This is a genomic window from Mesorhizobium sp. RCC_202 (assembly GCF_041355295.1).
In the GTDB taxonomy this organism is placed as follows: Bacteria; Pseudomonadota; Alphaproteobacteria; order Rhizobiales; family Rhizobiaceae; genus Mesorhizobium.
Genome location: NZ_JBFUPO010000003.1, coordinates 52216 through 105348, shown reverse-complemented (window position 1 = coordinate 105348; position 53133 = coordinate 52216). Strand labels below are relative to the sequence as shown.

60 protein-coding genes (2 of these 60 cut by a window edge) are annotated in these 53133 nt (G+C 64.7%); 36 read left to right on the top strand and 24 right to left on the bottom strand.

Annotation, left to right across the window (positions count from 1 at the left end; all coding sequences use genetic code 11):
* Both AB6802_RS07735 and AB6802_RS07730 read right to left on the bottom strand, forming a co-directional pair.
* Positions 1–33 carry the start of a KamA family radical SAM protein gene (locus tag AB6802_RS07735; protein ID WP_371009457.1) on the bottom strand. 1080 nt of this gene lie to the left of the window's left edge, so only the first 33 of its 1113 coding nucleotides appear in the window; the start codon lies at positions 31–33; its stop codon lies beyond the left edge, outside the window.
* Between the two features lie 124 nt (positions 34–157).
* Positions 158–562, bottom strand: coding sequence for a VOC family protein (locus tag AB6802_RS07730; protein WP_371009456.1), 405 nt, complete (start codon positions 560–562; stop codon positions 158–160).
* Positions 563–645: 83 nt separating this feature from the next.
* Between AB6802_RS07730 and AB6802_RS07725 the strand changes: the two genes are divergently transcribed.
* Positions 646–1344: a helix-turn-helix transcriptional regulator gene (locus tag AB6802_RS07725; RefSeq protein ID WP_371009455.1), complete on the top strand. Its 699-nt coding sequence runs from the start codon at positions 646–648 to the stop codon at positions 1342–1344.
* Between the two features lie 3 nt (positions 1345–1347).
* Here AB6802_RS07725 and AB6802_RS07720 read toward each other — a convergent pair whose 3' ends face one another.
* The gene (locus AB6802_RS07720) at positions 1348–1737 is read right to left on the bottom strand and encodes a VOC family protein (RefSeq protein WP_371009454.1); all 390 of its coding nucleotides are present in this window, start codon (positions 1735–1737) and stop codon (positions 1348–1350) included.
* Positions 1738–1875: 138 nt separating this feature from the next.
* Between AB6802_RS07720 and AB6802_RS07715 the strand changes: the two genes are divergently transcribed.
* The 3 genes from AB6802_RS07715 (at position 1876) to AB6802_RS07705 (ending at position 5744) form a co-directional block, all read left to right on the top strand.
* The gene (locus AB6802_RS07715) at positions 1876–2679 is read left to right on the top strand and encodes a helix-turn-helix transcriptional regulator (protein WP_371009453.1); all 804 of its coding nucleotides are present in this window, start codon (positions 1876–1878) and stop codon (positions 2677–2679) included.
* A gap of 215 nt (positions 2680–2894) precedes the next feature.
* Positions 2895–4550, top strand: coding sequence for an acyl-CoA synthetase (locus AB6802_RS07710; RefSeq protein WP_371009452.1), 1656 nt, complete (start codon positions 2895–2897; stop codon positions 4548–4550).
* A gap of 300 nt (positions 4551–4850) precedes the next feature.
* A complete protein-coding gene (locus AB6802_RS07705; protein ID WP_371009451.1) occupies positions 4851–5744 on the top strand; it encodes a hypothetical protein in 894 nt (297 codons plus the stop codon).
* Positions 5745–5887: 143 nt separating this feature from the next.
* Here the strand turns inward: AB6802_RS07705 and AB6802_RS07700 are convergent, their stop codons facing one another.
* Both AB6802_RS07700 and AB6802_RS07695 read right to left on the bottom strand, forming a co-directional pair.
* Positions 5888–7312, bottom strand: a complete 1425-nt coding sequence (locus AB6802_RS07700; protein ID WP_371009450.1) for a hypothetical protein — start codon at positions 7310–7312, stop codon at positions 5888–5890.
* Between the two features lie 578 nt (positions 7313–7890).
* Complete coding sequence (locus AB6802_RS07695) at positions 7891–9513, bottom strand: ABC-F family ATP-binding cassette domain-containing protein (protein ID WP_371009449.1); 1623 nt, start codon at positions 9511–9513, stop codon at positions 7891–7893.
* 209 nt (positions 9514–9722) lie between these two features.
* On the opposite strand from AB6802_RS07695, the gene AB6802_RS07690 reads away from it, so the two are divergent.
* The gene (locus tag AB6802_RS07690) at positions 9723–10043 is read left to right on the top strand and encodes an EthD family reductase (protein WP_371009448.1); all 321 of its coding nucleotides are present in this window, start codon (positions 9723–9725) and stop codon (positions 10041–10043) included.
* Positions 10044–10101: 58 nt separating this feature from the next.
* Here AB6802_RS07690 and AB6802_RS07685 read toward each other — a convergent pair whose 3' ends face one another.
* The 4 genes from AB6802_RS07685 to AB6802_RS07670 all read right to left on the bottom strand — a co-directional run bounded on the left by AB6802_RS07685 (position 10102) and on the right by AB6802_RS07670 (position 13886).
* Complete coding sequence (locus AB6802_RS07685) at positions 10102–10845, bottom strand: 2OG-Fe(II) oxygenase (RefSeq protein ID WP_371009447.1); 744 nt, start codon at positions 10843–10845, stop codon at positions 10102–10104.
* A gap of 274 nt (positions 10846–11119) precedes the next feature.
* Positions 11120–11647: a hypothetical protein gene (locus AB6802_RS07680; protein WP_371009446.1), complete on the bottom strand. Its 528-nt coding sequence runs from the start codon at positions 11645–11647 to the stop codon at positions 11120–11122.
* A gap of 5 nt (positions 11648–11652) precedes the next feature.
* Positions 11653–12075, bottom strand: coding sequence for an OsmC family protein (locus AB6802_RS07675; RefSeq protein ID WP_371009445.1), 423 nt, complete (start codon positions 12073–12075; stop codon positions 11653–11655).
* A 278-nt stretch (positions 12076–12353) separates the two neighbouring features.
* Positions 12354–13886: an acid phosphatase gene (locus tag AB6802_RS07670; protein WP_371009444.1), complete on the bottom strand. Its 1533-nt coding sequence runs from the start codon at positions 13884–13886 to the stop codon at positions 12354–12356.
* A 217-nt stretch (positions 13887–14103) separates the two neighbouring features.
* Here AB6802_RS07670 and AB6802_RS07665 point away from each other — a divergent pair, with 217 nt between their 5' ends.
* From AB6802_RS07665 to AB6802_RS07655, 3 genes are all read left to right on the top strand, one after another.
* Entirely contained in the window at positions 14104–15351 is a 1248-nt protein-coding gene (locus AB6802_RS07665; protein ID WP_371009443.1) for a cytochrome-c peroxidase, read from the top strand.
* 175 nt (positions 15352–15526) lie between these two features.
* A complete protein-coding gene (locus AB6802_RS07660; RefSeq protein ID WP_371009442.1) occupies positions 15527–15688 on the top strand; it encodes a hypothetical protein in 162 nt (53 codons plus the stop codon).
* Between the two features lie 211 nt (positions 15689–15899).
* Entirely contained in the window at positions 15900–16154 is a 255-nt protein-coding gene (locus AB6802_RS07655; protein WP_371009441.1) for a hypothetical protein, read from the top strand.
* Between the two features lie 49 nt (positions 16155–16203).
* On the opposite strand, the gene AB6802_RS07650 is transcribed toward AB6802_RS07655, so the two are convergent.
* Both AB6802_RS07650 and AB6802_RS07645 read right to left on the bottom strand, forming a co-directional pair.
* Positions 16204–16791: a dihydrofolate reductase family protein gene (locus AB6802_RS07650; protein WP_371009440.1), complete on the bottom strand. Its 588-nt coding sequence runs from the start codon at positions 16789–16791 to the stop codon at positions 16204–16206.
* Positions 16792–16815: 24 nt separating this feature from the next.
* On the bottom strand, positions 16816–17679 hold the full coding sequence (locus tag AB6802_RS07645; protein ID WP_371009439.1) for an NmrA family NAD(P)-binding protein: 864 nt from the start codon (positions 17677–17679) through the stop codon (positions 16816–16818).
* A gap of 102 nt (positions 17680–17781) precedes the next feature.
* On the opposite strand from AB6802_RS07645, the gene AB6802_RS07640 reads away from it, so the two are divergent.
* Positions 17782–18198 (top strand): winged helix-turn-helix transcriptional regulator, encoded by a 417-nt coding sequence (locus AB6802_RS07640; protein WP_371009957.1) that lies wholly within the window; start codon positions 17782–17784, stop codon positions 18196–18198.
* Between the two features lie 58 nt (positions 18199–18256).
* Here AB6802_RS07640 and AB6802_RS07635 read toward each other — a convergent pair whose 3' ends face one another.
* Positions 18257–19747: an AMP-binding protein gene (locus AB6802_RS07635; RefSeq protein WP_371009438.1), complete on the bottom strand. Its 1491-nt coding sequence runs from the start codon at positions 19745–19747 to the stop codon at positions 18257–18259.
* Between the two features lie 33 nt (positions 19748–19780).
* A complete protein-coding gene (locus tag AB6802_RS07630) occupies positions 19781–20590 on the bottom strand; it encodes a p-hydroxycinnamoyl CoA hydratase/lyase (RefSeq protein ID WP_371009437.1) in 810 nt (269 codons plus the stop codon).
* Positions 20591–20760: 170 nt separating this feature from the next.
* Between AB6802_RS07630 and AB6802_RS07625 the strand changes: the two genes are divergently transcribed.
* The 6 genes from AB6802_RS07625 (at position 20761) to AB6802_RS07600 (ending at position 27279) form a co-directional block, all read left to right on the top strand.
* The gene (locus tag AB6802_RS07625; RefSeq protein ID WP_371009436.1) at positions 20761–21243 is read left to right on the top strand and encodes a MarR family winged helix-turn-helix transcriptional regulator; all 483 of its coding nucleotides are present in this window, start codon (positions 20761–20763) and stop codon (positions 21241–21243) included.
* 65 nt (positions 21244–21308) lie between these two features.
* Positions 21309–22562, top strand: a complete 1254-nt coding sequence (locus AB6802_RS07620) for a TonB-dependent receptor plug domain-containing protein (protein ID WP_371009435.1) — start codon at positions 21309–21311, stop codon at positions 22560–22562.
* A gap of 15 nt (positions 22563–22577) precedes the next feature.
* Positions 22578–23423: a TonB-dependent receptor domain-containing protein gene (locus AB6802_RS07615; RefSeq protein WP_371009956.1), complete on the top strand. Its 846-nt coding sequence runs from the start codon at positions 22578–22580 to the stop codon at positions 23421–23423.
* A gap of 16 nt (positions 23424–23439) precedes the next feature.
* Complete coding sequence (locus tag AB6802_RS07610; protein WP_371009434.1) at positions 23440–24330, top strand: iron-siderophore ABC transporter substrate-binding protein; 891 nt, start codon at positions 23440–23442, stop codon at positions 24328–24330.
* Entirely contained in the window at positions 24320–26266 is a 1947-nt protein-coding gene (fhuB, locus tag AB6802_RS07605) for a Fe(3+)-hydroxamate ABC transporter permease FhuB (RefSeq protein WP_371009433.1), read from the top strand. Before AB6802_RS07610 ends, fhuB begins: the two co-directional genes overlap by 11 nt.
* Positions 26267–26553: 287 nt before the next feature.
* Positions 26554–27279 (top strand): 3-keto-5-aminohexanoate cleavage protein, encoded by a 726-nt coding sequence (locus tag AB6802_RS07600; protein ID WP_371009432.1) that lies wholly within the window; start codon positions 26554–26556, stop codon positions 27277–27279.
* 15 nt (positions 27280–27294) lie between these two features.
* Here the strand turns inward: AB6802_RS07600 and AB6802_RS07595 are convergent, their stop codons facing one another.
* From AB6802_RS07595 to AB6802_RS07585, 3 genes are all read right to left on the bottom strand, one after another.
* The gene (locus AB6802_RS07595; RefSeq protein ID WP_371009431.1) at positions 27295–27696 is read right to left on the bottom strand and encodes a GFA family protein; all 402 of its coding nucleotides are present in this window, start codon (positions 27694–27696) and stop codon (positions 27295–27297) included.
* Between the two features lie 24 nt (positions 27697–27720).
* Positions 27721–28779 (bottom strand): Gfo/Idh/MocA family protein, encoded by a 1059-nt coding sequence (locus tag AB6802_RS07590; protein ID WP_371009430.1) that lies wholly within the window; start codon positions 28777–28779, stop codon positions 27721–27723.
* A gap of 88 nt (positions 28780–28867) precedes the next feature.
* Positions 28868–29653, bottom strand: a complete 786-nt coding sequence (locus tag AB6802_RS07585; protein ID WP_371009429.1) for a ThuA domain-containing protein — start codon at positions 29651–29653, stop codon at positions 28868–28870.
* 140 nt (positions 29654–29793) lie between these two features.
* On the opposite strand from AB6802_RS07585, the gene AB6802_RS07580 reads away from it, so the two are divergent.
* A complete protein-coding gene (locus AB6802_RS07580; RefSeq protein WP_371009428.1) occupies positions 29794–30549 on the top strand; it encodes a hypothetical protein in 756 nt (251 codons plus the stop codon).
* Between the two features lie 2 nt (positions 30550–30551).
* Here the strand turns inward: AB6802_RS07580 and AB6802_RS07575 are convergent, their stop codons facing one another.
* Entirely contained in the window at positions 30552–31793 is a 1242-nt protein-coding gene (locus AB6802_RS07575) for a glycosyltransferase (RefSeq protein WP_371009427.1), read from the bottom strand.
* Positions 31794–31996: 203 nt separating this feature from the next.
* Between AB6802_RS07575 and AB6802_RS07570 the strand changes: the two genes are divergently transcribed.
* Complete coding sequence (locus tag AB6802_RS07570; RefSeq protein WP_371009426.1) at positions 31997–32896, top strand: DMT family transporter; 900 nt, start codon at positions 31997–31999, stop codon at positions 32894–32896.
* Between the two features lie 74 nt (positions 32897–32970).
* On the opposite strand, the gene AB6802_RS07565 is transcribed toward AB6802_RS07570, so the two are convergent.
* On the bottom strand, positions 32971–34542 hold the full coding sequence (locus AB6802_RS07565) for a tlde1 domain-containing protein (protein ID WP_371009425.1): 1572 nt from the start codon (positions 34540–34542) through the stop codon (positions 32971–32973).
* Positions 34543–34746: 204 nt separating this feature from the next.
* Between AB6802_RS07565 and AB6802_RS07560 the strand changes: the two genes are divergently transcribed.
* The 7 genes from AB6802_RS07560 (at position 34747) to AB6802_RS07530 (ending at position 38826) form a co-directional block, all read left to right on the top strand.
* Positions 34747–34884 carry a hypothetical protein gene (locus AB6802_RS07560; RefSeq protein ID WP_371009424.1) on the top strand — a complete coding sequence of 46 codons (138 nt, stop codon included), beginning with the start codon at positions 34747–34749 and terminating at the stop codon, positions 34882–34884.
* A 241-nt stretch (positions 34885–35125) separates the two neighbouring features.
* Entirely contained in the window at positions 35126–35710 is a 585-nt protein-coding gene (locus tag AB6802_RS07555) for a cytochrome c (protein ID WP_371009423.1), read from the top strand.
* Positions 35711–35784: 74 nt separating this feature from the next.
* The gene (locus AB6802_RS07550) at positions 35785–36018 is read left to right on the top strand and encodes a hypothetical protein (protein WP_371009422.1); all 234 of its coding nucleotides are present in this window, start codon (positions 35785–35787) and stop codon (positions 36016–36018) included.
* A 109-nt stretch (positions 36019–36127) separates the two neighbouring features.
* Complete coding sequence (locus AB6802_RS07545; protein WP_371009421.1) at positions 36128–36274, top strand: hypothetical protein; 147 nt, start codon at positions 36128–36130, stop codon at positions 36272–36274.
* 101 nt (positions 36275–36375) lie between these two features.
* Complete coding sequence (locus AB6802_RS07540) at positions 36376–37626, top strand: GGDEF domain-containing protein (protein ID WP_371009420.1); 1251 nt, start codon at positions 36376–36378, stop codon at positions 37624–37626.
* A 188-nt stretch (positions 37627–37814) separates the two neighbouring features.
* The gene (locus AB6802_RS07535; protein WP_371009419.1) at positions 37815–38030 is read left to right on the top strand and encodes a hypothetical protein; all 216 of its coding nucleotides are present in this window, start codon (positions 37815–37817) and stop codon (positions 38028–38030) included.
* A gap of 91 nt (positions 38031–38121) precedes the next feature.
* Entirely contained in the window at positions 38122–38826 is a 705-nt protein-coding gene (locus AB6802_RS07530) for an SOS response-associated peptidase (protein ID WP_371009418.1), read from the top strand.
* Between the two features lie 7 nt (positions 38827–38833).
* Here AB6802_RS07530 and AB6802_RS07525 read toward each other — a convergent pair whose 3' ends face one another.
* Positions 38834–39094 carry a hypothetical protein gene (locus AB6802_RS07525; protein WP_371009417.1) on the bottom strand — a complete coding sequence of 87 codons (261 nt, stop codon included), beginning with the start codon at positions 39092–39094 and terminating at the stop codon, positions 38834–38836.
* Positions 39095–39230: 136 nt separating this feature from the next.
* Here AB6802_RS07525 and AB6802_RS07520 point away from each other — a divergent pair, with 136 nt between their 5' ends.
* Positions 39231–39419, top strand: a complete 189-nt coding sequence (locus AB6802_RS07520; RefSeq protein WP_371009416.1) for a hypothetical protein — start codon at positions 39231–39233, stop codon at positions 39417–39419.
* Between the two features lie 109 nt (positions 39420–39528).
* On the opposite strand, the gene AB6802_RS07515 is transcribed toward AB6802_RS07520, so the two are convergent.
* Together AB6802_RS07515 and AB6802_RS07510 are read right to left on the bottom strand one after the other, a co-directional pair.
* Entirely contained in the window at positions 39529–40461 is a 933-nt protein-coding gene (locus AB6802_RS07515) for a dimethylarginine dimethylaminohydrolase family protein (protein WP_371009415.1), read from the bottom strand.
* Between the two features lie 20 nt (positions 40462–40481).
* Complete coding sequence (locus tag AB6802_RS07510) at positions 40482–42083, bottom strand: amidohydrolase (RefSeq protein ID WP_371009414.1); 1602 nt, start codon at positions 42081–42083, stop codon at positions 40482–40484.
* 82 nt (positions 42084–42165) lie between these two features.
* Here AB6802_RS07510 and AB6802_RS07505 point away from each other — a divergent pair, with 82 nt between their 5' ends.
* The 5 genes from AB6802_RS07505 to AB6802_RS07485 all read left to right on the top strand — a co-directional run bounded on the left by AB6802_RS07505 (position 42166) and on the right by AB6802_RS07485 (position 47167).
* A complete protein-coding gene (locus tag AB6802_RS07505) occupies positions 42166–43053 on the top strand; it encodes a LysR substrate-binding domain-containing protein (protein ID WP_371009413.1) in 888 nt (295 codons plus the stop codon).
* 163 nt (positions 43054–43216) lie between these two features.
* Positions 43217–44311: an ABC transporter ATP-binding protein gene (locus tag AB6802_RS07500; protein ID WP_371009412.1), complete on the top strand. Its 1095-nt coding sequence runs from the start codon at positions 43217–43219 to the stop codon at positions 44309–44311.
* A gap of 72 nt (positions 44312–44383) precedes the next feature.
* Positions 44384–45499, top strand: a complete 1116-nt coding sequence (locus AB6802_RS07495) for an ABC transporter substrate-binding protein (protein ID WP_371009410.1) — start codon at positions 44384–44386, stop codon at positions 45497–45499.
* 22 nt (positions 45500–45521) lie between these two features.
* A complete protein-coding gene (locus tag AB6802_RS07490; RefSeq protein WP_371009409.1) occupies positions 45522–46355 on the top strand; it encodes an ABC transporter permease in 834 nt (277 codons plus the stop codon).
* Between the two features lie 5 nt (positions 46356–46360).
* Positions 46361–47167 carry an ABC transporter permease gene (locus tag AB6802_RS07485; RefSeq protein ID WP_371009408.1) on the top strand — a complete coding sequence of 269 codons (807 nt, stop codon included), beginning with the start codon at positions 46361–46363 and terminating at the stop codon, positions 47165–47167.
* Positions 47168–47608: 441 nt separating this feature from the next.
* Here the strand turns inward: AB6802_RS07485 and AB6802_RS07480 are convergent, their stop codons facing one another.
* Entirely contained in the window at positions 47609–47968 is a 360-nt protein-coding gene (locus AB6802_RS07480) for an ArsR/SmtB family transcription factor (RefSeq protein WP_371009407.1), read from the bottom strand.
* A 617-nt stretch (positions 47969–48585) separates the two neighbouring features.
* On the opposite strand from AB6802_RS07480, the gene AB6802_RS07475 reads away from it, so the two are divergent.
* From AB6802_RS07475 to AB6802_RS07465, 3 genes are all read left to right on the top strand, one after another.
* A complete protein-coding gene (locus AB6802_RS07475) occupies positions 48586–48789 on the top strand; it encodes a hypothetical protein (protein ID WP_371009406.1) in 204 nt (67 codons plus the stop codon).
* Between the two features lie 95 nt (positions 48790–48884).
* On the top strand, positions 48885–49130 hold the full coding sequence (locus AB6802_RS07470) for a DUF982 domain-containing protein (RefSeq protein ID WP_371009405.1): 246 nt from the start codon (positions 48885–48887) through the stop codon (positions 49128–49130).
* 182 nt (positions 49131–49312) lie between these two features.
* Positions 49313–49555: a DUF982 domain-containing protein gene (locus AB6802_RS07465; protein ID WP_371009404.1), complete on the top strand. Its 243-nt coding sequence runs from the start codon at positions 49313–49315 to the stop codon at positions 49553–49555.
* A gap of 125 nt (positions 49556–49680) precedes the next feature.
* On the opposite strand, the gene AB6802_RS07460 is transcribed toward AB6802_RS07465, so the two are convergent.
* Both AB6802_RS07460 and AB6802_RS07455 read right to left on the bottom strand, forming a co-directional pair.
* On the bottom strand, positions 49681–50652 hold the full coding sequence (locus tag AB6802_RS07460; RefSeq protein WP_371009403.1) for a glycosyltransferase family 8 protein: 972 nt from the start codon (positions 50650–50652) through the stop codon (positions 49681–49683).
* A 93-nt stretch (positions 50653–50745) separates the two neighbouring features.
* The gene (locus AB6802_RS07455) at positions 50746–51618 is read right to left on the bottom strand and encodes an NmrA family NAD(P)-binding protein (protein ID WP_371009402.1); all 873 of its coding nucleotides are present in this window, start codon (positions 51616–51618) and stop codon (positions 50746–50748) included.
* A 142-nt stretch (positions 51619–51760) separates the two neighbouring features.
* Between AB6802_RS07455 and AB6802_RS07450 the strand changes: the two genes are divergently transcribed.
* From AB6802_RS07450 to AB6802_RS07440, 3 genes are all read left to right on the top strand, one after another.
* Positions 51761–52666 carry a LysR family transcriptional regulator gene (locus tag AB6802_RS07450; protein WP_371009401.1) on the top strand — a complete coding sequence of 302 codons (906 nt, stop codon included), beginning with the start codon at positions 51761–51763 and terminating at the stop codon, positions 52664–52666.
* 65 nt (positions 52667–52731) lie between these two features.
* Complete coding sequence (locus AB6802_RS07445; RefSeq protein WP_371009400.1) at positions 52732–53031, top strand: hypothetical protein; 300 nt, start codon at positions 52732–52734, stop codon at positions 53029–53031.
* Positions 53028–53133 carry the 5' portion of a PIN domain-containing protein gene (locus AB6802_RS07440; protein WP_371009399.1) on the top strand. 335 nt of this gene lie beyond the right edge of the window, so only the first 106 of its 441 coding nucleotides appear in the window; it begins with the start codon at positions 53028–53030; its stop codon lies beyond the right edge, outside the window. The genes AB6802_RS07445 and AB6802_RS07440 overlap by 4 nt, the downstream gene beginning before the upstream one ends.

Genomic DNA, 53133 nt, shown 5'->3' with positions numbered 1-53133 from the left:
GGTCGTGGCTGGATGTTTGAGGTCGATGGTCATTGTCGTTATCTGGCAAGCAAGCGGCTCCTATCGGCCGGATGATCGATGGGGTCAACCGCTTACTCCGTTGCGCCCTCATTCCTCGGCGCCCCCTGGGTATCGGAGCCAGGCGGCAGCCCTGCCCTCACCTTTCGAACTTCGCAATCGCTTCCGCCGTGACCGGTGTGAAGAAATTCACCAGATTGCCGTCCGGATCGCGAAACAAAAGCGAGCGATTGCCCCACGGCATGGCGGTTGGCTCCTGCACCAGCGCTTCTCCCAACTGCCCGGCGAGCCGGCGATAGTCCGCATCGACGTCGGCGACGCGGAACTCGATGATCGCTGTATGGTTCGCGGCCGGGCTCGCCACGTGATCGCCGCCGAAGAGCTTAAGCGTACGCGTGCTGCCGATCGCCAGCGTGCCCGCCTCGGTGATGAGTTCAGCGAAATCCTCGGTGTAGAGCGTGAGCTGAACGCCCGTAACCGTCGCGTAGAAGTCGACGAGCCTCTTGACGTCGGCGGTGATGATGCGCGTTGAAACGAAATTCATCTGGTGTTCTCCATCGCTTGCGTTCGGTGACCCGACTTGTGGAGCATCCCTGCTGCCACCATAGTGGCAACAGGAGACATGCCGTGCGCCGCGCCGACCGATTGTTCCAGATCATCCAGATCCTGCGCCGCTCGACCCTGCCGATCACCGCGAGCCAGATCGCCGAGGAACTCGAGACCTCGCGCCGCTCGGTCTATCGCGACATCGCCGACCTGGTCGGGCAGCGCGTGCCGATCCGGGGCGAAGCCGGCCTCGGCTATGTGCTGGACAGCGACTACGACATGCCGCCGCTGATGCTGACACCGGACGAGTTGGAGGCGGCGGTGCTCGGCGCGCAATGGGTGGCCGACAGAGGCGACGCCGTGCTGGCGAGTGCTGCGCGCGACCTGATCGCCAAGATTGCCACCGTGGTGCCCGAGCGGTTGCGCCCCTTCGTCAGCCAGCCCAGCGTCGGCACACCGCTTGGCCGTAAAAACCTGCCCGACGGGCTGGACATCGCCCGGGCGCGGGCATCGATCCGCAAAGGCCACAAGATCCGCATCCGCTACCGCAACGAAACCGGCGAAGAGAGCGAGCGCATCATCTGGCCAACGATGATCGGTTACGCAGAGACTGTGCGCCTGCTCGCCGCCTGGTGCGAATTGCGCCAGGATTTCCGCCATTTCCGCACCGACCGCATCATCGTCGCGGCCTTCCTCGACGAGCGCATCGGCTGCCGTCCAGGCGAACTGCGCAGCCGCTGGAAACGGCATATGCAGGCACAAGGCCTGCGCCTGCCCTGACGTTCAAATATCCGCGTAGATCTCCAGCACATTGCCATCGGGATCGCGGAAGAACACTGTCCGGTGACCCCAGGGCTGGTCGGTTGGTTCGCCCTCGATGGCGACGCCGGCTGCGCGTAGCGCCCCGGCGCATTGGTCGACCTCACCGGGCGTCACACGAAAGGCGAGTTGCAGCGACAGCGCGCCTTGCGGTGTCGGCGCATCGTTGAACATCACGCCGCGTTCGGTCAGCGCCAGAAGGCAGGAGCCGACCCGGTAGACGGTCCAGCCTTCGCCAAGGCTCGAATGGATGGGGAAGCCCATCACCTCCTCATAGAAGCGGCGCATCTGCTTCATGTCGCGGGCGAAGATGACGGTGTAGTCGATGTTCCTGATGTTTTTCAGCGCATTCATTGCGGGATTCCTGGCTGGCCGGCCGCGACACGAAGCGACCCGGTGTTGTTCGGTGCGCCATCCCGTTTATACTGGTAGTCAGGTGGTACAAGACAAGCGGCGCTGCTGGTAGCGCCGCTACCACCTTCGAGGGCAAACATGCTTGAACGAACCGCCGAGGCGGACAGGCGCAAGGAGCTCGGTCGCTTCCTGCGCGCCATGCGCGAGCGCGTCGCGCCGGCGCGGCACGGCCTCGCCACCGGCACGCGCCGGCGCGCCGCCGGGCTGCTGCGCGAAGAGGTGGCGCTGCTCGCCGGCATCAGCGCCACCTGGTACACATGGCTGGAACAAGGGCGCGAGGCGAACCCGTCGGCGCCGGTGCTGAGCGCGCTCGCCAATGTGCTGAAGCTGATGCCGGTCGAGCGCGAGCATCTGTTCAAGCTCGGCAAGCCGGAATGGCTGCCCGAAGTGCGACGCGAAGACCGCTTACCCGATCCGCGCCTTGCCGATCTGCTTGGGGCGCTGTCGCCCAATCCGGCCTATGCGCTGAATCGCGCCTGGGATTTCGTCGGCTGGAACGAAGAGGCGTCGGACCTGTTCGGCGGCTTCGACCCGGCGGATCCGGCAAAGCGCAACCTGCTTGCGCGGCTGTTCCTCGATCCGGCCTGGCGGGCGCTGTTCGCCGACTGGGATGTGGTGTCGCGCTCGGCGATCGCGCAATTCCGCGCCGCGACGGTTGGCTTTACCTCGGAGCCCGACATCCAGGCCGTGCTCGACCCACTCAAGGCGCTGAGCGCGGACTTCGCGCGGCAGTGGGGCGAGATGCGGGTCGAGGAGGCGCCGATCTGGTCGAAGCGGCTGGTCGGGCCAGCGGGCGAGGTCGTGAGCTATGATTATTACATGCTGACGCCGGCGGGCGTGGGCAAGGAGACGACGGTGAGTCTTTATCGGAAGCGAGGATAGGCCGTTCAGATGTTGATTCCGGAACCCGTGCTAGCCTGCTGATTGGAAAGGCTTTGAACGACGAAGGCCAGCGCTCCTTCGCGCCCTCTGTCCGGCAGGACAGAGGGCGCGCCGTAGAGCGCAGACGAGACCAGTTAGCAGCCTCCTGCTCCGACTTTCGGCGCAATCGACCAGCGCTATCTTTTCAGGCAATCTCCCCCCGAGGGAGGACAGCCATGACCGACAAACCGGCGCTGCCGCGCTATGAGGATGCCGTTCGGCGTTTCCGCATCGAGGACGAGATCGCGCGTCTGCACGGCGATCCGGCGACCGGCATCAACGCCTATGTCGAGTGCTGCGGTCGCTACACCGGCGAGAACCGGCTGGCGCTGCGCGCGATCTCGGCTGGTGGCGAGCTGCGCGAAGTCAGCTTCGACGACCTGGCAGACATGTCGGGCCGCGTCGGCAATCTGCTGAAGGACCTCGGCGTGCGGCCCGGCGATGTCGTGGCCGGCATGCTGCCGCGCATCCCCGAGTTGGTGGCGCTGATCCTCGGCGCCTGGCGCATCGGCGCGGTCTACCAGCCTTTGTTCACCGCTTTCGGCCCGAAGGCGATCGAGCATCGGCTGAGCTACAGCAAGGCCAAGCTGGTGGTGACCAACCCGGCCAACCGCGGCAAGCTCGACGAGGTGGAAAACCACCCGCGCATCGCCATCATCCTTGGCGAAGGCGAGACACTGCCCGAAGGCGACATCGATTTCCGCGCCGCGCTGGCCGCCGCCTCCCCCGATTGCCAACCGGTAATGCGCAAAGGCTCGGACCTGTTCATGATGATGTCGACCTCCGGCACCACCGGGCACCCGAAGGGCGTGCCGGTGCCGCTCAGCGCCTTGCCCGCCTTCGGCGCCTATATGCGCGACGCGATCGGCTTGCTGCCCGACGATGTGTTCTGGAACATCGCCGATCCCGGCTGGGCCTACGGGCTCTACTACGCCATCACCGGCCCCCTGCTGCTCGGCATCGCCACCACCTTCTATGAAGGCGCCTTCAACGCCAAATCGACCTACGACATCATTGAGCGTCTCGGCGTCACCAGCTTGGCCGGCTCGCCCACCGCCTTTCGCCTGCTGATGGCGGAAGGGCCCGAGGCGGCGACGCGCGTGAAAGGCAGGCTGCGCGTGGTGAGCAGCGCCGGCGAGCCGCTCAACCCGGAAGTGATCCGCTGGTTCGACGCCAACCTCGCCGTGCCGATCCACGACCATTACGGCCAGACCGAGAACGGCATGATGGTCAACAACCATCACGGCCTGGCGCATCGTGTGCGCGCCGGGTCAGCGGGCTTCGCCATGCCGGGCTATCGCATGGTGGTGCTGGACGAAGCGGGCAACGAGCTCGGGCCTAACCAGCCGGGCGTGCTTGCCGTCGACATCGCGCAATCGCCGCTGCGCTGGTTCGACGGCTACCACCAGGCCGAGACGCCGGCGATCGCCGGCGGCTATTACCGCACCGGCGACACGGCGGAATACGAGCCGGACGGCTCGGTCTCCTTCATCGGCCGCGCCGACGACGTCATCACCTCGGCCGGCTACCGCATCGGGCCCTTCGACGTGGAGAGCGCGCTGATCGAGCATCCGGCGGTCAACGAGGCGGCGGTGGTCGGCGTGCCCGACCCGCAGCGCACCGAGATCGTCAAGGCCTTCGTGGTGTTGGCGCCAGCTTTCAAGGGTAGCGACGCGCTTGCCGAAGAACTCGCCCAGCACGTGAAGAAGCGGCTCTCAGCGCATTCCTATCCGCGCGAGGTCGAGTTCGTCACCGAGCTGCCGAAGACGCCGAGCGGCAAGATCCAGCGGTTCCTGCTGCGCAAGGCGGAGGTGGAGAAGCGCAAGGGGTGATGTGAATCAAGCGCGGCGTAGCAACTGCCGATCTCCCCCCTCGTGGGGGAGATGGCCGGCAGGCCAGAGAGGGGCGCTGTCCCGCCAGCGCCTCCAGCTAGCCGTCGAGCCCAATCGTTCAGTGCAACCCTTCTGGGTTCCCTCAACAGCAGACGCCGCGTTCCTTCACGCCCCCCTCTGCCCTGCCGGGCATCTCCCCCACGAGGGGGGAGATTGGCAGCGCCTTCGGTCTTTATTTAGCCCAAACTTGTCATCAAACATGCTTGCAACATCGGGCAGAATGCGCGCGGGGATTCCATGATGCGGTTGGTTTTGACACTTCTCCTGACGCTCTCGGCCAGCGCGGCATATGCGGCCTCGCCCGAGGACGACTATATCGCGGCGCGCGACAAGGCGATGGCAGCCATCGCGGCGCAGGAAAGCGCCAACACGGCAATCGAAACCATCGATGCCCAGAACGAGAAGGATCTGGCCGACCTGCAGCAGCGGCTCGCCTCCATTCTCGGCCCGCTTCAAGTCAAGGACTTCCCGGCGACCGGCACCATCAACCTGCAAAGCCTCAACGCCTCCGACATCGGCTACGGCATGCTCGACGGATTGCGATATTCCCAGAGCGACGACGGCCCGAGCATCGTGGTCTCGACACGCGGGCTGACCGAGCGCTGGCTGAAATCCAAGGCGGCCGAGACGGACGCGGATTTCAAGCTGCCCACCGACATCGGCGAAGCGCTGAAGCTCGACGGTTTCTACACCCAGGCGATCGGCAGCGACGCTGCGTTCTCCGGCACGCTCGACTTTTCGCTGAAGAAGCCCGAGGGCGCCGACGCGGTGGTCGCGCGTCTCGGCGGCTGGACGCAGGATGTCGGACCGATCTACGACCAGCATGTCGTCGTTGCCGTCGTGAAAGGCGACCGTGTGCTGATCGCCGAAGCGCCGGCATCGCCGGCCGTACCCAAGATCGCGGCGTGCGATTCGATCTGGGCAGCCGCCGACGCCGACGCGCAGAAAGCCCAGCAGGCCGATCAGGGCGCGAACCAGGACGATTCGACCAACACCGATGCCGGCAACGCCGCCTGGGAAAAGGGTGACGCCGACTACCGCGCCTGCATGGCCCAGCACCTGCCCGGAGATCCGGCTTTCGCGGGGTTGCTTGCCCAGGCGCAAGGGCTGGCCGACAGCATGGCGGGGAAGTAGTTTCAGCCAGAGCAATTCCAGGAAAAGTGCGTAGCGGTTTTCCGTCCGGAATTGCGTAAAAACGAAGAGTTAGAGCGGTCCGGCGATTCTATCAAACGCTGAACCGCTCTAGGCAATTCCGGAAAAAGCGAGCGGCGGTTTTCTCAGCCCGCGTTGGCGCGCAGGTTGCGCCGTGGAACGCGCCGCGGAGCGGGACGCGCCGTTTCCGTAATGATCCCGTTGGCCGCAGGCGTGGCATCCTTGCGCGATCGCGCGTCCGTCACCCGGTGCAGCCGCTCATAAGGCAGCAACTCCCGGATGCGGGCATTGAGCGCTTCGATCTCGGCGTGCAGATCCTCGCATTCCTGCTTCTGGATATCGAGCTGGATCTGCTCGGACGTCTGCTGCAGCGAAAGCTGCGAGAGATTGGTGCTGACCGCCGACAGGTTCTTCTTGTCGACTTCGCTCTCTTCCTTGAGAACGGCGAGCCTCTGCTCCGCGATCTGGCGTTCGGTCACGGCGTCGTTCAACAGCGCCTTGAGCCTGGTGATCTCGGCCGTGGCCTCGCCATTGTCGGTCGAGACCCGATCCAGACGCGACTGCAACTCCTGGAGCTCGGAACGCAAACCGCGCATCTCCGCCTGGCCGCGCGCCAATTCGGCGGCGCCGTCGCTTTCGGCGATGCGCGCCGCCTCGGCTGTCTCTGCAAGCCTGGCCTGCGTTGCCTCCAGCGTCTTCTGCAGCCGGGTTTCTTCCTTTTCGTGATTGCCGACCTGCGCCATCAGCTCGGCAATGCGGACGGTTTCGCTGGCGTGGGTTGCCGCGAACTCGTCGAATTTGTGCCGGGCCTCCGCCTCGCGCTTTTGCGCCTGCTCGAGGTCGACCGACAGGCCGACCTGCTTTTCGCGCAGCAGCTTGTTCTCGGCGCCGCGCCTGTCGACTTCGACGGTCTTGGCCGTCAAAGCCTTGACGACCTCGCCGAACTCCGTCTCGCGCCTGGCGCTCTCACTGCCCATCTCCACCAGTTCCAGGCGCACGGCGGCAAGTGCCGAGCGCAACTGCTCCCGGTCCTGGACAAGGCTCGCCTCGCGCTGTTGCCAGGCCTCGGCCGCGCCGTCGCGTTCGCGCTGCTTGCGAGCGGCGTCGAGCAATTGTTCCGACAGCGTTTTGTGTTCAGTGGTGAGAGCGAGGTTCGCCAATTCCAGCTCGTTGGAGCGCAATACGTCGCGATGGAAGACGTTGAGGACTTCACGCGTCATGTGATGCGCGGTGGCGATCTCCGCCAGTCTGGCCTCGATCTCCTGCAAATGGCCCTGTCCGTCCCGGAACAGCCCGGCAACGGCCTCCAGGGCGGCCAACCGCGTCTGGGTATGCGGCGTCAGCCGCGATGTCGCTGTGCCGGACGGTTCTTCGGCCGGCGGATTGTCGTCACTTCCCACCAGTTCCTGGCCGGCAGCGACACCATCCTCCGACGGCGCCTGTCCATCATCTGCAAGAACGTCCTCGAATGCTTCCGCCAGATCCGATTGGAATTCCTGAAATTCCTTATCGACGTCCTCGGCCCGCTTGATCAGAGACTTGAAATTCATCACGGCAGATCCCTTACTCGCGCCCCACGCGTACTTAACAAATTGCTAATGTATCCCCTTACCTTTCGTTCGGGAAGCCTCCGGAAAAGAACTCGAAATTAAGGTTATCGCGGGGTCCAACATCATGCGGTTGCGGTGGCAGCTGATCCCATTTACGGTCGTAACATATGTTAATATTTCCTCCGGGGCGGGCGTAGAAAGCTCGCGCCCCAAAGGAGAAAGACCGACAGCTGCTTGTCATCATTCACATGACTGATGCGAAAACTTTTAGGGCCCAAACGAGCATTGAAAGCAGAGCTCCCTTCCGGCAGCTCGTAGAGCGTTTGAACGCGTCTCAGGACATTCGAGGCGAACGCCTCGAAGCTGCATCGGCATGAGCCGCGACGAAACCACGGAGATCGCTTGCCGCGATCGCACGCTCCGGCATTCGCGCCTTCGTGGAGCGCGTCGAGGCCGGCAAGGCGGCGGAAGACGCAGTTGATCGGCCAATCCGGCGTCGGCTTCTAGTCGGCCTTCATGGTCGCCCACCGGCTCGACGTCATCCGCTGGCAGGCCGGCGGCAACGAGGTGGAATTGCTCTACCCTCTCAGCCCCGGCGCTTCCTGGCCCGTCCTGGCGACATATTCGGTATAGCCGCCGCCATAGGCGTGGACGCCGTCGGGGGTGAGCTCCAGCACGCGGTTCGACAGCGCGGCCAGGAAATGGCGGTCGTGCGAGACGAACAGCATCGTGCCTTCATATTGCGCCAACGCTTCGATCAGCATCTGCTTGGTGGTGATGTCGAGGTGGTTGGTCGGCTCGTCGAGCACCAGAAGATTGGGCGGGTCGAACAGCATCAGCGCCATCACCAGCCGTGCCTTCTCGCCGCCCGACAGCACGCGGCACTTCTTCTCGATCTCGTCACCGGAAAAGCCGAAGCAGCCGGCGAGCGCCCTGAGCGGCGCCTGGCCGGCCTGCGGAAACGCGTCCTCCAGCGTCTGGAACACGGTGCGCTCGCCTTCCAGCACTTCCATGGCGTGCTGGGCGAAATAGCCCATCTTCACGCTCGGCCCCCGCGCGACCGTTCCCGTGTCGGGCTCGGAGGCGCCGGCGACCAGTTTCAGCAGCGTCGACTTGCCGGCGCCGTTGACGCCCATCACGCACCAGCGCTCGCGGCGGCGGATCTGGAAGTCGAGGCCGGCATAGATGGTGCGGCTGCCATAGGCCTTGTGGATGCCCTTCAGCGTCGCCACGTCCTCGCCGCAGCGCGGCGCCGGCTGGAACTCGAAGTTCACCACCTGGCGGCGCTTCGGCGGCTCGACGCGGTCGATCTTGTCGAGCTTCTTCACGCGACTCTGCACCTGTGCGGCATGCGAGGCGCGCGCCTTGAAGCGCTCGATGAAGGCGATCTCCTTGGCCAGCATCGCCTGCTGGCGCTCGAACTGCGCCTGCAGTTGCTTGTCGGCCAGCGCGCGCTGCTCCTGGTAGAATTCGTAATTGCCGGAATAGGAGGTGAGCGAGCCGGCATCGATCTCGATGATCTTGTTGACGATGCGGTTCATGAACTCGCGGTCGTGCGAGGTCATCAGAAGCGCGCCGTCATAATCCTTGAGGAATTTTTCCAGCCAGATCAGGCTTTCAAGATCGAGATGGTTCGACGGCTCGTCGAGCAGCATGACGTCGGGCCGCATCAACAGGATGCGGGCGAGCGCCACGCGCATCTTCCAGCCGCCCGAAAGTTTCGAAACGTCGCCGTCCATCATTTCCTGGGAGAAACCGAGGCCGTCCAGCACCTCGCGAGCGCGGCCGTCCAGCGCATAGCCGTCGAGCTCCTCGAAGCGGTGCTGCAACTCGCCGTAGCGCTCGATGATCTCATCCATCTCGTCGGCGCGCTCGGGGTCGCCCATGGCATGCTCGAGCTCGCGCATCTCGGCGGCAACCGCGCTGACCGGCCCGGCGCCCTCCATAACCTCGGCGACGGCACTCATGCCTTCCATGTCGCCGACATCCTGGCTGAAATAGCCGATGGTGACGCCGCGCTCGACCGAGACCTGGCCTTCGTCAGGCTGTTCCTGGCCGATGATCATGCGAAACAGCGTCGTCTTGCCGGCGCCGTTGGGGCCGACGAGGCCGACCTTCTCGCCCTTCTGCAGGGCGGCCGAGGCTTCGATGAAAACGATCTGGCGGCCGTTCTGCTTGCCGATACTTTCAAGACGGATCATTGGGTGTCCGGGAGGCTGGTGCAAAATTGAGGGATTTGCCCGGGGCCATACGCGAATGAGGGTCGCGGGGGAAGAGGCCGAAGCGCCGCAGATGCTGCGAGGAGCCCGCGCGAAAACAAGAATCCAGGGATTGTCGAAATCCTCGCTTGCGGAACGACATTGGCGCGGCGGCCTGCATGGCGCGACCGGCAAACCAAGAGGACAGGAATATGACGATGGCCAAAATGCTCGTGATCTACAAAACCCCGGCCGATCCGGAGGCATTCGACCGGCACTATTTCGAAGTTCATGTCCCGCTGGCCAAGAAGCTTCCCGGCCTGCGGCGCTACGACGTCAGCCGACGGCCCATCATCAAGCGCTCGGCGGGAGAGATGCCGTATCTGGTGGGAACGCTGTATTTCGACAGCCTCGCCGATATGCAGAGCGCATTTGCCACCGATATCGGCATTGCCTGCGCCGCTGACCGGCGGATCCTCGCGCCGGGAGACGACGACCTGACGATGCTGCTGTTCGACGTCGACGAAGTGTGAGCCCGCGTCGGTCTCGGACAGCCAATGGAACGAAGGAACCGGGACGAAGCGGGCAATGTCACTTCGCGTCGTGGAAGATGATGCCCACCGTATGCCGCCGGCCTGAGCGCAGACGGCTGACGCCGTGCCTGAGGTTGACGCGGTAATTGCCCTTGGTGCCTTGCACCGGGCGATTGTGGACGGCGAAGATCACCGCGTCGCCCCGGGTCAACGGCACCACCTCGGCGCGACTTTGCATGCGCGGGCGCTGTTCGGTCAGCACGAACTCGCCGCCGGTGAAATCCTCTCCGGGTTGCGACAACAGGATCGCGACCTGGAGGGGGAAAGCGAGGTCGCCGTAGAGGTCCTGGTGCAGGCAATTGAAGTCGCCGGGGCCGTATTGCAGCAGAAGCGGCGTCGGCCTGGTTTGACCTTCGTCATGGCAGCGCTTCAGGAAGGCGGTGTGCTCAGCGGGATAGCGCAGCGCCACACCCATCTTCTCGTTCCAATCATTGGCGACCGTGGCAAGACGGGGATAGAGCGCGGTGCGCAGGCCGTCGATCAGGTCCGGCAGCGGGTAGCGGAAATAGCGGTATTCGCCCTTGCCGAAACCATGGCGGGCCATCACCACATGGCTGCGGAAATGTTCTTCATGCGGATAGAGCGCGGCGATATGGGCGCATTCTTCCGCCGACAGCAGCGACGGCATGACGGCGCAGCCGTGAGCGTTGACATCGGAAACGAGGGCGCGCCAGTTTTGTGCCTCGACGCGGGATTCGGCGAATTGGTTGGCGCGCTTCGCGGTCAGGGAATGAATGGTCATGGGATGGCTCCTTCGATGCGCTCAAAGTGGGGCGGGCGGGGTGCGGGAGCCACCCGATTCATGGCAAGGTGGGAGTGAGGTCATTAGAGAAGCCGGCGGGACAGCGCCCCCCTCTGCCCTGCCGGGCATCTCCCCCACAAGGGGGGAGATTGGCAGCTGTGACGGCGGCACCTTCCCTTCGACTTTGGCGATTGGCGAAAGCCGAGCCGACAGCTGATCTCCCCCTTGTGGGGAGATGTCCGGCAGGACAGAGGGGGGCGCGACAGAACGCGGCCTAAGCCTTGAGGCGATACCCCTCCAGCTCCGGATCGAGCTCCACCTTCACCGCATTGGTGAACACGCAAGTCGCCACCATGATGCCGGCGAAGGCGGTGACATTGACCAGCAGCGTTTCGTCGTAGCGCGCCTTGAGCGCGGCCCAGGTCTCATCGGCAACGGCGTTGGCATCGGCGGCTACCGCTTTGCCGAATTCGATGAGCAGCGCTTCGTCAGCATTGGGCTCGACAGCTTCCGGATCGAGGCCTCCATCGATCAGCGCACGGCGGAAGAACGTCACCGGAATCTCGGCGCGCATCGTCTGCGCAATCGCTGTCGAGAACAGCCAGATGGCGCGGTCGCCTAGCGTGGGCTTGAGCAGATCGCGCAGCGTGAACCATTCGGCGTAGATGCGGTGGGCAGCCGGCGAATGGAGCAGGATGCGCTTCATGTTGGTCATGCGGCCGCGCAGCGCCAACTCGCGGTCGTGCTCGGCGCGGATTTCGGCGGACGCGGTCGCGTAGTCGATCGGGGAAAGATGCGCCACCGCCCTCACCCTAGCGTCGCGTGCAGGACAGGCGCGCCGCGCAGCGTGTTGGAGACGGTGCAGATGTCTTCGGCGTCCGCCAGGATGCGCTGCCTGGTCGCCGCGTCGAGATCGCCGGCGATGTCGAGCCTGACGGTGAAGGTCGCGATGCGCGAGGGCTCATCCTTGGCTTTCTCGCCGCCGACCTCGGCACGAACCTCGCCCAGCCGGTCGGCGACGCCGAGCCGCGTCGCGGCAATGCGGGCGCTGAGCACCATGCAGGCGGCGAGCGATGCATGGAGCAGGTCGAGCGGGCTGAAGCCCGGCGCGCTGACCTGAGTGACCACGCCGACTTCGCCGCCGGTCGGGGTTGTGATCGTCGGCAGGCCGCCGGACGGCAGCACGGCGAGCGCGCCGGCGTTTCGGGTTCTGACTTTGAGGTCCGCCATCATGTGATCTCCGGTTAGGAGGCACATTGATAGCGGACGGAAATTGAAAAGGACAATCTCCGACGTTAGCGCTGCCCCTCATTGTCCTGCCGGACATTTCTCCCCGTGAACGGGGAGAAAGAGGCAGTCGCCGGCGTCGCGCCTTTTTCCTTCTCCCCGTTTACGGAGAGAAGGGGCCCGAAGGGCGGATGAGGGGTAATGCGGCGCTGGCAAGTTGGCGCCGATGCCCTACGAAAGCCCCCACTCCAGCCGCTTCGCGGAGGGAGAGGAAAGGCGCCTCACTTCGTCAAATCGAGCGCAGCCGTCAGATCGCCCATCGGCGGCTGGCCGTTGGAGGCGAGCGCCTTGTCGCGAACGACGATGCCCTGCAGCACCGGCAGATCGTAGCGGTTGGTGATGAAGCGCAGGATCGAGGTCGTGTCATACTGCGTGTGATCGACCGTGCCGGCCTTGGCATAGGGCGAGATGATGAAGGCCGGGACGCGGTTGCCCGGGCCCCAGCGGTCGGCCTTGGGCGGCGCGACGTGATCCCAGAAGCCGCCGTTTTCGTCATAAGTGACGACGACCAGCATATGCGCCCATTGCGGGCTCTTTTCGAGATGCGCGACGAGGTCAGCCAGATGCTGATCGCCTGAGGTCACGTCGGCATAGCCGCTGTGCTCGTTGAGATTGCCCTGCGGCTTGTAGAAGGAGACGGCCGGCAGCTTGCCGTCGTCGATCGCCTTGATGAATTCCGAGCCGCCGAGGCCGCCATCGCGCAGGTGCGCCGTGCGCGCGGCCGTGCCCGGCGCATAGGCCGCGAAATAGTTGAAGGGCTGGTGGTGGAACTGGAAGTTCGGCACGGGCGTCGCGTTCTTGCCGTCGAGCGCTGCCTGCCAGGCGCCCGAATACCAGGCCCAGTCGATGCCTTTGAGCGACAACAAATCGCCGATGGTGACCTCGTGCTGCGGCGGCAGCGTGGTCGGCTGCGCCGGATCGGCCAAGGCCGCATCGCCACCCTGGGCCGGCTTGTTGGCGCTCGGCTGGTAAGGCGGCTGCAAGGTGTTGACGGCGTAGAAATCGGGCGTGATGGCGCCGTCATTGACGAATTTCGGCACGCCGCCCAGCGCCGACGGCGGCGAATTGTCGGCCACTTTCAGCGTCGTGCCATCGGGCTCGACGACGGCGATCTGGCCCTTCACCGAGCTGGTGTCGGCATGCGGGTAATAAGGCACGCAGGCGCAGGCCAGCATGAAGTGGTTGAGGAAGGAGCCGCCGAAGGCGGCCTGGAAGAAATTGTCGGCGAGCACATATTTCTGGCCGATCGCCCACATCGGCAGATGCGAGCCGTCATAATGGCCCATCACCAGCGAGCCGGAATCGGCCCAGGCGACGAACTTGTCGTTCTTGCCGTCGTCGATCTGCATCTGCTCCTGGTAGAAGCGGTGCCAGAGGTCATGGGTGATGACATTGGTGCCTTCGTTGAACCCCTTGGGGTCGTCGATGGCGAAGACGGCATTGGCGAGATGCGCGGTCTCGGCCTCCGTCACCACCGGCGTCACGCCCTTGCCGGTCAGCCCGCCCCAGGCCGGCGGCAGCTCGGTGAGCGGCTTACCGTCGCGGTCGAGCTGGCGCGCCTGATCGGCCGAGACATTGGCAAGCCCATTGGCGCCGGGGAAGCCGCCATAGAGATTATCGAAGCTGCGGTTCTCGGCGTAGATGACGACGACGGTATCGATCTTGTCGTAGCCGGGAGGAGCCGCTTGAGCGACGGCAGCGGCCGATGCCAGCGCCGTCGAAGCGAGGCAGAGCGAGAGGAAGGACCTGGTCATTGGAGAATGCCTCGTGGCTGGGGAAATGGCTGGAGGAACTTTGCAACGCTAGGGCTGGCGGTTGTCAGCTTTGTGACAGCGAGCATGGGTAACAGGAAACGCCGGCGGGACAGAGGGAAGCGTGAAGGGACGCGACCCAGGCAAAGTTGAACCTCACCAAGCGGTCATCAATCCGTAGCAATACGCTTTTACGCCAAGGCAAACGGACTGGGCTGCCATGAAACAATGGACAACCGGCGTGCTTGCAGCCTTTGCCGGCATCGCAATCCTCTGGCCTGCCGAAGGACTGCCAGCAGGCAGCGTCCATCCCGGCCCACTATCACGCACCGAAGCGTTCGCCCGGGCGCAGGCACTCACGGCGCTGGGGCGAAAAATGTTCTTCGACCCTGCCCTCTCCGCCTCGGGCAAGCAGGCCTGCTCGTCCTGTCATGATCCCAACCATGCCTTCGGTCCGGCCTCGGCCTCGCCGGTCGAAATGGGCGGGCCGAATCTCGACCAGCCTGGACAGCGCGCCGTCCCGTCGCTGCGCTACCTGCAGGCGGCGCCTGCCTTCACCGAGCACTTTTACGATTCCGAGGACGAAGGCGACGAGAGCGTCGACAACGGCCCGACCGGCGGCCTGACCTGGGACGGTCGCTCCGACCACGGCAAGGATCAGGCCAGTATCCCGCTGCTGTCTCCTTTCGAGATGGCCAACAAAGATGAGGCCCAGGTGGTCGCCAGCCTGCGCAAGGCGCCTTATGCCGACGCCTTCAAGGCCGCCTTCGGCGCCGATGTCTTCGACAATCCGCAAGACGCCTTCGCCGCCGCTGTCGAGGCGCTCGGCACATTCGAGCAGAGCAGCGCCGACTTCTATCCCTATTCCAGCCGCTACGACGCCTTCCTCGCCGGCAAGGCGACGCTGACCGCACAGGAGCTGCGCGGCCGCACAGCCTTCGAGGACGAGACCAAGGGCAATTGCGCGAGCTGCCACTTAAGCGAGCCCGCCAATGACGGCGAGCCGCCGCAATTCACCGATTACGGCCTGATTGCGATCGCCGTGCCACGCAATCCGGCCATCCCCGCCAATGCCGATCCCCGTTATGTCGACCTCGGTCTTTGCGGCCCGCTGCGCACCGACTTCAAGGGGCGGGCGGAATATTGCGGCCTGTTCAAGACGCCGACGCTGCGCAACGTCGCCTTGCGCAAAAGCTTCTTCCACAATGGCTATTTCCACACGCTGCGCGAGGCGGTTGCCTTCTACGCCAGCCGCGATACGGATCCCGGCCGCTGGTATCCGAGGAACGCCGACGGCACGGTCTGGAAATTTGATGATTTGCCCAAGGCCTATTGGCCGAACCTCAACACCGACCCGCCCTTCAACGGCAAGAAACCCGGCGACAAGCCGGCGCTGACCGATGCCGAGATCGACGACATCGTGGCTTTTCTCGGCACGCTGACCGACGCCGACCAGGCCGGGCAGTAAGAGCGCCACAACGGTGGCAATGCACTATCCTGGTGCGGCAACGCGCGGGGTATTGGGATGGAAACTATTGTTACCCGCCGCAAGCGCGACATCTTCGGCCGGATCTTCCTGCTATTGTTTATCGGCTTCAATCTGTTGATGCTCTGGATCGGCGGGCTATGGCCTGCTCGGCCGCGTGCCCGTGCCCAGCGCCAATGTCGTCACGCCCGGCGTCGACCTCGGCGCGGCGATCGGCGTCGCGGCATTTTTGGCCTGCTGGCTGCTGGGCTTTCGGCTGCTCGGGCTTTTTGCCTTGCTGACGCGCGCCCGCAAGGTCGCTGCGATCGAGACGCGCTGAGCCAGCGCGGCACCCGAAGGATTTCGGCGAGTATCGCGCGGCCACGATGGCGCGGGCAAGTCGCTATGCCGGCTGTGCGCCTGATGTTGGGACGCCCTCCGGTCGCTGACCACCAAGCGAGCATGCCAAAACGAGCACCATGTGTGGGCTAGGTCATAGTAACGCCAAGCAGTGACTGCTATATTAGAACTTCTTCAGAGCGGGGGCTCGAATGAGGTTTGTTGCGGTGCAGGAGCCGCCCCACGACAGTTGGGCGGTGTTCGACGCAGGTAATGACGCGCCGGCCGAATATGCGGGTCGCGTGCTGATCGGCCTGACCTTGCATGAAGCCCGCCGTTTCGCCGCCGTCGCCAATGATCACTGCGGGTGGTCGCAACGCCTATGGCCCGTCCGGCTGGAGTTGGTCAACCCGGCCGCCGATGGCGTACCGGCGGCCCGGGAAAAGGATAACCGTACCAACAGTTAGGGACGCGCGCTGCCGAATTGATTCAAGCATAGGGCTCGCGGAAATTCCCTCAGCCAGCCAGCGCATAGCGGCTCACCACCATGCCGCTGGCATAGGCTTTCGAGCCGATCAGCTTCAGCCTGGAAAAACCGCCTTCGTCGAAGATGCGGCGGCCGGCGCCGAGCACGGCTGGATTGACGAAGAGCTGGAACTCGTCGACGAGGCCGGCGGCAATCAGCGCCGAGGCGAAGCCGGCGCCGCCGAACACGGCGATGTTGCCGCCCTCGCCCTGCTTCAAGGCGTCTACCTCGCGCGGCAGGTCGCCGCTGACCACCCGCGTGCGCTCCCAGCGCGAGGTCTCGAGCTTGTCGCTCGGCACCACCTTTTGCGCCTCGACGATGCGCTGGGCGAAGGCATAGAAGCGGTCGCCCGGGAATTTCTTCGCCGCATTGCCCCAATGGGTCAGATACCCCTCCTCGGCCATCTTGCGGCCGAGCAGGATGGTATCGATGCCGGCAAAGACGGCGTTGAAGTCCTGCTTCAAGTCCTCATCCCAGGCGCTGTCGTCGCCCCATTCCCACAGTTGCCAGCGATGGTCCTCATTGGCGCCGACGAAACCGTCGACCGAGATCTGCATGTTCAGGATAAGCTTTTTCACGGGTCGTTCTCCTCATTCTTGATTTCAGGCGGCATTGCCGACGCGGGCGAAGTTTTCGGCCCAGGCCTCGAAGCTGGTCGGCGTGGCGTTTGCAACCGAAGGCACTTCCAGCGCCCAGCGCTCGCCCTTGTTGAAGCTCGCCGCCGTCTCGCCGAGCGCATCGGCGAAGCTCGCCGACAGGCCGTTGGCGATCATGCCGGCACGGGCGTCTGCGAAGGGCGCGGCATAGTAGGCCACATCCTTTCCGATCGCCCGGCCGAGAATCGCGGTCGCCTGTTCAAGCGTGTGGTAGCCGCCGCCATGTAGTTCGACGACGCGCTGGCCGGAGGCGCCCTTCGCATCGAGGAGCGCCGCGGCGCGCTCGCCGATGTCTTTTGCGGCAATCAGCGGCATCGGCAGGTCGCCTCGAAAGGGCGTGGCGAAGACGCCGGAGGCGGCCTGCTCGACAAAGCCCATGCCCTTGACGAAATTCTCCATGAAGAAGGAGGCGCGCAGACAGACGAGCTCCTCCAGGCCGAGCGCAGCGAGGCGTTCTTCCATCAGCGCGGCGCCGAGCGAAGTGCCCATCCTAAGATGGGCGTTGAGACCGCTGAGCAGCACCACGCGGTTAAGGCCCGCCTTGGCGATGGATGACGCCAGCCTTGCGCCGACCTCGTCCTCGAAACAGTGCAGATCGGGCGCCGTGACATCGAAGGGGATCATCACGTAGGCGCTGTCGGCGCCGGCGAAAGCGGCGTCGAGCGCCGCCTGGTCGTCGAGCGCGACACCGAGCCTGCGTGCGACGCCGCGCACCGTGTGCCCTGCCCCGGCCAGCCGCGCCGAAACCTCGGCGCCGACTTCACTGGTTGCACCGACGACGACGGTGGTGCGGGCGGCTTCCCGGTTCATGATGATCCTCCTCTTGGCTGCAATGATTTACTTTTGGAACCATTTGACGCATGACGAGAATGATGTCAATAGTAAAGTGATTTAAAAATGGAAGCATACGAAATGTCGACCAAGGGACGATCCGGCTGCCCGATCAACCTATCGCTGGAACTGCTCGGCGACCGCTGGACGCTGCTCATCATCCGCGACCTGATCTTCGCCGGCAAAAAGCATTTTCGCGAATTCCTGCAATCCGATGAGGGCATTTCCTCGCGCACGCTGGCCGAGCGGCTGCAGACGCTGCAGGACGAAGGCATACTCACCCGTAGCGACGACCCGACGCATGGATTGAAAGCGATCTACCGGCTGACGGAAGCCGGCATCGACCTTCTGCCCGTGCTGGCCACGCTCGGCGCCTGGGGCAGCAAATACCGCAGCGCCGACGACAAGCTCGCCGAGATCGCCGATCAACTCGCGGCCGGCGGCGAGCCGGCGCTGGCGCGGATGAAGGAGCAGCTACGGGCCGAGCATCTGGGATAGGACGCTCGACCGGACGACGATCGCATCGCCCTCGCCGGCTCGGCAGCAATGCCCGGGCTCAGCCGCGCAAAAGGTGTTTCTGGATCTTGCCGGATGCGGTGCGCGGCAGGGCTTCGACGAGCAGAAATTCCTTCGGCACCTTGTAGCGCGCAATGCGGGCGGCGCAGTGAGCGGCAAACGCTTCCGGGTCGAAAGCCCGGTCAACACCCTTCAGCACGACGAAGGCGCGGCCGACCTCGCCCCAGCGCTCGTCGGCGATGCCGATGACAGCCGCTTCGGCAATGTCGGGATGATCGAGCAGCGCCATTTCGACCTCGGCCGGATAGACGTTCTCGCCGCCGGAAATGAACATATCCTTGCGGCGGTCGACGAGGGTGATGAAGCCGTCATCGTCCCGGCGCGCGATGTCGCCGGTGCGAAACCAGCCATCTGATGTGAAGGCCTGCGCGGTCTCGTCCGGCCGGTTCCAGTAGCCCGGCGTGACGTTAGAGCCGCTGAGCCATATCTCGCCGGCCTGCCCGGCTGCGACGTCCCGGCCACCGTCATCGACGATGCGCAGCGACAGCGACGGCGCCGGCAGGCCGGCGGAGCCCGCCTTGCGTGCGATCTGACCGGCCTCGACGGGCATGCCAAGCACGGTGCCGGCCTCGGTCATGCCGAAGCCGTCGACCATGCGCACGCCCTGTTCCAGCCACCAGAGAATATCGGCGGCAGGATTGGGTGCGCCGCCGGTGAAGATGGCGGTCAGCCGGGTCCAGCGCGCCGGCGCGAAGGCGGCGTCCACGCGCAGCATCCTGGCCATCTGCGGGACGCAGAAATAGTGGGTGACGCCGAGTTCGGGATCAGCCAGCCGGCGGTTGGTCAGGCCAGGCTCGAAGCCAGGCGAGATCAGCACCGTGCCGCCTTGCAGCAAGGGCGGCCGCAGGCTGGTGATGAGGCCGATGACATGGAACATCGGCGCGTCGCACAGGAAGACACTTGCATTGCCGACCTGCCCCAGCACGCCGAAATTGACCGCGGTGGCGAAGGCGTTGCGCTCGGTGACGATCACCCCCTTCGGCCGGCCGGACGTGCCCGACGTGTAGAGGATGATCGACGGCTGGTCGGCTGCCGGCAAGGGCCGGCGCGGCGCCGGCGCCTGCGCTTCCACCGCCGCCGCGAAGTCGGCGACCTCGACCGGCACGCAGCCCACGGGCGGCGCCGTCTCAAGCCCGGCATCATGCAGCAACAGCACGGGTTCACAATCGGCGAGGATCGCCTGTCGCTCAACCGCTGCGAGCCGCCAGTTGACCGGCACGAAGATGGCGCCGAGGCGCATGGCGGCCTGCTGCAGGATCAGGAGATCGGCGCTGTTGCGGGCGACGGTGGCGATACGCTGCCCGGGCTCGATGTCGTAGCCGCTCCCCAGCACGCAGACGGCGCGCTGGATCGCCTCATCCAGTGCGCTGTAGGTCCAGCGCCGCCCCGAAGCGAGGTCGACGCAAGCGATGCGTCCGGGCTGCGTCGCGGCATGCAAGGCCACGGGATCGGGCGTCGTCCAGGCCGGCATCTCGCATCTCCTCCCCGATCGGATTTTGGCCGATCACCTTGCCTTGTCGTAGGCGCCGAGACCGGGCTTGTAGCTCTTTTCGTCGATGAACTGGCGGATGCCTTCCTTGCGGCCGTCATTGTCGTAGGAATTGGCCGCCTCTTGCGCGCGCACCAGATAGTCCTCGGCATTGTCGTAGGTCATCTCGCCAACGCGGCGGATGGCGTCCTTGGTCGCCTTCAGCGCGACAGGATTTTTCTTCAGCAAAATGTTGGCCACTTCCGTGACGCGCGCCCTCAGGTCCTTGAGAGGCAGGCTTTCATTGACCAGCTTCCAGGCCGCCGCTTTCCTGCCGTCGATCAGCTCGCCGGTCAGTGCGTGATACATGGCGTCGCGCATCGACAGGAGATCGACCACCACCTTGGTGGCGCCGCCGCCGGGCAGGATGCCCCAGTTGATCTCGGACAGCGCAAACTGCGCCTCGTCGGCGGCGAAAGCCAGGTCGCAGGCAAACAGCGGGCCGTAGCCGCCGCCGAAGCACCAGCCATTGACCATGGCGATGGTCGGCTTGCGGTACCAGCGCAGCCGCCGCCACCAGCCATAGGCCTCGCTTTGCGCCTTACGGACGGCGCCGATGCCCTTGGCTTCGGTCTCGCGAAAATACTCCTTGAGGTCCATGCCGGCCGACCAGGCATTGCCTTCGCCCGTCAGCACCAGCACGCCGACATCGTCGCGGTATTCGAGCTGATCCAGCACCTCCATCATGCGCCGGTTGAGCGCCGGGTTCATGCAATTGCGCTTGTCAGGGCGGTTGAAGCGCACCCACGCGATGCCGTCCTCGATGTCGAAGGCTACTTCGGTCATGGCAACTCTCCTCCTGCTTGCGGGCGGCATGACGAGCCAAGAGCCGTTCTCCTCCTCGCCCCGGTACCAATTCCGCCTTGATAATCGCTATGTTGCATAGCTTTTATAATCACTATGTCGCATAGTATTTTCTGCTTGACAAGGCTTTGATCGCGGTGGTCGTTTGCGGCATGGACGAGACAAGAAACCGCACCGGTCCCGGCAAGGCGACCAGGGTCGCGCCTGAAGACAGGCTCGACGCGCAGATTGGCTATAATCTGCGGCGCGCCTCGGCCCTGGCGCTCAACGATTTCGCGGTCGAACTGGCCGATGCCGCGCTGCGCCCGGTCACCTACGCCATGCTGGCTTTGATCGACGAAAGGCCCGGCATCCGCGCCGCCGAGCTTTGCCGCCAGCTCGGCATGAAAAGCGCAAACATGGCGCCGTTGCTTGCCGAACTTGAAGAGCGCGGACTGGTCGAACGCGACGACCACGCGCAGGACAGGCGCGTGCAGATGCTGGCTTTGACCAAGGCAGCCAAACAGGCGATGCCGGCATGGCGCCGGCAAGTGCGCCGGCACGAGGACCGGTTCCTGCAGCGACTGACGAAAAAAGAGCGTGCAACGCTGCTGCGCCTGCTGCGGCTGATCTGGAGCGAGGACGGCCCAAATTAAAAGTTGACTCTTTTACTCATCTTGAATAGCGCTGCCCGCAGCTGTTGGAGATGGGGATCTTGCGAATGATGGATCGGCGCGGGCTCGCGGGGCTTTTGCTGGCGACGACACTCCTGCACGCGCCCTACGCGCAGGCGCAGCAGAAATCCGAAGTGCTGGCGCCGATCGAGGTCCAGGGCGAGGCCGACGGCAAATCGGGCTTCGACGGCTACAAGGCCAAGAAGGACGCCAGCGCGACAAAAACCGACCAGCCGCTGGAAAAGACGCCACAGGCGGTGAGCGTCGTCGGCAGCCAGCAGATCGAGGACCAGGCCGCGCGCTCCGTGGTCGAAGCCACGCGCTATGCGCCGGGCATCCGCTCGGAGACCTTCGGCAACGACACCCGCAACGACTGGTTCCTGATCCGCGGCTTCTCCTCGCAGGTCAACAGCTACTTCATGGACGGGCTGCAACTCCAGTCGAGCGACAGTTTCGCCACCTGGAAGGTGAACCCCTATCTGCTCGACCGCATCGACATTTTGCGCGGCCCCTCCTCCGCGCTCTACGGCGCCTCCAACCCCGGCGGCCTGATCAACCTGGTCTCCAAGCGGCCGACCTTCCAGAATCGCGGCGAGACGGCGGTCGGCGTCAACGAATTCGGCAATGTCTGGTCAGGGCTCGACGTCGAGGGCGTCAACAAGGACGGCACGCTCGCCTACCGCTTCATCGCCACCGGCAATTACGGCGGGACGCAGGTCGACTATACCGACAACAACCAGTTCGCCATCATGCCGGAACTGACCTGGAAGCCGGACGAGGACACCACCCTCACCGTCTACGCCAACATCTCGAAGCTGAAGACGCGCGGCCAGAATTTCCTGCCCTATGAGGGCACCGTCACCAGCGCGCCCTGGGGGAAAATTTCGCGCGACCTGTTCACCAGCGAGCCCAGCGTCGACAAGTTCGAGCGCTCGCAGCAGATGATCGGCTACGAGTTCGAGCACCGCTTCGACAATGATGTGACGGTGCGCCAGAACCTGCGCTACGGCCACCTCGACGTCGATTTCCGCAACGTCTATGGCCAGGGCTGGGTGGGCAACGATCCGGCGAGCCACCTGCTCGACCGTGCCAACTTCCTGTCGAAGCCGGACCTCGGCCTGTTCACCGTCGACAACCAGGTCGAGTGGAAGACCGCGACCGGGCCGATCGACCACACGCTGCTCGTCGGCCTCGACTACAAGCGCTTCGACTTGCATGACGAGTCGGGCTTTGAGGGCGCGCCGCCGCTCGACGTGCTGGACCCGGTCTATGGCGACGTGTCGCCAGTCACCTCGCGCTAAGACCAGTCGAACACACTGCAGAATCAGGTCGGCGTTTACGCGCAGGACACCGCGCAGATCGACAAGTGGACTTTTGTGTTCAGCGGCCGTTACGACGACGCCCGCACGCATGTGACCGATCGGCCGACGGGGGCCGAGACCGACTATTCGAGCAATGCCTTGAGCGGCCGCGCCGGCGCTATCTACAATTTCGACAATGGCGTCTCGCCCTATGTCTCGATCTCGCGCTCGTTCCTGCCGCTGACCGGCAAGGACACCCTGACCGATGCGGCCTTCAAGCCCGAAACAGGTCTGCAATACGAGGCCGGCGTCAAATATCAGCCGACCTGGCTGAACGACGTGATGTTCACCGCCTCGCTGTTCGACCTGACGCGGAACAATGTGGTGACCAGCGACGGCGTGGTGTTCAACCGCCAGATCGGCAAGGTGAATTCGCGCGGCGTCGAGCTCGAGGCCGTCGGCCAGTTGACGCCCGACCTGAAGCTGACCGCCGCCTATACCTGGTACGACCTCAAGATCAAGCAAGGTAATCCGGTCGAGATCGGCAAGGTGACGACCGGCACGCCGGAACAGTTCGGCTCGCTCTGGCTCGACTACGCCATCCCGTCCGACCGCCTGCAAGGCGTCAGCATCGGTGGCGGCGTGCGCTATGTCGGCTCATCCTATGCTGACAGCGCCAACACGCAGAAGGTGCCGGACCACGCCGTGGTCGACGCCGCGATCCGCTACGAGAAGAACAATTTCAAGGCTTCGCTCAACGTCTCAAACCTGTTCGACAAGACCTATGTCGCGTCCTGCAACATCACCTGCTTCTACGGCGAGAGCCGCGAGGTCAGCCTGACCATGGGCTACAAATGGTGACGATCGGACGGCGCTCGTGATCGCAAGGCTTCTGGCATCGCTGCTGGCATTGCTGCCGACACTGCCGGCCGCGGCCGCAGAAGCCGTGCCGGCGCATGCCGAACGGGTCGCGACCATCGACTGGGGCACGGCCGAGACTTTGCTTGCGATTGGCGTTACGCCGCTCGGTCTCGCCGAGAGCGCCGGCTATCGCGACTGGGTCGGCGAACCCGCCCTGCCCGACACCGTCGCCGAGATCGGCTTGCGCGCCACGCCCAGCCTCGAATATCTGGCGGCGCTGAAGCCCGACGTGATCCTGTCGACGCCGCAATTCACGGCGATCGAGCCGGTGCTGGAAAAAATAGCGCCGGTGATAAGCCTTGCCACCTACACCACCGATCTCGAGCCCTATCGCCATGCGCAGGAGAACACGGCGCGGCTCGGCGCGCTGACCGGCCGCGCGCAGGCGGCGGCCGACCTGATCGCGGCCACCGACACCCGTATTGCGAAGCTCAAGGATGCCGTCGGCGCCGCCGAAACCCGGCCGGTGCTGGTGCTCTATTTCCAGGACGATCGCCATACGTGGGTGTTCTGCCGCGGCAGCCTGTTCGATGACGTGCTGAGGCGCGCCGGGCTGAAAAATGCTTGGACGACAGAAGGCAATTTCTGGGGCTTTGCCAATGCCGGCGTCGACCGGCTGTTTGCCATCCGCGACGCCGCCGTGCTGGTGATCGAACCGGTGCCGCCGGCGGTGCGCGCCAAGCTGGAAGCGCGCGACGGGCTGCTCGGCCAATTGCCGGCCTTCGCGCCGGGCAACTACGCGATCTTGCCCAGCATCTGGGGTTTCGGCGGCCTGCCGTCGGCCGGCCGCTTCGCCGATCAGCTTCTGAAACACACGCAGCTTTTCGAGCGCGGCCATGCTTCATGACCGCCGCCGTCTGGCGGTCTTCGTCGCGAGCGGCCTCTATCTCATTCTCATCGGAGGGCTGATCGCCACCAACATCGCCGATATCAGCGGCAGCGATGCGGTGCGCGCGCTGCTCCTCGACTATGCCTACTGGCCGCGCCTTGCCGTTGCGCTGCTCGCCGGCGCGGCACTTGGCCTCGCCGGCGTGCTGATGCAGCAGGTGCTGCAAAACCCGCTTGCCGCGCCCGAGACGCTCGGCGTCAATGCCGGCGCGCATCTCGCCTTGACCATCGGCCTGCTCGCAGCACCCGCTCTGCACGCCGCGCATCCCCAATTGCTTGCGATCGCTGGCGCCTTCATCGCCTGGGGGCTGATCGCCGCGGTCGGCTGGCGCTCGCGGGACCCGACGACATTGATCCTGACCGGCTTCGTCGTCAGTTTCGCGCTGGGCTCGATCTCCGGACTGCTCATGCTGCTCAACCAGCAATACCTCGACTCGATGTTCATCTGGGGCGCCGGCTCGCTGGTCGTCGACGGCTGGACCGATGTCGCGCAATTGGCGCTGCGCGTCGCCCTCGGCGCAATCGGGGTGGCGGCGCTGGGGCGGCCGCTGCTGATCCTCGGTTTCGGCGAGCAGCAGGCAAAAAGCCTCGGCCTGACCAAGCTGTTGAAGCCGCTGCTTTTGGCCACCGCCGTGCTGCTTTCGGCAAGCGTGGCGGCGGCCGTCGGCATCATCGGCTTTGTCGGCCTGGCCGCGCCGCATCTGGCGCGCGTGCTCGGCGCCGAAAAACTTAGCGAACGGCTGATCGCCGCGCCGCTGGCCGGTGCAGCCCTGGTGCTGCTCGTCGACCAGCTCATCCAGTTGCTGCCGCCCGAGCAGGCCGCCAATCTGCCGACCGGCGCCGTCACCGCACTGATCGGCGCGCCGATGCTGATCCTGCTGCTGCGCCGCCTGCCGCGCCTGATGCTGGAAGTCGGCGGCGGGATCGCCATGCTTCTCGGCGGCGGCAGCGCCAAGCGGCCTATGGCCGTGCTCACCGGCCTTGCCGTCGCGCTCGCCCTGCTGCTTGCGCTCGCCTTGCTTATCGGCCGCGCGCCGGCCGGCTTTGGCCTCTACCCGGAAGCCTTCGCCTGGCGCCTGCCGCGCGTCGTCGCCGCCTGCAGCGCCGGGCTGGGGCTTGGCGTCGCCGGCTGCCTCGTCCAGCGGCTGTTCGCCAATCCGATGGCCAGCCCGGAAATCCTCGGCATCGGCGGTGGCGTCGCCATGGGGCTGATTGCAGTGCTGCTGCTGTTCACCGACGCCGGCGCCGGGCTGCAGCTCTTCGGCGCAACCGTCGGCGCACTGGTCGTCACCGGCGCGATCCTGTTGCTCGGGCTCGACCGCGGTTTCACGCCGGAGCGGCTGCTGCTCACCGGCATCGCCATCACCGCGCTGCTCGACGCCTCCAGCCTGCTGTTCCTGGCGCTCGGCGATCCGCGCTCCGGCCAGGTGCTGGCGTGGCTCAGCGGCTCGACCTATTGGGTGGCGCTCGACTTCGCCATCGTCGTGCTTGTCGCCGGCCTTGCCGGACTGGCGCTTTCGGCGCTCACCCTCCGCTGGCTGGAGATCCTGCCACTCGGCGCCACTATCGCCACCAGCCTCGGCATGCCGCTGCACGCCGCGCGGCTGATCGTGCTGGTGCTTAGCGCCGTCACCACGGCAGCGGCCGCGCTGATCGTCGGGCCGATGAGTTTCGTCGGCCTGCTGGCGCCGCATCTGGCCGGGTTGTTCGGGCTGAGGCGCGCCGGGCCGCAATTGTTCGGCGCGGCGATGACAGGGGCGATGCTGGTGGTGTTCGCGGATTGGGTGGGGCGTGTTGTGTTCGCACCGACGGAGCTGCCGGCGGGTGTGTTGTCGGTGTTGATCGGGAGTGTGATGGTGGTGGGGGTGGTGATGGGAAGGCGGCGCACCTTCTAAGGTTGGCGCGAGGCCCCCCTCTCTGGCCTACCGGCCATCTCCCCCTCGAGGGGGGAGATCAGCAGCTTTGGCAACGGCGCCCATCTTACAACGTTTGTAACTGGCGAAAGCCGATGCGACATCCAATCTCCCCCCTTGAGGGGGAGATGTCCGGCAGGACAGAGAGGGGCGTGCCCCACTGCCAATGACAACTAGCTTCTCAGCCCTGTCAGCAGTCTTCACCCTCCCCGTTTCACACCCACTCTGCCCTTTGCTAGGCTCCCCCACCCGCAACAGGATCGCCCAGCATGATCGTCCAGGCCTGCATCAACGGCGCCCGCCCCGCCGACTTCCACCCGACACTTCCGCTCGACCCCGAAGCCATGGCGCACGATGCCGCCGCTTCGATCGCGGCGGGCGCCTCGGAACTCCATGTCCATGCGCGCGGTGCCGACCGACAGGAAAGCCTGGCGCCGGAAGCGATGGATAGAACGGTCGCAGCACTGCGCCGCGCCTGCCCGGGCACGCTGATCGGCGTCTCCACCGGCGCGTGGATAGAGAAGGACGACCTGCGCACGCTGGTCGCCATCTCCAGCTGGCGCGAATTGCCGGACTATGCCTCGGTCAATCTCAGCGAGACGGCGGCGCCGGTCGTCATGGAAAGCCTGCGCCAGCGCGGCATCGGCATCGAGGCGGGCCTGGCGACGATCGCCGACGCCGAGCGGCTCGTCGGCCTCGACCATGGCGGCCGCGTGCTGCGCGTGCTGATCGAGATTTCCGAGCAGACGCTGGATGAAGCTTTTGGTGCCGTCGACGGCATCGAAAAGGTGTTGGAACGCGCCGGCATCCGGCGTTCGATCCTGCTGCATGGCGAGAACGCGACGGTGTGGCCGTTTGTCGAACGGGCGGCGTCACGAAAGCTGTCGACGCGGGTGGGGCTGGAGGATGGCAAGGAATTGCCAGACGGCAGCGTGGCGGACGGCAACGCGGCGCTGGTGGCGGCGGCAGTCGGGATCTTCAGCGCCGCGCGCTAGCGGCGGCCGACAGCTTCAGTCGAACGTCGCCAGAGGCTCGGCGTTTATCTCCACCCACTCACAGCGCCGGCTGTCGTGGTAGAAGGACTGGAAAGGCGGCGGGAAGGTCGGGTCGGCGAAGGCGCCGACGGGAATGGCGATGACACCGGGCTGCGTGTCGATCCGGTAGTGGACGCTGGCGCCGCATTCCGGGCAGAAATTGTAGAGGACGCGGCCGCCCTGGTCGCCGATGCGGGTGAACTGCTTCGCCCGTCCCTCGATCGAAACATCGCCTTCGGCAAACCGGACATTGTAGCTGAAGGCGCTGCCGGTGCGCCGCTTGCAGTCGAGGCAATGGCACACCGAAATGCGGACCGGCTCGCCCGAACAGACGGCAGAAAGCTGACCGCAGAGACATTGCGCGCGGCGCGTGACCATGGCTGGCTCCTACGATGGACGATCTTACTGCGTATCCGCGTCAGCCCGCAATTCCGCGCGCTTCTCGTCCGACACCACCGCCAGATCCAGCACCTTCTGCAGGCCCGCCGCGTGGCGGAAGGTCGGCTCGGTCTGCACGCCGCTTTTCACCGCCTCGACGAAGCGCTGATAGTTGGTCGGTACGGTGCCGGCGTCGATCTCTTCCCATTTGGCGGTCTCGATGTTGTCGCCGACGCAGGCTTTCAGAACCGATCCTTCCAGATTGTGCACCACTTCGAGGCCGCCCTTGTCGCCATAGATGCGCAGGCGCAGTTCGTTCATGTGGCCGGTTGCCCAGCGGCTGGCATGGACCACGCCGAAGGCGCCGTTGGCGAAATCCAGCGTCATGGCGAAACTATCATTGGCGTCGAGGTCATAGTCGCCGATGCGGTTGCCCGGCGCCTTGTCGAAGGCGCGCAGGCGGCAGAAGACATGGTCGATGTCGAGCGCCGCGCCATAGCTGGCGAAATCGAGGATGTGGATGCCGACATCGCCGAGCACGCCGTTGGAGCCATGGCCGCGCGACAGCCGCCACAGCCATTTCGGGTCGGTGCGCCAGTCGCCCCAGAATTTCGACACCAGCCAGCTCTGCAGATAGGACGCCTCGACATGGCGCACCGTGCCGATCTCGCCGTCCCGCACCATCTGGCGCGCCTTCTGCAGCGGCGCCACGTTGCGATAGGTGAGGTTGACCATGTTGACTATGCCGGCGGCCTCCGCCGCATCCGCCATCTCGTTGGCCTTGCCGAAGTTTTCCGCCAGCGGCTTCTCGCACAGCACCGGCTTGCCGGCGGCGACCAGCGCCATGGTGGTCGGGTGGTGGATGCGGTCCGGCGTGACATTGGCGACGGCATCGAAGTTGCCCCAGTCGAGCGCCGCCTCCAGCGTGGTGAAGCGCTTCGGAATCTTGAAGCCGTCGGCGAATTCGCCGACGCGCTTTTCATCGACATCGACGGCCGCGACCAATTCGACGCCATCGATGGCGCCGAAGCGGCGGGCATGTTCCTGGGCCATCCAGCCGGTACCGAGTATCAAAAGCCGCATTCTTCTGCTCCCTGGGCGAATTGGTTCGATTCAATGATATGCCAATCTGGCCTAAGCGTTGTCGTCACGCAATTGCCGATGGCATGTTTTAGCGGAAGCCGGCCTCGCCGGAGGCATGCAGTTTGCCGCCGCGCTCGACGATCGGCTCCAGCGCCTTATCGACCGGCACGTTCGGCGCATCGAGGATGGCGGGTTTGGCGCCTTGCGGATTGTGCGCCCATTTGACCGCGTTGCGCAGCACCTTCTGCACCGTCGCGTCGTGATAGGTCGGATAGGTCTCGTGGCCGGGCCGGAAGTAGAAGACATTGCCGGCGCCGCGCCGATAGGTCAGCCCTGAGCGGAACACCTCACCGCCCTGGAACCAGGAGATGAAAACCGTCTCCAGAGGCTCGGGCACGGCGAACTGCTCGCCATACATTTCCTCGTTCTCGAGCTCGAAGAACTCGCCGACGCCTTCGGCAATCGGGTGATTGGGGCTGGTCACCCAGAGCCGCTCGCGCTCGCCCGCCTCGCGCCATTTCAGCGTGCAGGGCGTGCCCATCAGCTGCTTGAAGATTTTCGAGAAATGCCCGGAATGCAGCACGATCAGCCCCATGCCTTGCCAGACCCGGCGAGCGACGCGGTCAACCACCTGGTCGGCCACCGCGCCATGGTCCTTGTGGCCCCACCAGACCAGAACGTCGGTCTCGGCCAGGCGCGATTCCGGCAGGCCGTGCTCGGGCTGCTCCAGCGTCGCGGTCGAGGCCGAGATACCGGCGTCGGCGTTCAGCGCCTTGGCAATGGCCGCGTGCATGCCCTCGGGATAGAGGGCGGCGACCACCTCATTGGTCCGTTCATGGATGTTCTCGCCCCAGACGACAGCGCGAATTGTCATGATATCCTCGTGATGATTGGGAGCCGCCCCGGCGCATAGTCATAAAGGCTCGGGGCGGTATTGGAAGCGGTTTTCGCCGCGGCGCTCCCACGCCTTCTTATCCGGTTGGCAAGCGACCTTTCCCGTGCGCAATATTAGCGATGGGTGAAGTTCTCGTAGGGGTGGTGATCTTTGCTTGCCTGGCCGGGGCGGCGCTGGCCAGCCTGATAATCTATCCGCGCTTTCCCGAACATCATCGCCAGGACGACACCAGCGCCGTGGTCCGGCTTTCCGCCAACCTGTTCGTGGTGATGTCGTCCCTGGTGCTCGGCCTGATGATCAACTCGGCCAAGAACACCTTCGAGACGATCGATCACAACGTCCACAATTTCGCGACGCAGCTGATCATCCTCGACCGCTCGCTGCGCCTGTATGGACCGGAGACGGAAGACGCGCGCGCCACACTCACCGCCTATCTGCAGCGGCTGGTCGACGCCACATCGCCGACGCAGAAGACACCCGCCGTCGCCAACCGGCTGTCGGAGCTGCTGCTCAACAAGGTCGGCGACCAGCTGGCTGAGCTGCAGCCGCCGGAAGCCAAGCGCGCCACGGCGCTGCAGAACGCGACGCAGCAATTGCAGAAGGTCATCGAACAGCGCTGGGTTCTGGTCGGCCAGTCGGAAGGCATCATCCCCATGCCGCTGATGGCGCTGCTGGTCGCCTGGCTGACGCTGATCTTCGCCAGCTTCGGTTTTCGCGCGCCGCGCAACGCGACCGTCGTCGGCACATTCATCGTCTCGGGCGCTCTGGCGGCCGCGGCCGTCTATCTGATCATGGACATGGACACGCCCTTCTCCGGACCGATCCAGGTCTCGCCAGCGCCGCTCCAAAGGGCGCTGGCGGAACTGAAGCAGTGAGATCAGGGCCGGCTTAGCCTGTTCACCAGCCAATTCGCTGCCTGCATAGCGCCGTCGCCGCTCACCTCTTCGACCATCTCGGCCGCCCGCACGCGCACCTGCGGCGCCAGCGCGATCTCCAGCGCCGCGGTCAATGTTTCCGTTGTCGGCGTCGGACCGTCATGCGCCACCCCCATGCCAAGCTCGGCAATCCGCCGCGCCCAATAAGGCTGGTCGCCGATCTGCGGCACGATCACCTGTGGCACCCCTGACCGCGCGGCGGCATGCGTGGTGCCAGCACCCCCGTGATGGATCACGGCGGCGACGCGGGCAAACAGCGCCTGCTGGTTGACCTCACCAATGGCAAAGCAATCGTCCCAGTCGTCGATCGGCACAAGTTCGGCCCAACCCTTCGCGATGACGACACGCCGGCCATGGGCGCGGATCGCCTCGATCGCCGCCCGCGCCGTTTCCTCGGCGACCGCGATCGAGCCAAAGCCGACATAGATTGGCGGCGAACCTGCCTGAAGGAAGGCCTCCAAACCGTCCGGCAGTGGCCGCTCGTCCGGCAGGATGCAGGCGCCGGGCTGCACGGTTTCGATCAGGTCGGAAGGCTGCCACGGTCCGAGCGTCGGGTCGCAGATGAGCAGCACGGGATCGCCATAGACATAGGCGCGGACATTGTCCAAGGCAGGCAGATCGAGCTTCGCGCGCTGGCTGTTGATCGCCTCGCCGAACAAAGCGTTCTTGGTGGCGATGTCCCGCTCCCACAGGGCCCGGTTGTCGGTGATGTCGGCGGGAAGCGGGTGCCCCGGATATTCATGCGGCCGATTGTGCTGCGACGGCAGCCAGATCGGGCAGAAGGTGCCGAGCATATAGGGAATGCCCTTTTTCTCGGCGACCAGCCGTGCGGCAGCGCAGGACGGAAACAGGCCGAACCCCACGACGGCGTCGCAGCCCTCGGCCGCCACGCCCAGCGCATCGTATTGCCGCGCGACGATCTCGGCTGCCTGGCCCGAGATCAGACCGGCTATGCCTTCGGGCGAGGATGCCCGCCGGCGCCGGATCATTTCCTTTGCCCATTCGCGTACCGGCGCGAAGGCCGGCGCCAGCGGCACGCCGGCGCGGGCGAGCAGCGCCGCAAACTCCGCATCGCCTGGCGCGCTGACCCGCGCCTCGACGCCGAGTGCCTGTAACGCCGCGCCGAGCGCCGCCAGGGGCTCGACGTCGCCGCGCGAGCCGTAAGTCGACAGTAAAATCCGCATTCTGTGCTCCGTTGTGGTTGAATCGGAGCAGCGTAAATACGCGATATGAGGGGTCTTGCCGCAAGCCGGGGGTGCGCCATATTTATGTTCTGGGAGGGGGCGATGCTTCCGGCCCTCAAATCACATCCATTCCGACAGAGCTGCCGGCGCGTCGAAATCCGTCGCTTCCGGTAAATCATGCGCTTGGCGGCCGTGCGACAAGCATGGCCATGACAAGAATCGTCTCCACCTTGATCGGCTTTGTGGCCATCCTGACATGGTCGTTCCTGGCGCTGCTTTCGACCGCGGCCGGGCCTATCCCGCCGTTCCAGCTTGCCGCCATGACCTTCTTCCTGGGCGGCTTGGTGGGCGTGGTGAGCTGGATCTTCAGGCCACACGCGATCCGGTCGCTGCGCCAGCCCTGGCAGGTCTGGGCGCTGGGCGTCGCCGGGCTCTGCATCTACCATTGCGCCTATTTCTTCGCGATCCAATCGGCGCCGCCGGTCGAGGTCAGCCTGATCGCCTATCTGTGGCCGCTGCTGATCGTGGTGTTTGCCGCGTTCCTGCCCGGCGAGACGCTGAAAGCGCATCACATCATCGGTGTGCTGCTCGGCCTGGCCGGCGCGGTCGCCATCATCACCAAGGGCGGCAATGTCGGGCTCGCCGGCGGCATCATGCCCGGTCACGTCATCGCATTGTTCTGCGCCTTCGTCTGGTCGGGCTATTCGGTGCTGTCGCGCCGTTTCGGCAAGACGCCGGTCGACGTCGTCGCCGGCTATTGCCTGATCACCTCCGCGGTGGCGTTGCTCTTGCATCTTGGCCTGGAGCGGACGGTCTGGCCGGCCTCGACGACGCAATGGGCCGCGATCGCCACGCTCGGCACGATCCCGCTCGGCGCCGGCTTCTACGCCTGGGACTGGGGCTGCAAGCATGGCGACATCATGATCCTCGGCGCGCTGTCCTATGCCGCGCCGCTCTTGTCGGTGATCGCCCTTCTGGCGTTCGGCTTCGGCGCCTACCATTGGTCGGTGGGGCTCGCCTGCGCGCTGATCGTCCTTGGCGCGCTGACGGCAGCCAAGGACATGCTGGGCAGGAAGCGGAAAGGGGTCGCGCCGGCAGGCTAAGTCGCGCCGGCCTCTCTTAGGCGCAATTCCGGACGGAAAACCGCTTCACACTTTTCCTGGAATTGCTTGAAAGATCAGCCCTGGCGGCCTTCCTGGGCCACTTGCGTCGGCGACCTGGTCAGGCGCGGCACGACGACGAGGCGCTTGATCTTGCCCTTCTTGTAGGCGGCGAGGAAGCGCTGGTAGTCCCTGAAGACGACGCAGCCATTGGACTCGGCACGGCCGCCGCGCAGCATGTAGGTGTGCGCCAGCAAGCCGTTGCGGCCATATTTGTTGCTGCCGCTGGCCGGCGTCAGCCGGATCGCCTCGACGCCGTGGAAGCGCGATTCCCGGAGCGACAGATTGTAGGTGTCGGGCGGCGTCGGGCCGACATTCTTGCGATTGACGAAACGCGGCTGATCGACCATCGAACCGAGCCCGGAATGCGCCTCCAGCTTCGAGCCGTCCGGCATGTAGACCGTCCTGGCCGAGATATCATAGATGGCGACGCCATTGCCCATGGATGGGCCGGTGAAGAGGTTGCGGAAGGCGCTGCCGAGGCCGCCGCTCTCGGGCGTGTCGGGCTTGGCATAGGCCAGCATCTCGGACGCCTGCGCCTTGCTTCTCTTTGACGGCTTCGAGCTCGCCACGAGCGGCTTCGCGTTCGGCACGCCCGGCAGGGCCTGGTCGCCGGTTCTCGGCGAGACCGTAGTCTGCCCGCCGTCCGCGGTGTCGTCCTCAGCAGGTTGCGGCTTGGCTTTGGAGGCCAGCGGCTTCTGCGGCTTGGCGGCAATCTGGTCGGGTGCCTCGGTCGCACGCTCGAGCACGGTGCGCGGGCGAAGGCCGGGCACGGCAATCGTGTCAGGCAGATCATCCTGCGGCGGCAGCGAGGCGACCTGATACTCCGCGTCCTGGGCGTTGTCCTGATTGCCGGCGACATCGGGCGCGTCGCTGTTGGCCAGCGCAACGGCGGTCGGAACGTCCGCCGTATCCTCCGGCAGGGCATTGGCAAGCGCCAGCGCGAGCTCGGAGGCTTGCCGGACCTGCGCCGGATCGGAGCCGAAGCGGGCTTCGTCCGGAGCGCCTGGCAGCGCCCCGCCGAAGCGGCTTGCCGAGGGCAGGCTGGCGAGCAGGAACGGCGCATTCTCGGCGCGGGCGAAGGCCTCGGCCAGCTTCTTCTGGGAGAGTCCTGCGCTTTTGACGACGACGTCGAAGCGGTCGGCCACGCCGGCGGCCGAGGCCACCAGGACGACCTTCTCCTGCGCGATCTTTTCGTGCGCGATCGTATCCGGCGCCGGCAGCTTGAGGCGCGCCATCTTGCCGTCGTGCTTCGAATTGTCGGATTTGAGCGTGTCGGGCGCCTGGCCCGCATGCAGGAAGCTGGTGGCGAGGCTGAGGCACCCTGTATCGCAGCCGCCGGTCAGCGAGCCGGTCTTGTAACCGCCATTGGCGGCAAGACGCGGCGCCCAGGCATTGGCGAGCTTGCGGCGCTGGTCGCCAAGCGCGATGTCGCGCGGCGAAAGCAGGCTCGGCAATCCACTGGAGGCGGCGCTGAGCGACGTGCTCACCGAATAAAGGCCGGCGAGCGTCGCGACGGACCATAGCGCAAGGGCGGCGCCGACAGCGGGCACCACAATCCAGCGTTGGCTGGACTTCCTGGAAATCATCTCCCCATGAGGAGCGTCGCCCCGATTTTTCAAACGCAAAAACGCCATACGACCACTCTCAATCGGCATGCCGGTTTGCGACCTTGCATCCGTGACGATTACAGTTCGCCTGGTGCCCCCTGCACCTTTCGCGTCTGTTGCCGATTGATTCAAAAGATGGACAAAGTTGGTTAACCAATCCCTCCACCGATCGCCGATTTGGCGATGGTCGATACGAAAAAAGAGCCCTCCATGGTCTTCGCCACGGTAAAAATGCTCTCCCTCACCCGCTTTGCTGCCTGTTTTTCCAGCCCCTGTCAAGAAACCGTGAAGGCTGGAACCGCAGCACGTTTCGCCCGTTAGAGGCCGATTTGGGTCAAATTGCGACCGCTGGTAAGTCCCGAAGACCATAAGCCGGAATGTTGTGGGTCAGCCTGATCCCGCGTCGTTTCGTTTTCGACGTCAGGACAATCGCACCCAAAGAAAGTCACTCCGACTGCGAACGCCGCCCCTGCGCGATTCCCGCTTGACCTTCCAGCTACTGGAAACCTTAGTCTGAAGGAAAGCCGCCGAGCGGCCTTCCTGTCGCGGCTGGGAGAAACCAATGGATCGACGCGGTGTTCTGGCGGCCGCCGTCACGCCCCGGACAGCAATCCTGGCGCTCGCCGCCTCGCTGGTGCTTGCCTCTGCGACGGTGATGGCCTCGGGCAATGCGGTCGTGGCCGCCCGACAGTCCTCCATGAAGGACATGGCGGCGGCGGCAAGGACGATCGCCGAGATGTTCGACGGCAAGCGCGCCTATCAGCCCGAAAGCTTCAAGGCGGCGGCCGGGACGCTGCGCGATCGCACCGGCGCCGCCCTGATCGCTGAATTTCCCGCCGGCTCGCTCGGCGCGCCGTCTGGCGCCAGGGAGGAGATCGACCAGGCGCGGCCGGAATTCGAAACGCTCGCCCGCCATATTGGCCTGCTCGCCGCCGCGCTCTCCAGCAAGGCCGACAAGGCGCCGGCCGAGATCACCGGCGACATGCGGATGGGAGCCGGCCTGCCGATGGATGGCGGCAGCCTGCTCGGCAAGCGCGCGAACGCGGCGGAGATCAATCCGGAAAAGCTGCCAGTGGAACATCTCCTGCATCTCATCCTACAGGACTGTTCGAGCTGCCATTCACGGTTCCGCGAAAAGCTCGAATGAGCCCGGCCTGCATCACAAAAGTGACTCGCTCACCCCGCTATATGCTAGGCTTATGCAGCCAAGCGGAGTTCATCATGGATGCTAGCGAATTGCGGACCATAGGCGACACGCTGATGCGCCTCGTCACGCCCGACATGTCGCCGAAGGAGCTGGTCAAGGCGGTGCGCAAAGTGCATCCCGACGCCAAGAAGAAGGACATCGCCCGCGCCGCCTTCCACGCCATCATCGCCAACGCCGATCAGGACCTCGGTAGAGCGCGAAACCTGCAGGCCTTCGCGCTTGCCGAGCGCACGCAGCGGTCGGAATAAACTCTTTGAGCAATGTCTAGAATTGTCTCATCGGCGCTGCCGAAAAATTAACAAGTGGCTTCTACCTTAATAAGCGATCTCTAATATTAAACACCATCGCGGGGAACCCATGACCAAGAACCTTGGCAACGCCGCGTATGGCGTTTCCGCGAAGGCCGTAAAGCCTTCGCTGTTCGGCAAGGCGGCGCCGGCGCTGTTTCCGCTGGTGGTGGTGGCGCTCGGCTATTTCATCGGCAAGCAGTTCTTCGGCTTTTGATAGCCGGGCCAGCGCCGACCGGCTGGCTTTTACCGAATGTTCAGCGATGCCTCCCATCCTGCGCCACCGGGCGGGAAGGACAGTCAACGAGGCTGACGCCGATGCATCGGATGCTCAAGGAAACGCCACCGCTGGCGATCGACGATCAGGTGGAAGCCGGGCGGCTCGAGGCGCTGGACCGCTTCGACGTGATGGACACGCCGCGCGAAGAGGCTTTCGACCGCATCACGCGGCTCATCAAGAACATCTTCGAGCTGCCTATCGCCATCGTCTCGATGATCGACGGCCACCGGCAGTGGTACAAGGCCTATGAGGGCCTGGAGAACCGCGAGGTCGCCCGCGACGCGACGTTCTGCAAATACACGCTGCACGACATGACGCCGCTGATCGTGCCGGACGCCCGCGACGATGCGCGCTTCGCGCAAAATCCCATGGTGACGGCGGGCCCGCGGATCCGCTTCTATGCCGGGGCGCCGCTGCGCACCCATGACGGCCACAACATCGGCACGGTCTGCGCCATCGGCTTCGAGCCGCGCGCCTTCACCGCGCGCGAGAGCGCCATCCTGTCCGATCTTGCCGGACTTGCCATGGACGCGCTGGAATTGCGCCAGCAGGCCTCGCTCGACAGCCTGACCGGTGCACTGTCGAGGCGCGCCTTCAAGGAGCAGGCCGCGCAGGCAATCGCGCTGGCGCAGCGCCACAGGCATGGCCTTGCCTGCATCGCCTTCGATCTCGATCATTTCAAATCGATCAACGACCGCCATGGCCACGCCACCGGCGACAAGGTGCTTGTCGCCGTCGCCGAGGCCTGCCGCGCTCAGCTGCGCGGCAGCGACCTGTTCGGCCGGCTGGGCGGCGAGGAGTTCGCTTTGGTCCTGCCGCATACCGACCGGGCGCATATGAGCGGCGTCGCCGAGAAGGTGCGCGAGGCGATCGAGCAGATCGCGATCAGGAACGGCCAGACCAGGGTGCCGGTCACATCCAGTTTCGGCATGGCGGCGCTGGACGCACGCACGTCCGATATCGACGCCCTGCTCGCCAATGCCGATGCCGCGCTCTACGAGGCCAAGGCCGCCGGCCGCAACCGCTGCGTCGCCTGGCTGCAGGTCAACGATATGCCAGCCAGCCCGCGTCGGCGCGTGCTGAAGGCCGGCCGCATCCTGTTCAACAACCGCATGTCGTCCATCGACTGCACGGTGCGGACGCTCGGCGAGGACGGCGCCGGCCTCGATATCTCGAGCTCGATCGGCGTGCCTGAGACATTCAGCCTGGCGATCCGTTCGGATGCGCTGGAAGCGCGCTGCCGCATCGTCTCGCAGACCGAGCGCCGCATCGAAGTCGAGTTTTGCTGAAACTCGCGTAAACACGCCTCGGCGGGCCATATATCGTTTTTATTAATTAGCAATTACAAATATATGTGACGCCGCCCTTCGCCTTCGTACTAAAGGCCAATAAAATACGCTTTGAGGCAACCTCCCTCACTGTAGATCGTATTTCCGATCAAGAGATACAATTCTTCATGCAAGAGCAGGGGCTGTAGATGGTGTCGGGAGAGCCAGACAGTGTCCGTGTAAAGGCCATCAACGGCCAATGGATCGTGCGCATCGTCGAAGGCGGCAGGCTTACACAGCAGGTGTTCGACATCCACGCGCAAGCCGAAAGCTTTGCCGAGGAGGAGCGGCTGCGGCTGGGACTGCCCGGCGAACCGCCGACGGAAGAGCCGGTGGAGATGCGGCGTGGTCGGCAGGCGCGATAGAACCATCGACACATCGACGAAAGGCCGCGCGTTGCGGGGTTTGCGCTGAGTGTAAAAATGCGGGAACGTTCGGCGGACTGGAGTTCTGCCGATGTGCAATCTTTACAACATTACCACAAGCCAGGAGGCTGTCCGGCAGTGGACGCGGGCGATGCGCGACATTTCGGGCAACCTCGAGCCCTCGGTCGACATCTATCCCAATCAGCCGGCGCCCGTGGTGCGCAACGCCGCCGACGGCAGTCGCGAACTTGCCAACCTGCGTTGGGGCATGCCGACGCCGCTGGAGCGGGTACGCGGCAATGCCGATCCCGGCACGACCAATATCCGCAACCCGCAATATGGTCACTGGCTGCCCTATCTCGGCGTCGAAAACCGCTGCCTTGTGCCGGTGACGAGCTTTGCCGAACCTTCTCCCACGCCCGGCGACAAGGACCCTGAGACAGGCGTCCAGAAGAACTTCTGGTTCGCGTTGAGCGAGGAGCGACCCCTGTTCTTTTTTGCCGGGTTCTGGACGCCGTGGCATGGCGTGCGCAAGGTCAAGGAAGGCCCCGACGATCACGAACTTTACGGCTTCCTGACGACGAGGCCCAACGCGCTGATCGCGCCGATCCATGAGAAAGCGATGCCGGTGATCCTGACCACGCCGGATGAAACCGAATTGTGGCTGACCGCGCCTTGGTCGGAAGCCAAGGCGTTGCAGAGGCCGGCGCCCGACGACGCCTTGGTGATCGTCGAAAAACCGGCGACGCAGATCAAGTTTCCGGCGGAACCGCCGGCACAGGGATCGTTGTTTTAAACGCGCCTTACCCCCTCGCCTTCTGCAGCACCCAGATATAGCCCTTGGGCGGGTGGTCCTGGTCGATGAACTGGGTCTTCACCACCGTGTCCTTTCGGTCGCAGCGCTTGCAGCGAAAGCGAATGGCTTCCAGCGGCTTATTCCAACCGGCCACCTTGGCCACGTCGTTCGCCATGAAGCGACCGACGTGATAGCAGTGGCGACACTCGACGATGAGCAGCATGTTGGCCTTTGCCGCTCGGCCGACACTGTCCATGGGTCCGGCCATTTTTCATATCCGAATGCGTAGGCCTTCGCCCCATCTCCTGACAAAATAGGAACGCGTTCCTCGCCAAGTCAATTCGCCCTTGACAATTTTGTTCCCTTTTTGTTCACTACCCTAAACAGCCAAAGGGAGAAAAGAGATGGACAATATCGTCAGGCTCGACAGTCGGCAGGAAGCTTCGCTCCAAGCGATCGCCGACCGGTTCATTACCCGGCATAAGGGCGACGCGGTCAAGGCGCTGAAGGAGATGATCGTGCTCAATGGACATCTCCAGGAGCAGTTGGATAAGTTTGCCACACCCAGGCTTGATGGGCGGCAAGGTGGCTAACGCAGGATAGGCTGGCGCTCTACGGCGCCCCCCTCTGTCCTACCGGACATCTCCCCCACGAGGGGGGAGATTGGCAGCCTCAGCGCCTCGCGCGTTCGCCTCGTCCCGTCTATGCCGGCACGCGCTTCAGCGCCTGCGCCATGCAGTGGATGCCGCCGCCGGTTTTCGAGATCTCGCTCATGTCGACGGCCGCGACCTCGAAGCCGCGCGCCTTCAACTGGCTGATGAGGCTTTTGCTCGATGTCGGCGCGATGACCCTGTCCTTACCGAGCGACATGAAGTTGCAGCCGAGCGCCATCGTGTCCTGGAAAGGCACGTCGATGATTTCGTGGCCCTTGCCCTTCAGCCAATCGACGATGCCGGGCTCGGTGCAGGCGAGACAGACGGCAGTGAGCTTTTCGGCGATCGGCACCACCATCAGGTCGATGTGGACATAATACTCGTCGATGAAGGCGAGCCGCGTTTCCCAGCCTTCCTTCTCGAACCAGTCCTGCACCTGGCGGGCGCCTTCTTCCTGGGTGCGGGCGCCGCCGCAGCCGATCAGCACCACGCCGTCCTCGATGACGTTGAAGTCGCCGCCCTCGAAAGTGCCGGCCGTCACCATGTCGTAGATCGGGATGCCGAGCTTTTCATAGGTGCGGATGGCGGCATAATTCTCGCCGCGCCGCCACCAGTTGGCCATGGCGGTGATGAAAGCGCCGTAAGGCGTCATGACGCTGGAATCGCGCGAATAGACCTGCATCGGCAGTTCCGGCGTCGGCTCGTGCCAATGGATGTTGACGCCGAAATGCTCGTAGGCCGCGACGAGGTCCTTGTGCTGCGCCTGCGCGATCTGGACGTTGCAGGGCGCCTCGCGCAGATGCTTTCGCGACAGCGAGCTGGTCGACAGGTGGCGCAGGAAATTGGGCGAGCCGAGCAGCACGTCGGTCAGGACGTCGGTCTCATTGGCAAACCCCCAGACGGTCAGCGGCTTGGTGCCGCCATTAGGGTTGCGGCGTTGCAGCGAGAACGGTTCGGCGACGATGCGGTCATGGACGGTCATGGGGTTCTCCTCGATTGGGACTATGCGGCTTGATTGGGTTGGCTGCTCGGTATCCACCAGTCGCGGCCGCGCGGCGTGGTGACATATTCGGGCCAGCGGAAGTTGATCGGCGCCTCGTAATCGCAAAGCGGCGCGATCCAGTTCGAGCCGCCGACGCCGCCGCCGGTGCGGGCGACGAATTCGTCCATGGCGGCATCGCGCGCGGCCTTGTCTTCCAGCAAGCGCAGCGCGGTCAGCGCCACGGTTTTCGAAGCGCAGGTGACCATCGGATCGATGGTTGCCGGAATGCCGCCCAGCGCGTTCATCGCCCACGAGGGGTAGGCATGGCCGTTGACCGAGCGCAGCGCCGGGCGGGCGACGTAGAAGCGCGAGGTCGGCGCGTGCCAGCTCATGTCGGTGTAGTCGTCGGAGGTGGAATTGACCTGCGAAGGCGGCAGGTCACGGCGCAGGATCGCTTCGGCTTGCCTCGGGTCGATCAGCCGCTCCAGTTCGTCGATGAAGGGGTTTTCGGTCGCCCCGCCGCCGGCATTGACCTGGACCTCGCGGGCGATCGCCCTCGCCTCGTCGCTCCAGCGCGGCGCGCCGACGGTCGACAGCGCCTGATAAGTGATGTCGGCCATGGCATGGTTTGCCAGCCCGGGCCGCGACTTCGACACCCAGTGGCGCTCGACGCGGCAGCCGCTCATCCTGGCCGCCGCTTCCGCGTTGCGGTCGAGCACGGCGGTGACCTGCTCGGCCATGGCAATGGTCGGCACGCGGATCATGTACTGGATCTCGGCTAGGCCGGCCGGCAGATTGTCGGCGGTCGCCTGGCCGGCGGTCAGGATCGCCTCGCTGATCGACCAGCCGCCCTGATGCGTCAGCATGGAGTCGCGCAGCGCCTTGGAGGCCAAGTACATCATCATCAGCGCGTCGTTGGCGCCCGGCGCCCGCACAGCCGAATGCGCCTGCGGGATCGGTGCTCTATCGCCTGCGCGAATCCAGTTTTCCGGTTCATCGCAGACGAAGCGATAGATCATCGCGTAGGCGGCGCCGCAATGCGTGTCCCAGCGCGCCGTGTTGCAGAGCGGCAGCATGTAGAAGGGATGGAAAGAGATCATGCCGGCAAGGCCGTCATAGTAACCCTTGGCCGCATGGATCGGCTTCGAGCCCCTCACCTTCTCCGCCGGCTCGCCGGTGAAGCGCAGCGTGCCCTTGATGCCGTGCTCCAGCATCGCCGCCTTGGCGGCAAGCAAACCGCCGAGGCTGCCGATGCCGAGCCCCGAATGCGGGTCGGTGTGGCCGCCGGCTTCGATACCAAGACCCGGCCGCGCGCGCTTCACCGTCGCCGCCTCCTGGCAGTTGCCGGGCACGGCGTCATATTCGCCATACATACCGATCACCGGGCCGTCGCCATTCGTCCAGTGCGCGCAAAAGGCCGTCGGCATGCCGCCCGAGCCCTCCTCGACCGAAAAGCCCTCGCGCTTCAGCCGATCGACGTACCAGGCAGCCGACTGGTATTCGCGCCAGGCGGTTTCGCCGAAATCGAAGATGGTGCGCGTCCAGGCCGACAGCAGCGGCTGGATGCTGTCGATGCAGGCAAGCGCGGTTTGCCCTGCCGAGGTCGTCAGCGGTTTCTCCATGAGCCCAAGAAAGCAGTGAAGCGGCTCGTCAAAAAGTGATATGTTTTCCCGGCTCGTGCAAATTCGGTTCACCTGAGGTCCTGTGCGAATACCGTCCACCCAGGCGCTGCGCGCCCTCGACAGTTTTGCCCGTCACGGCAGCGTATGGCGCGCCGCCGACGAGTTGCATCTCACGCGAAGCGCTGTGTCGCATCAGCTCAGGCTGCTCGAACGCGACCTCGGCTTCGATCTCTTGCAGCGCATCGGCAAGGGCGTGGCGCTGACGCCGCGCGGCCAGCGCTATGCGGCGGACGTCAGGAAGGCGCTGACCGTGCTTGGCGATGCGGGAACGCAAAACAATGGCGCCGGCGTCGGCGGCTCGTTCGCCGTGTCCTGCCCGCCGGGCTTCGCCTCGATGTTCCTGTGCACCCATATCGGCGAATTCCAGCAAATGTATCCGGATGTGGCGCTGTCCGTGCTGACGCCGCGCCGGCTTGACGACGTCTCCAATCCGGACGCCGACGCCTTCATCGCCTTCGGCGTCGGCAACTGGCCGAACCGGGCAGTGGAGCTGTTGTGCGAAGTCTCCTTCACGCCGCTCTGCAGCCCGACGCTGCTCAACAAGGTAGGCGGCTTTTCCAAACCCGCGGACGTCCTGCGCGCCAATCTCTTACATCTCGGCGATACCGAGGACTGGGCGCGCTGGCTGGCACTGTCCAAGGTGGAAAATCCCGACACCGAAGGCGGCATCTTCTTCTCCGACATGAACCTCGTCTTTTCGGCGGCGGTCGCCGGACAAGGGATTGCCATGGGTGACGAGCTGACCGGCCGCCGGGCGCTGAACGAGGGCCGCCTGGTCAAGCCGTTCGAGGCATCGGTGCCCTCGCCGCGCTCGTACTACCTGGTGTTCGAGCATGCAAAGGCCGGGCACCCGGTGCTGAATGCATTCGGCGGATGGCTGCGGGCGAAGCTGTCGGAGAATAGGCTGTAGGGGTAATGAGATTAGCCGATCTCCTCGACGGGGCATTGGCGCTCCCGCGTATTCGCCGCGCTACCCACCCGTGAATCAAATTTGCCGATCAGGCGAAAACTATTCGGTTGCGGTGAGCCGCTTGCCTGCCCTACGCTTGGCCAGGCGTGAGGAAAGAGGCAGGATGCAGCAACCCGGCCGGGCCGCAGAAATCAGAGCGAACGGGATCGGCAAGAGCTTCGGCTCGTTCCGGGCGCTGGACAACCTCACGCTCGACATCGGCCGTGGCGAATTCCTGACGCTGCTTGGGCCTTCGGGCTCCGGCAAGACCACCTTCCTGATGATCCTGGCAGGCTTTGTGCAGCCGAGCGAAGGCAGACTGTTCAGTGATGGTATCGACATCACCGAACGCCCGGCCGAGCAGCGGGCCGCCGGCATGGTGTTCCAGGGCTATGCGCTGTTCCCGCATATGAGCGTGGAAGCCAACATCGCCTTCCCGCTCAAGGTGCGCAAGAGATCGGCCTCCGAAATCAAGAAGCGCGTCGGCGAGATGGTCGAGCGCGTGGGGCTGGAGGGCCACGAGAAGAAGCTGCCCGCGCAGCTTTCCGGCGGCCAGCAGCAACGCGTGGCGCTGGCCCGCGCGCTGGTCTTCGAGCCGGGCGTGCTGTTGCTCGACGAACCGTTCTCGGCGCTGGACAAGAGCCTGCGCGGCCAGATGCAGGCCGAGATGAAGCGGCTGCACCAGGAAACCGGCACCACCTTCGTCTTCGTCACCCATGACCAGAGCGAGGCGCTGGCGCTGTCGTCGCGCGTCGCCATCTTCAACCACGGCAAGCTGTTGCAGGTCGGCGCGCCGGACGAAGTCTACGACCGCCCGGCCAACCGTTTCGTCGCCGAGTTCCTGGGCGAGATCAACATGCTGCCGCTGAAGGGCGTGAAGCCCGCCGACAACGGCGCAACGGGCCTGTGCGAAGACCGCGCGGTCAACATGCGCTGCAAGGCCGAAGCGATAAAGGGCGACGCTCTGCTGGCCATCCGGCCCGAGCACATGTCGATCGCGCGCGAAGCCGCCGCCGGCGAGAACGGTATCGCCGCGACCGCGATCGGCTCGACCTATATGGGCGCTGCGACCAAGCTCGACCTGACCACGCGCCAGGGCGCCAAGGTCACCGTCTCGGTGCCGAACGAGGTTGCGGCGGCGGCACTCAGCAAGGGCAATTCGGTCTGGCTGACCTGGCCGGCCGAAAGAGGTTTCCTCCTTCCGCACGGAGGACAATAAACATCGTCGCGGCGGCTTGAAGATCGCCGGACGGGCTTGCGGATCCAATCAATCAAAACAAGGGGAACTGACATGACAAACGAAACCAAAAAACAGTCCATCCAGTCGCTTTCCGAGCGGGCACAGCGCGGCGAGATCTCGCGCCGCCAGTTCGCGCAGCTTGCGGGCCTCGTGCTTGCCGGCACGCCAATGCTTTTGCGCTCGACAGGCGCTTTCGCCGAGACGAAAGGGCTGGTGCTGGTCAATTGGGGCGGCGACGCCATCACGGCTTACGACGCCGCCTACGGCCAGGCCTTCACCAAGGACACCGGCATCCCGGTCAAGATGGATGGCTCGGGCCCGACCGAAGGCGCGATCGCGGCGCAGTTCAAGAGCGGCGCGCCGACCTGGGACCTGGTTGACGTCGACCCGTTCTCGGCCATCACGCTCGGCGGCCAAGGCATGCTCGAGCCGATCGACTACAAGGTCGTCGACAAGACCAAGATGCGGCCGGGCTTCGGCTGGGAGTTCGCGGCGTCGACCTATTTCTTCTCCTATGTGATCGCCTACGACTCGCAGAAGTTCGGCTCCAACGCGCCGACCGGCATGGCCGACTTCTTCGACGTCAAGAAATTCCCCGGCAAGCGCTCGCTCTACAAATGGGGCGTGTCGAGCTGGGAGGCAGCACTTCTCGCCGACGGCGTCGCGCCGGCCTCGCTCTATCCGCTGGATCTCAAGCGCGCCCATGACAAGATCGCCGCCTTCAAGGAAAACGTCGTCTCCTACTGGGGCGGCGGCGCCGAGAGCCAGAGCGTGCTGCTCAACGGCGAGGCCTCGATGGCGATCGTCTGGTCGACGCGCGCCTCGCTGATCGAGCAGGATTCCGGCGGCCAGATCAAGTTCATCTGGGACCAGGGCCTGATCTCGCCCGGCGCGCTGGCCGTGCTGAAGAACAACCCCGGCGGCAAGGATGCGGCGATGAAGTTCATCGCCAGCGCGCAGGACCCGCAAAAGCAGCTGATCATGTTCGACAAGCTCGGCCAGGGCCCGGCCAACCCGGCCACCGACGCGCTGATCCCTGCCGACAAGAAGCGCATCAACCCTGTCGACCCCGCCAACATGACGAAGCAGATCCCGCTCGACATGGACTGGTACGCCAAGAACTACGGCGCGGCGCTGGACGAATACACCAAGATCATCTCCGCCTGAGCCGGCGGAGACTTTTCGACCGATGAGAGGCACCCTCTCCGAGAGGATGGGCGCGGCGCTGTTGATGGCGCCGCTGCTCCTGTTTCTTGCCCTTGCCTATGCCTGGCCCTTCCTCGGCGTGGTGAAGTGGAGCTTCACCTTGCCCACGCCGGGGCTCGGCCAATACCACGCCCTGCTTACGGATGACCTCGTGCAGTCGGTGTTCATCCGCACGCTGCGCATCGCGGCGATCGTCACGGTGGTGTCGGTCACGGCCGCGTACGCCATCACCATTGTGTGGGTGCGCGGCAGTCCGGCGCAGCGCGTGATTGCCGAGTTCTGCATCCTGGTGCCGTTCTGGATTTCGGTGCTTACGCGCGCCTTCGGCTGGGTTGCGCTGCTATCCAACCGCGGCCTGATCAACACCTGGCTGCAATCGATCGGCTTCATTTCCGAACCGCTGACCCTGGTGCGCAACGAGTTCGGCGTCATCGTCGGCATGTCGCATTTCCTGATCCCTTTCGCGGTGTTTCCGCTGGCGTCGGCCATGCGCAGCCTGGACGAGCGCGTGTTGCTTGCCGCGCGCGGACTCGGCTCAAGCCGCATGCGCACCTTCTGGACCGTCTTCGTGCCGATGACGCGTTCGGGCATCATCGGATCGGCGATGATCGTCTTCGTCTTTTCGCTCGGCTTCTTCGTCACGCCGGCGATCCTCGGCGGCGGCCGCAGTGTCATGATCGCGGAGCTGATCTACCTGCGCATCTTCCAGAGCCCCGACTGGGGGCTGGGCGCGGCGATCAGCGTCGTGCTGGTGGTCTTCATCGGGGCGCTGATGGCGGTGCTTTTCCGCTATGTCAAACCGAAGGAACTGGTGTAGCCGAAATGCCGACCTATCGACCCGGCCCTGTCTCGCTGATCCTCGCCGTGCTGGTGGCGCTGTTCCTGCTGATGCCGCTGCTTGCCGTCATCCCGGTGTCGCTGACGCCAAGCCGCATGCTGACCATGCCGACCGGCGAATTGTCGCTGCGCCACTATCGTTCGCTGATCGAGGATCCGCGCTGGCTGGATTCCATCCTTTTGTCGCTGCGCATCGGCGTGGTCAGCAGCGTGTTCTCCACGGTGCTCGCGCTAACCTTCAGCCTCGGTGTCTGGATGTTCCAGCCGCGCTTCACGGCCACCCTTGTCGGCTTCGTGCTGTTGCCGATGGTGGTGCCGCCGGTGGTGTCGGCAGTGACGCTCTATTTCCTGCTCACCTCGATCTCCGGCATCACGTCCTTCTTCGGCTATGACACCTGGCTTGGCGTCGCCATGGCGCATTCGGTGATGACGGTGCCGTTCGCCACGGTGCTGATCCTGGTCTCGCTCAGCCAACTCGATCGGCGCATCGACCTTGCCGCGCGCGGCCTTGGCGCCAGTGTCTGGGAACGCGCCACGCGCGTCATCATGCCCAACATCAAGTTCGGCATCGTCACCGCGGCGCTGCTGTCGTTCGTGCTGTCCTGGGAAGAGATCGGCGTGACGCTGTTCATCACCTCGGTCAACGCCATCACGCTGCCAAGGCTGATGTGGATGGGCCTGCGCGACAACATCGACCCGGCGATCGCCGCACTTTCGGTGATCCTAATCGTCATCACCGTTCTGGTGCTGGCGGTGCGGAGCGCGGTGACCGGGCAGCGCAGCGCGCCATAAAACCCGACAGGCTGTTTCCAAAACGTAAAGGCCCGCCGGGAGCGGCGGGCCTCACGAAGTGCCAAAGTGGAAGTTCGGCGCTTCAGATGATCCGGGGGTGTGGATCGCCCGCGAGGTTAGCCGCCGGCAGCGGCCCAAGCGACTTACAAATCGGTAAGCTTCGCTTCCGCGCGGCGTCACGAGGTAAGAAAAAGCCACGCATTTTCAGCCGCTTGCGGACGCAATCCGTGGCCGTTCCGGCAATTATTCAAGCAAAAGTGATGGGGTCGTCATCACGCACCATGGTGATCGGAACAACGTGTCAGGACAGGGCGGAAAAGTACGAGGCACGACATCGGCGCCGCCACGCGGGCCGTCGGGTCGTTTGCAAGTCAGCGCCCTGAAGCAAGGGAGCGCCGGCGCAGACGAAGGCCCCCCGGCCTCGCCTGCATATGCGCCAGCTTAGGCGGCCTGCGGCCGCCGCATCCTTTCGACAAGCGCCTGCCGGTCGGGTCCGGCGAAAGGCTTGTCCATGGCGAGCAAGCCGTCGAGCAGCGCCAGAAGGTCGCGCGCGGCCGAAGACTTGCAGGAATAATAGACCATCTGACGATCGCGGCGGGTTTCGACCAGGCCAAACCTGCGCAGTTTGGCAAGGTGTTGCGACAACGCCGATTGGCTGAGCTCGACCTTGTCGGCAAGGACGCCGACGGAGAGTTCGTTCTCGGCCAGGTAGTTCATGATGAGCAGACGTTTCTCGTTGCCCATCACCGCAAGAAAGGCTGCCGCACTTTCTGCGTTGGCAGTAAGTTTCTTCGTGACCATGTATTTCCCCATGTTCAGCTCTCCCGAAGGCCATGGGGGCAATGGCTTCAGAGTTCGAGAGCGTTGATGGCCAGTCCCGGGTACGAATCCGGAACCTGCCTGCTTCTTGTTTCGGCCAAAAATCCCGTCGTAACCCGGTTGCCACCACGTCGGGATTACTGGCCTCGAACAGAGTGCGCGGCACTTTTGCTAGGCGCAAGTATGCGTAGACTCGGAAAAATTCCGCGCTGCTAATGCGTATCAGCGCTGCGGTCATTCAGCAAGAATTTATCGCGGCCGGCAAAAACAGCGGCAAACATCGCCGTCGCCGAGATCAGGGGGGCGTAGCCGCGCTGCGGCGTTTTTGAATGGATCTGGAACCTTCGGTCACGCAGCCCGTTTCGCGCGGCCAAGGGCATGTGGGGAAAAGATTTGTCGGACAATTTTACGCAACACTGCATTTTGTCGAATGACTCACGGTCAATTCGAACCCGTGCTAATATTAGCCGGGAAGACAAGGGGCTCGGGTGTTTCGCCCTTTTCACACGAAACGGCGAACCGCTTTATCTTTCGTGTCGACGCAATTCCGGGTGGAAAACCGTGTCACACTTTTCCTGGAATTGCTCTGGGAGGAAGCCATGTCCATTGCGACCAGTCAGCGGAATACATTCACCCCCGACGAGACGGCCATGCTCGGCCGCGTCTTCGACAATGGCAATGTCGAAGGCGAGACGGCGGAGCAGAAAGAGTCGCGCGCCTCGCGCATCATCGCCAACTATATGGCCGGCATCACCGATGAGGCGGAGCTGATCGAGCTTTCAAGAAGGCCGCTCGGACGGTGAGCGGCCCGCGCCGCAAGCCGACTTCACGGTAAGTTGAGGTTCCGGCCCGGAACTTCGCGATAATATATCGTGTTACGATGTATCGGAGGCTCGCCATGATCCTGGGGTGGTTTTCCAAGCCCGTCGAAGTCGCCGTTGGCCTGACCGGTTCGATCCGGCACATATCCAACGCCGAGCAAGCCGTGGCATTGCTGACCGGACAGTGGCGCGATGCGGGCAGCACCCAGCATGGCGCGGCACTACGCGCCTGCCGCCGGGCGATCAGCGGCGACGTTGCGGCGGACGACGCCAGGCGGGCTTTCATCGACGCGGCGCGTGAGGCGCGTATGCTGGTCGATTGACCCGAACTGTAGCCAAGAATCCAGGCGGATCAGACACTTGGTCCGGTCTTCAAAAAACTTCGGAACCGAATGCGCGATGGTTGGTTGGTGCGAGGGTCCGCCGATCGTCTCGCGGATCCGCATCGGGCGTCAGCCGGCGCCGATTGCTTGCTCAAAAAACGATCATAAGAATGGAGGAAGTGATGAACGATGTCTGGTTTTCCGAACCAGTCGTGATCGATTTCCGGCCAGACGGCCAACGCAAGGTTTCCAGCTGCTTCGAAGCGATGGAATGCCTGGATGAGCGGTGGCCGGGACAGGCGCGCGACGGCGCCTGGCGCTCGGCAAGCCGTGTGTGCCGTGATGCGCTCGATGGCCTGCGCAGCCCCGTGGAAGCCCGCAAGACGCTGCGCAAGGCGGCCAAGGTCGCCGGGCTTCTCGCCTAAACACCAGGATTCCCAGTGTCCCGCCAGGGACGCCAGCAGGCCCGTCGCGGTTCCCCATTGCCGCGGCGGGCTTGTTGTTTACAGGCAGAAGCCAGGCGACGGCCGCACTTTTTCCTGGAAATTGCTTAGGCGAACCCGCCGAGCACCTCGGGGAACTCAGCCGCCATCGCGCCCTCTTGCGCTTGGCCAGCAAAGATCTCGTAGACCTTCCGGCCGTCATAGCGGGCGCGGCGGCGAAGCCTCTCCCGGCTGTTCAGCAGGCTGCCTATCTTGTCGAAGCGACGGACAAAGCGCTTCATCACCCCACGCTCGAACGGCACGCGTCTTTGGAACGGACCGCTCCACGGCGTATCGCTCGCCAGATCGCGATAGATGTCGAGCGCGGCGAGCTCGACGCCGATCGGCACCTTGTCCCAGGGCTTGCCCCAGCTGAAATGCCGGGCAAAGGCCTCGCCGAAAGGCAGTTGCCAGCTGTAGTTGGTCATGACGTTCCAGGCCGGATGCAGCGTCTGCCATCTGCCCTGGAAGGCAAGGTTCAACGCGCCCTGATCCAGTCCGTCGACATGAAGCGAGGCGAAATGGCGGGCAGCGCCCAGCAAGCCCTCTTTCCTGACGCGCGGCAGGTCGAGCAGAAGCACGCCGGAGTTGAAATAGGGCGCCCCTGGCTGCATCGAAAGCCGTTTGCGAAATCCGGGCTCGAAATAGGACTGGACATCGTGCGCCGCGAGCAGCGGCGCGTTGAGCGGCGTCTCGATCAGATCGAGGATCGACCGGTTGAAGAGAACATCGCTGTCCAGATAGACAACCCGCTCGTAAGGAGAGAATTCCGCCATCTCGTCGATGAAGAGCCGCATATAGACGGCAAGGCTGAGATGGCCCGGGGTAAAGGCCACGCTGCGCATCGTCTGCGACAGATCGACGATGCGGACACTGTCACCAAGCAGCCGCCGCGCGGCGGCAAGGTCGGCTGCGCCGACATCCATCTGCAGGATAAAACCATCTATCGGCGGCGAAACGTCCAGCACCCGGCGCGCCGCCAGGCAGGCGTAGGGAAAATACTTGGCGTCCGCCGCCAGAAAGAAACAGGACTTCGTCATTTGCCGTCTTATCGCACCTATTCGGCGCGATGCCTGCCACAGAATGCCGGCCGGCAAAAGCCCTGCCCGGCTACGGCGCCCATACAAGCCAGCTCATTGTCCGGCCTTCGCGTCAACGAGCTTGGCAATCGCTTCATCAATGCCGATGCGGCCCTTGCGCCTTTCAGCGTTCGGATCGCGAAAATCGATCCAGCCTTCGTTGAAGCCATCGATCATGCGCATGCGCATCTCTGGATGGCGCATGCCCTGGTCGCGGAAGATCTTCTCCCAGCGGTCGCGGGCAACGATGCGGGCCTCGACCTTGCGTCCGAGCGCGGCGGCGAAGGCGGCCGCGATCTGGTTCGGCGAGACACGCTCACCGGCTTCCAGTTCGACCACGCGGTGGCCGCCAAAATTCTCCAGCAGCAGTTCGGCCGCCGTCGTGCCGACATCGGCGGCGGCGATCATCGCGATGGCGCGATCGAGCGGCTGCAAATAGCTGTCGACGACGCCTTCGTCGTGCGCCGAAGCGACATCCCAGGCGGCATTTTCCATGAACCATGCGGCACGCAGGAAGGTCACCGCCGTCGGCAGATCGGCAAGCGCCTGCTCCAGCAGACGCAAGGCGTTGAGCAGATTGGGCCGCTCGGCGTCGGCGCCGATGGTAGACAACACGACGACCTTGGGCGGCAGCGCGCGACCAAGCGCCTCGCGGATGACGGCGATCTTGGGCAGCACATCGGGAAAGCCGGCTTCGGCATCATAGACCGGCGGCAACAGGATGAACGCGCCTTCGACGCCCGAAAGTGCGGCGGCAAGCGGCCCGGCATCGCTGAGGTCTGCAATCGCGACCTCGCATCCCCGGGCGAGCCATGGCGCGCCCTTGGCTTCGTCGCGCATGACGGCGCGGACCTTGTGACCTGCGTCGAGCAAAGTCTCGGCAAGGGCGCCGCCGACGCGGCCGGTGATAGCAGTGATTGCGAACATGGTCGTGACCTTTCGGCTTGGAAACTGGATCGCCAGTCGGAACACCGCCCCAGCAATCGTTGGCGGTCTTTTCTCACCGTTCGCTTGCTGATCCCAGCGCCGATATGTCATCATAATCCGGACTTGAGGTTTGGAATGCTCAATGCCTTATGACGCAAGATTGCTGTCTGGCGTGACGGTGCTGATGGCCGTGGTGGAAGCCGGCTCGATGGCGCGCGCGGCGGATGCTCTCGGCATGACGGCGTCAGGCGTCGGCCGCGCCATCCAGCGGCTGGAAACCCGCATTGGCGTGCGGCTGCTCGACCGTACCACCCGCACCATGCGCCTGACCGACGAAGGCCGACGCTTCCACGAGCGTGTCGGCCCGCACCTCGACGGCATCGAGGAAGCGGCGATCGAAGCGACCGGGGCGACGGCGGTGGTGCGCGGCCGGCTGCGCGTCAATGTCGACCCGTTCTTCTCGCAGCTGGTGCTGGCGGAACATGCCGGGCGCTTCCTGGCGCTCTACCCCGAACTGCGGCTTGAGTTGATCATGCGCGACGCGGTCGGCGACCTGGTGGCGGACGGTTTCGACCTGGCGCTGCGCTTCGGCGATCCGCCGGTCGGTTCCCTCACTGCCCGCAAATTGTTCGAGACGCGCATCCTGACCGTCGCCGCACCCGCCTATGTCGAGCGCCGCGGGCGCCCGAAGCAGCCTCAGGACATGCCCGTGCACGATGCCATCGACTTCTGGGATGCCGCGCATGGCCGCGCCTACGAATGGGAATTCCGGCGTGGTGCGGAGGTGTTGCCGGTCAGCATCGAGACGCGGCTGATGACCTCGGACGCGCCGACCATGCTCAGCGCCTGCCTCGCCGGCGCCGGCATCGCCCAGGTGCTGGAATTCGCCACGCGCGAGCAAGTTCGCGACGGACGGCTGGTCGATTTGTTCCCGGACTGGTCGGACGAACGCTTCCCGCTTTACGCAATCTACCCCTCGCGACAGTATCGTACAGCCAAGGTGCGGGCGTTCGTGGAGTTTGTGAACGAGTTGCTGGCGGAGGTTTAGGTCTGAGGATCTCTTGAGAAACCGCTTCTTCCCTGCTATATTACAGGGAATATCCGGAGATAGAGATGAACATATCGCAGAAGCGTGCCATTCAGAATTACCGCTCGCGTCTCAGCGAACGCGGGCTTGCACGCTTTGAAGTGCTGGGGCTCGACGCCGATCGCGAATTCATCCGCTCGCTGGCGCGCCGCCTCGCCGAAGACAGCCCGGATGCGGCGCGAATCCGAGCGACGGTCGAACGCAGTATGACCGGCGAACCGCCGAAGACGGGAGGCATCCTTGCCGCGCTCCGGCGTTCGCCCCTTGTCGATGCCGAGCTCGATCTTGGCCGCTCGCGTGACGAGGGACGCAAGGTCGACCTGTGACGCGCTATCTGCTCGACACCAACATCATCAGCAATGTCATCAAGCCTGAACCATCCGCAAGCCTGATCGCGTGGCTTGGAGCCCAGAAGGACGACGATCTCT

Bases quoted from the DNA above. Each gene is read 5' to 3' on its own strand.
- AB6802_RS07730 (WP_371009456.1), bottom strand. From the start codon at position 562: ATGAATTTCGTTTCAACGCGCATCATCACCGCCGACGTCAAGAGGCTC.
- AB6802_RS07720 (WP_371009454.1), bottom strand. From the start codon at position 1,737: ATGAATGCGCTGAAAAACATCAGGAACATCGACTACACCGTCATCTTC.
- AB6802_RS07715 (WP_371009453.1), top strand. From the start codon at position 1,876: ATGCTTGAACGAACCGCCGAGGCGGACAGGCGCAAGGAGCTCGGTCGC.
- AB6802_RS07710 (WP_371009452.1), top strand. From the start codon at position 2,895: ATGACCGACAAACCGGCGCTGCCGCGCTATGAGGATGCCGTTCGGCGT.
- AB6802_RS07705 (WP_371009451.1), top strand. From the start codon at position 4,851: ATGCGGTTGGTTTTGACACTTCTCCTGACGCTCTCGGCCAGCGCGGCA.
- AB6802_RS07700 (WP_371009450.1), bottom strand. From the start codon at position 7,312: ATGAATTTCAAGTCTCTGATCAAGCGGGCCGAGGACGTCGATAAGGAA.
- AB6802_RS07695 (WP_371009449.1), bottom strand. From the start codon at position 9,513: ATGATCCGTCTTGAAAGTATCGGCAAGCAGAACGGCCGCCAGATCGTT.
- AB6802_RS07690 (WP_371009448.1), top strand. From the start codon at position 9,723: ATGACGATGGCCAAAATGCTCGTGATCTACAAAACCCCGGCCGATCCG.
- AB6802_RS07685 (WP_371009447.1), bottom strand. From the start codon at position 10,845: ATGACCATTCATTCCCTGACCGCGAAGCGCGCCAACCAATTCGCCGAA.
- AB6802_RS07675 (WP_371009445.1), bottom strand. From the start codon at position 12,075: ATGGCGGACCTCAAAGTCAGAACCCGAAACGCCGGCGCGCTCGCCGTG.
- AB6802_RS07670 (WP_371009444.1), bottom strand. From the start codon at position 13,886: ATGACCAGGTCCTTCCTCTCGCTCTGCCTCGCTTCGACGGCGCTGGCA.
- AB6802_RS07665 (WP_371009443.1), top strand. From the start codon at position 14,104: ATGAAACAATGGACAACCGGCGTGCTTGCAGCCTTTGCCGGCATCGCA.
- AB6802_RS07655 (WP_371009441.1), top strand. From the start codon at position 15,900: ATGAGGTTTGTTGCGGTGCAGGAGCCGCCCCACGACAGTTGGGCGGTG.
- AB6802_RS07645 (WP_371009439.1), bottom strand. From the start codon at position 17,679: ATGAACCGGGAAGCCGCCCGCACCACCGTCGTCGTCGGTGCAACCAGT.
- AB6802_RS07640 (WP_371009957.1), top strand. From the start codon at position 17,782: ATGTCGACCAAGGGACGATCCGGCTGCCCGATCAACCTATCGCTGGAA.
- AB6802_RS07635 (WP_371009438.1), bottom strand. From the start codon at position 19,747: ATGCCGGCCTGGACGACGCCCGATCCCGTGGCCTTGCATGCCGCGACG.
- AB6802_RS07630 (WP_371009437.1), bottom strand. From the start codon at position 20,590: ATGACCGAAGTAGCCTTCGACATCGAGGACGGCATCGCGTGGGTGCGC.
- AB6802_RS07625 (WP_371009436.1), top strand. From the start codon at position 20,761: ATGGACGAGACAAGAAACCGCACCGGTCCCGGCAAGGCGACCAGGGTC.
- AB6802_RS07620 (WP_371009435.1), top strand. From the start codon at position 21,309: ATGATGGATCGGCGCGGGCTCGCGGGGCTTTTGCTGGCGACGACACTC.
- fhuB (WP_371009433.1), top strand. From the start codon at position 24,320: ATGCTTCATGACCGCCGCCGTCTGGCGGTCTTCGTCGCGAGCGGCCTC.
- AB6802_RS07600 (WP_371009432.1), top strand. From the start codon at position 26,554: ATGATCGTCCAGGCCTGCATCAACGGCGCCCGCCCCGCCGACTTCCAC.
- AB6802_RS07595 (WP_371009431.1), bottom strand. From the start codon at position 27,696: ATGGTCACGCGCCGCGCGCAATGTCTCTGCGGTCAGCTTTCTGCCGTC.
- AB6802_RS07590 (WP_371009430.1), bottom strand. From the start codon at position 28,779: ATGCGGCTTTTGATACTCGGTACCGGCTGGATGGCCCAGGAACATGCC.
- AB6802_RS07585 (WP_371009429.1), bottom strand. From the start codon at position 29,653: ATGACAATTCGCGCTGTCGTCTGGGGCGAGAACATCCATGAACGGACC.
- AB6802_RS07580 (WP_371009428.1), top strand. From the start codon at position 29,794: ATGGGTGAAGTTCTCGTAGGGGTGGTGATCTTTGCTTGCCTGGCCGGG.
- AB6802_RS07575 (WP_371009427.1), bottom strand. From the start codon at position 31,793: ATGCGGATTTTACTGTCGACTTACGGCTCGCGCGGCGACGTCGAGCCC.
- AB6802_RS07570 (WP_371009426.1), top strand. From the start codon at position 31,997: ATGGCCATGACAAGAATCGTCTCCACCTTGATCGGCTTTGTGGCCATC.
- AB6802_RS07565 (WP_371009425.1), bottom strand. From the start codon at position 34,542: ATGATTTCCAGGAAGTCCAGCCAACGCTGGATTGTGGTGCCCGCTGTC.
- AB6802_RS07560 (WP_371009424.1), top strand. From the start codon at position 34,747: ATGGTCGATACGAAAAAAGAGCCCTCCATGGTCTTCGCCACGGTAAAA.
- AB6802_RS07555 (WP_371009423.1), top strand. From the start codon at position 35,126: ATGGATCGACGCGGTGTTCTGGCGGCCGCCGTCACGCCCCGGACAGCA.
- AB6802_RS07550 (WP_371009422.1), top strand. From the start codon at position 35,785: ATGGATGCTAGCGAATTGCGGACCATAGGCGACACGCTGATGCGCCTC.
- AB6802_RS07545 (WP_371009421.1), top strand. From the start codon at position 36,128: ATGACCAAGAACCTTGGCAACGCCGCGTATGGCGTTTCCGCGAAGGCC.
- AB6802_RS07540 (WP_371009420.1), top strand. From the start codon at position 36,376: ATGCATCGGATGCTCAAGGAAACGCCACCGCTGGCGATCGACGATCAG.
- AB6802_RS07535 (WP_371009419.1), top strand. From the start codon at position 37,815: ATGGTGTCGGGAGAGCCAGACAGTGTCCGTGTAAAGGCCATCAACGGC.
- AB6802_RS07530 (WP_371009418.1), top strand. From the start codon at position 38,122: ATGTGCAATCTTTACAACATTACCACAAGCCAGGAGGCTGTCCGGCAG.
- AB6802_RS07525 (WP_371009417.1), bottom strand. From the start codon at position 39,094: ATGGCCGGACCCATGGACAGTGTCGGCCGAGCGGCAAAGGCCAACATG.
- AB6802_RS07520 (WP_371009416.1), top strand. From the start codon at position 39,231: ATGGACAATATCGTCAGGCTCGACAGTCGGCAGGAAGCTTCGCTCCAA.
- AB6802_RS07515 (WP_371009415.1), bottom strand. From the start codon at position 40,461: ATGACCGTCCATGACCGCATCGTCGCCGAACCGTTCTCGCTGCAACGC.
- AB6802_RS07510 (WP_371009414.1), bottom strand. From the start codon at position 42,083: ATGGAGAAACCGCTGACGACCTCGGCAGGGCAAACCGCGCTTGCCTGC.
- AB6802_RS07500 (WP_371009412.1), top strand. From the start codon at position 43,217: ATGCAGCAACCCGGCCGGGCCGCAGAAATCAGAGCGAACGGGATCGGC.
- AB6802_RS07495 (WP_371009410.1), top strand. From the start codon at position 44,384: ATGACAAACGAAACCAAAAAACAGTCCATCCAGTCGCTTTCCGAGCGG.
- AB6802_RS07490 (WP_371009409.1), top strand. From the start codon at position 45,522: ATGAGAGGCACCCTCTCCGAGAGGATGGGCGCGGCGCTGTTGATGGCG.
- AB6802_RS07485 (WP_371009408.1), top strand. From the start codon at position 46,361: ATGCCGACCTATCGACCCGGCCCTGTCTCGCTGATCCTCGCCGTGCTG.
- AB6802_RS07480 (WP_371009407.1), bottom strand. From the start codon at position 47,968: ATGGTCACGAAGAAACTTACTGCCAACGCAGAAAGTGCGGCAGCCTTT.
- AB6802_RS07475 (WP_371009406.1), top strand. From the start codon at position 48,586: ATGTCCATTGCGACCAGTCAGCGGAATACATTCACCCCCGACGAGACG.
- AB6802_RS07470 (WP_371009405.1), top strand. From the start codon at position 48,885: ATGATCCTGGGGTGGTTTTCCAAGCCCGTCGAAGTCGCCGTTGGCCTG.
- AB6802_RS07465 (WP_371009404.1), top strand. From the start codon at position 49,313: ATGAACGATGTCTGGTTTTCCGAACCAGTCGTGATCGATTTCCGGCCA.
- AB6802_RS07460 (WP_371009403.1), bottom strand. From the start codon at position 50,652: ATGACGAAGTCCTGTTTCTTTCTGGCGGCGGACGCCAAGTATTTTCCC.
- AB6802_RS07455 (WP_371009402.1), bottom strand. From the start codon at position 51,618: ATGTTCGCAATCACTGCTATCACCGGCCGCGTCGGCGGCGCCCTTGCC.
- AB6802_RS07450 (WP_371009401.1), top strand. From the start codon at position 51,761: ATGCCTTATGACGCAAGATTGCTGTCTGGCGTGACGGTGCTGATGGCC.
- AB6802_RS07445 (WP_371009400.1), top strand. From the start codon at position 52,732: ATGAACATATCGCAGAAGCGTGCCATTCAGAATTACCGCTCGCGTCTC.